Here is a 45,133-nt window from a genome sequence, read left to right as displayed (position 1 = left end):
AGGGGGGACCCTGTGGGAGAGTAGGACGCCGCCGAACAATCATTGTAGAAAGCCCCGTACCGGGTATCCGGTACGGGGCTTTTCTGCGTTTACGGGCCATGTTTTACAAGGGGCGGGGCTTGCGTAGGGTCGGGTCCATGGGCTACGACCTCGTCATCTTCGACAACGACGGCGTGCTGGTGGACAGTGAGCCGATCGCCAACAGCATTCTCGCCGGGTACCTGACCGAGCTGGGGCACCCCACCTCGTACGAGGACTCGATCCGCGACTACATGGGCGCCGCCGTCCACCGGGTGCACGATCTCGTGCTCGAGCGGACCGGGGAGCGGCTGCCCGCCGCGTTCGATGCGACCCTGCACGCGCGGACGTTCGCCGCGTTCGAGCGGGAGCTGACGCCCGTCGCCGGCGTGGTGGACGTACTCGGAGCGCTGACCGCCCACGGGGTGCCGTACTGCCTGGCCTCCTCCGGGAGTCACGAGCGGATCCGGGTCGGGCACCGGGCGGCCGGGCTCGACGGATGGTTCGAAGAGGAGTGGATCTTCAGCTCGCAGGACGTGGGCAAGGGGAAGCCCGCTCCCGATCTGTTCCTGCACGCGGCCCGGGTCATGGGCGTCGATCCTGCGCGGTGTGTGGTGATCGAGGACAGTCCGCTCGGGGTGCAGGCCGCGGTCGCCGCCGGGATGGACGTGTACGGGTTCACCGGGATGATGCCCGCCGAGCGGCTGGCCGGGGCCACCGGTTTCTTCGGGGAGATGAAGGAGCTGACGGGGCTTCTGGAACGGCCTGTGTGATCTCTCTACCCACGGGTAGCCCGCGGGCCTACGCTGTGCCGCCATGACAGAAGACGTGCGGCTGCGCCGGGGGCGGGGCTCCCTGGGGTTCAGCTTCTTCGTGCAGGGCGTGACGTTCGCCCTCCTCGTGACGCGGATCCCCGCCATCCAGGACCGGTACGGGATATCCGACGGGCTGCTGCCCGCCTTCCTCGCCGCCGTGCCGGTTCTCGCCGGGGTCTCCAGCGTCGCCACCGAGCACCTGGTGAAGCGGGTCGGGCCCGCCGCCGTACTGCGATGGGCGCAGCCGCTGGTCCTGCTCTCCCTGCTGGGGGTCGGGGCCGGCAGCACGATGTGGCATGTGGCGGTGGCCCTGGGGGCGTTCGGGCTGTCCGTCGGTGCGCTGGACGCCTCGATGAACATGCTCGGGGTCAGCCTGCAGCGGGCGTACGGGCGCAGCATCATGCTCGGCTTCCACGCCGCGTACAGCCTCGGCGGGATCGTCGGGGCGTCCGCGGCCTGGGCCGGGGCGCACTGGCATCTGTCGCTGTTCACCTCGTACCTGCCGGCCGTGGTGGTGCTGCTGCCGCTCGCTTTCTACGGCAGCCGGTTCTACGTGGACCGGAGCGGGGAGGGGGAGGTCCCCGAGAAGGGGCTGGGGGCCGGCGGGTTCAAGCTGCTGCTGCCGCTCTGCCTGGTGATGGCGTGCGCGTACATCGGGGACTCGACCGTCTCGAACTGGAGCGCCAAGTACCTCCAGGACGTGCTGGGGAGCTCGGAGCAGCTGGCGACGGTCCCGTACAACGTGTACATGGTGACCACGCTGATCGGGCGGGCCGTCGGGGACCTGGGCGTGCGGCGCTTCGGGGCGGTGGCCGTCGTACGGATGGGGACGCTGGTCGCGGCCGGCGGGTTCGCGGTGGTGGCGGCCGCGCCCGGGGCGTGGGCGGGGATGCTCGGGTTCACGCTGCTGGGGATCGGGTTGTGCGTGATCGTGCCGCAGACCTTCGCGGCCGCGGGGAGACTCTTCCCCGGGGCTTCCGATACGGCCATCGCGCGGCTGAACATCTTCAACTACGTCGGCTTCCTGATCGGATCTCCGCTCGTCGGCGGGATCGGGGACGCCTGGAGTTACCGGGGCGCGATGCTCGTGCCGATGGCGCTGGTGCTTGTGACACTCTTCCACGCCCGTTCGTTCGGCTCGGAGGGCGCCCGATACGGTGTCGGGCATGAGCGGCCGCGGGTTGTTGATGTGGGACGAGGCGGTAACGAGGTATGACTTCGGACCGAGCCATCCGATGGACCCGGTGCGCCTGGCGCTGACCATGGGCCTGGTGCGCGCCTTCGGGCTGGACCGGGAGATGGAGGTACGGGCGGCCCGCGCGGCGGGGGACTCCACGCTGCGGCTGGTCCACCGGGAGGACTACGTGGCCGCGGTGCGCGAGGTGTCCGCGGATCCGGGGGTGGCCGACGGGTCGTACGGGCTGGGGACGATGGACGATCCGGCCTTCCACGGGATGCACGAGGCGTCGGCGTTGATCGCGGGCCAGTCGGTGGCGGCCGCGGAGGCGATCTGGCACGGGGAGGCCGAGCACGCGGTGAACTTCGCGGGCGGGCTGCACCATGCGATGCCGGGCGGGGCCGCCGGGTTCTGCGTGTACAACGACGCGGCGCTGGCGATCGCGCGGCTGCTGGAGCTGGGGGCCGAGCGGGTCGCGTACGTGGATGTGGACGTGCACCACGGGGACGGGGTCCAGGCGGCGTTCTGGGACGACCCGCGGGTGCTGACGGTCTCCCTGCACGAGCATCCGCGGACCCTGTTCCCGCAGACCGGCTGGCCGGAGGAGACGGGCGGGCCGGCCGCGGAGGGCTCGGCGGTGAACGTGGCGCTGCCCGCCGGGACCGGGGACGAGGGGTGGCTCCGGGCCTTTCACGCGACGGTGCCCGAGCTGTTGGAGGACTTCCGGCCACAGGTGCTGGTGACCCAGCACGGGGCGGACACGCATTTCGAGGACCCCCTCGCCCATCTCGCGGTGTCGCTGGACGCGCAGCGGGCGGTGCAGGAGGCGTGTCACCGGCTCGCGCACGAGCATGCGGGGGGCCGGTGGCTGGCGCTGGGCGGCGGCGGGTACGCGGTCGTGGATGTCGTACCGCGGTCGTGGACGCATCTGGTGGGGATCGCGGCGCACCATCCGGTCGATCCGGAGTCGGTGGTGCCGGACGCGTGGCGGGACGAGGTGTACGCGAGGACGCGGCAGCCGGCGCCGGCCCGGATGACGGACGGGCGGGCGGTCGCGTGGCGGGACTGGGAGGCGGGCTACGACCCGGCCGACCGGATCGATCAGGCCGTTCTGGCGACCCGGCGGGCGGTGTTCCCGTTGCGCGGCCTGCTCACGTAAGGGCGGCTGCGAGGCCTGGGAGCGGTGATGCATCGTTTCGCCGGGTGTTACGCCAAGTGTGGGGCTGTTCGCCGGAATTGATGATCCGCCAGGTCCGGTGCGTCAGCATCGGAGGGTGTTGAGCACCGGCGCGCTGCGTGCGCATCTGCTGGCCGCCCGGTTGGCCGGGCCCGTCGCCACCCCACGGGAGGAGAGCCTGCGCAGATACCGGCTGTTCGCGGCGAGGGATCCGCGGGTGCTGCTGGGGCTGGATCCGGAGGGGGGCTGGGGCGAGGGTGACCTGCTGAGGCTGATGGCGGACAAGTGCGGGGTCTCGGCGGATCCTGCGCACGTCAGCGGGCCGGACGTGATCGATCCGGAGCTGACGCTGGCGGCGTTGGAGGCGTTCGCGGAGCGGCTGCGCGAGGCGGCCGGGGCGCGGTCGCCGGTGTTGTTCGGGACGGGGCATCCGCACCGTCTCCTGGGGTTCTACGCCAGTTTGGCGCGGGCCCTGTCGGCGGTGGGATGTGTTGTGCTCACTCCGGCGCAGGGGGCCGGTGTCGACATGGCGACCCGGTTCGGCGTACGCAGGCACAGCATCGATTACGTACGGGGAGTCGCGTTGGTGCGGGAACCCGGCGCGCGGCCGCCGGGGAGTGCAACCGGCGTGCACACCCATTCACCCCTGCCGGTTCGGATCGCGCTCGGGGCGCTGGCGGAGGCCGGCGGGCCGTTGCCGGAATTGGTGGTGGGGGATCACGGGTGGGTCTGCGGCGCAGGTCAGCTCGGTGTGGAGGCGATCGGGCTGGCGGATACGGACGACCCGGCGCTGTTCGTCGGGGAGGCGGAGGGGCGTGTGGCGGTGGCCGTTCCGCTTGATGACGCGGTGCGCGCGGACTACTACAGACCGCTCATTCGCTATCTACTCGATCGGGCGAGTCTGCCGGGTGCGCAGGAGTGGCCGTAGCTCCTCTTCCCCACTCGTATCACACGCCCCTACTCTGTGGAGTGAGCGTGCGACGACGAGGAGTAACCGGAGGGGAAGCCGGTGCCCGTCATGCGCGGAAGGTCAAGGTGTGTCATGGCTGCTGGCGAGAGGCCTCTCAGTGAGGTTCAGTTCCTGACCGTGGCGGAGGTCGCCTCGGTGATGCGAGTGTCGAAGATGACCGTGTACCGCCTGGTGCACAACGGTCATCTGCCCGCAATCCGGGTGGGCCGGTCCTTCCGGGTCCCCGAGAACGCGGTTCACGAGTACCTCCGAGAGTCCTATGTGGGGGTGGAGTCGGCCTGAGACTGAAGCTCCGGCGAACTCTCCGAACCCCTCGGATTACAGGCTAAGAGCTCGGGCGGGTAGGCTAGGCCGACGTAGGTCGTGTGGGCCCAGACGCCCCGCACCGTTCCCCGCTGACGCGGGGATGTTCCGAGAAGTGAGCGAGGGTAGTCGTGGGCTCTGTTATCAAGAAGCGGCGTAAGCGGATGGCTAAGAAGAAGCACCGCAAGCTGCTCAAGCGCACCCGCGTCCAGCGCCGTAACAAGAAGTAAACGGCAGCTGTACGTGTTCTCCGCAGCCCCTCCACCATCCTTTGGTGGAGGGGCTGCGGTGTAGCCGGGGGACGACGAGGAAGGCGCTGAGCTCGTGGGGAAGGTCGTGCTCGTTACCGGGGCAGCCCGGCAGCTGGGGGGCCGCTTCGTGCGGCGGGTCCAGCGTGATCCTGAGGTCGAGCGGGTCATCGCGGTCGACGCGGCCGAGCCGCCGCACCGGCTGGGCTCGGCGGAGTTCGTCCGTACGGACATCCGGCAGTCGTCCATCGCCCGGGTGCTCGCCGAGCACGCCGTGGACACGGTGGTCCATCTCGCCGTGACCGGGAGCGGTGCAGGGCCGGGCGGCACGGGGAGCGCCGTCAAGGAGACCAACGTCATCGGGACGATGCAGCTGCTGGGGGCCTGCCAGAAGTCGCCGACGGTACGGCGGCTGGTGGTGAAGTCGAGTACGAGCGTGTACGGGGGCGCCTCGCGGGATCCGGCCGTTTTCACGGAGACCACGCACCCCAAGTCGCTGCCGGCGGCAGGCTTCGCCAAGGACGCCGTCGAGGTCGAGTCGTACGTACGGGGCTTCGCGCGCAGGCGGCCCGACGTGGCGGTGTGCGTGCTGCGGTTCGCGAACATCCTGGGGCCCTACGCGGACTCCTCGCTCGCCGAGTACTTCTCGATGTCCGTGATGCCGACGGTGCTGGGGTACGACCCGCGGCTGCAGTTCGTCCACGAGGACGACGTGCTGGAGGTGCTGCGGCTGGCGGCGGCGGAGCCCCAGCGCGGGACGCTGAACAGCGGGACCTTCAACATCGCGGGTGACGGGGTGCTGCTGCTGTCGCAGTGCGCCCGGCGGCTGGGGCGGCCGACGGTGCCGCTGTTGCTGCCCGCGGTGACGTGGGTGGGGTCGGCGCTGCGCGCGGTGGGGGTCACCGATTTCTCGCCGGAGCAGATCAGACTCCTCACGCACGGGCGGGTCGTGGAGACGTCCCAGATGCGGGAGGTGCTGGGATTCAAGCCCATGTACACGACCGCCGAGACCTTCGCCGATTTCGCGCGCAGCCGGGGGAGAGGGCTGCTGCCGCCGGAGCGTGCAGGGCGGGCCGTGGACCGGGTTGCCGGAATGTTGCACGTGAACGTCGGGGTTGCCGGATCCGAAGAGGGAGCGCAGCGATAGTGGCGGACGCCAAGGTCATTCCGTTCGACGAGGACCGGCCGCGCCGGCGGGGCGCCGGGACCCGGAGAGTGCGGGCGGTGCCGGCTCCGGCGCCGGAGCCGGTGGTGGAGGCCGCGGAGCCGGCTGCGCCGGAGCCGGCTCCCGTGCAGTCCGGCGGGGCCGCGTGGGACCGGCGGATCGCCGGCGGGCTGGCGTTCCTGCGGCGCCGGGTCACCGGGGACTACGACGTCGACGAGTTCGGCTACGACAAGGAACTGACGGACCAGGTCCTGATGTCCCTGATGCGGCCGCTGTTCGACAAGTACTTCCGGGTCGAGGTCAAGGGCATCGAGAACATCCCGGCCGAGGGCGGGGCGCTGATCGTGGCGAACCACTCCGGGACGCTGCCGCTGGACGGGCTGATGATGCAGGTGGCGGTCCACGACCACCACCCGGCGCAGCGGCACCTGCGGCTGCTGGCGGCGGACCTGGTGTTCATGCTGCCGGTGGTGAACGAGCTGGCGCGCAAGGCCGGGCACACGCTGGCGTGCTCGGAGGACGCGCAGCGGCTGCTCGAGGCGGGGGAACTGGTCGGGGTGATGCCGGAGGGCTTCAAGGGGATAGGGAAGCCGTTCGGAGACCGGTACAAGCTCCAGCGGTTCGGGCGGGGCGGGTTCGTCTCGACGGCGCTGCGGGCGGGGACGCCGATCGTGCCGTGCTCGATCGTGGGGGCGGAGGAGATCTACCCGATGGTCGGGAACGCGAAGACGCTGGCACGGCTGCTGGGGATTCCGTACTTCCCGCTCACGCCGACGTTCCCGTGGCTGGGGCCGCTGGGAGCGGTGCCGCTGCCGACGAAGTGGACGATCCAGTTCGGCGAGCCGATCGCGACGGACGGGTATCCGCCGGAGGCGGCGGAGGACCCGATGCTGATGTTCAACCTGACGGACGAGGTCCGCGAGCAGATCCAGCACACCTTGTACAAGCTGCTGGTGCAGCGGCGGTCCGTGTTCTTCTGAGTGGGTTCGCTGCGGGCGCGACGCCGCCCCGGCAGAGGGAGAGGCCTTTCATGGCGCAGGCCCTCAGTCCCGAACGGGGCTGAGGGCCTGCGGCCGTTCCGTCCTACCCGGCGTCCTCCGCCTTGAGGCCCAGGCCCGGGAGGAGGCCCGGGAGCAGGGGCGGCAGGGTGATGTCGGGCTGTACCTGCTCCGGGGAGGACGAGGCCCCCGGGGTGTTCTGACCCGCGGGCGGGTGCAGGAGGTCGCCCGTGCCGCCCAGGAGGCCGCCGGGGGCCGGTGAGGGCTTGCCGCCGGTGGTTGCGGGCGGGGTCGGGCTGGCCGAGGGCGCGCCCGCCGCCGGTGCGGACTGGTGCTGCCCGGCCGGGGCGCTCGGCTTGGCCGGGGCGACGGAGCCGCCGCGGTTCTGCTCCGGGGGCTTGGGGAGCAGGCTCTGGAGGGGCGCCACGTCATCGTCTATGGCCTGGAAGACCGATTCGACCTCCCCGCCCACGTCGGTGAGCTGCGCCGGGAGCTTGTCCCGGAGCCGGCCCCACGCATCGCGGTGCGAGCGGGAGAACGACGACAGCGCCTGGATCGGGCCGAGCGAGCCGTCCCGTTGGTAGGCGGCCTGGAGGAGCCGGTGGCCCTCCGCCGCGTCGTGCTTCATGCCCGCCAGGGCCCGGCGGATCTCGCCGAGCGACTCGTGGTCCAGTACGCCCGTCCGGCCGCGCTCCATCAGCCTGCGGGCTTCCGACAGGCGGTTGGAGGCCTGGTCGAGATAGAGCTCGCCGCGGTCCGCGTCCTCGTCGGCCATGCCGAGCTTCAGGTCCTCCATGCCCCGTTTGATCGGGTAGAGGGAGTCACCGGGCAGGGCGTCCGTGCTGGCAGCGGCCACGCCGCTGAAGGCCCCCGCGGCCACACCTACGGTGAGGCCGCCCGCTGCGATGCCCTTGGACCAGCGGGAGCGGGGCCGCAATTTCCGGAGCGAGGTCGCCCGGTGGGCGCCGCGGCCGGTCCGCTGCTCGGGCATTTGAGGGTCCGGGGCGGCACCGCCCCCGGCCCTCTCTTCCATCACCAGGGCCTCCATGGCGGCCACGAGCTGGGCTCGTTGCACCACTTTGACCTCGGGGTCCAGCACCGGGCGCGGCATTCTTTCGCCGAGCGCGCTCGCCAGGGCCAACAACCGGTCGTGGTCGGCAGGTTCGGCAGGTGCCTCGGACTGCTCGGCCGCCGGGTCCGGTTCCGAAAGGTCGGATGGGGTCCGATCCTCCAGGGCCTGGGCGAAGGCGTTCGCCCGCCGGTGCGGAGTCACGTTCGCGATCACTGGCGGCACCTCCTCTCGTCATGACGATCGACTCCCCAAGGTGTCCGGAAGGTTGCCTTCCTTGAGCACGTCCACACTTTCGAGTGAGCGGCTTCGGGCAGGGCGTGTCCACAGGGAGCCTGCATTCCGCACAACGAGCGGCGCGGCACTTGGGTTACGGACGAAGGATGATCGGACCACAGCGTCATCGAGGGGTCACCGGTTGTGTGGATTGTCAGGAGGGTCGGAAGGCGCGGGGGGTCTGCGGGGCGTGGGGGGAGTCGCAGGGTGAGGCGCCCGGTGGTGGCGGTGCGGGGCGGGTCGGAGGTCAGCGGGCGTCGTCCGGGAGCAGGCGGGCCAGGGTGCGGACCGCCCGGTACTGGAGCGTCTTGATGGCGCCCTCGTTCTTCCCCATCACCCGGGCGGTCTCGGCGACCGACAGGCCTTGGAGGAACCGCAGGGTCACGCACTCCTGCTGCTGGGGATTGAGCTTGCGTACGGCTTCCAGCAGGGCGGCGTTGGAGAGGGACTCCAGGACCGAGTCCTCGGGGGATCGTTCCACCTCGTTCGCGTCCAGCATCTCGCCCGTGGTCACTTCCAGACGGAAGCGGCTGGACTTGAAGTGGTCCGCGACCAGGTTGCGGGCGATCGTGACGAGCCAGGCGCCGAAGTCGCGGCCCTGCCAGGTGAAGGTGGAGATGCGGCGCAGGGCGCGCAGGAAGGTCTCACTGGTGAGGTCCTCCGCGGTCGCCTTGCCGCCGACGCGGTAGTAGATGTAGCGGTAGACCGTGTCGCTGTACTGGTCGTACAGCCGGCCGAAGGCCTCGGCCTCGCCGGCCTGGGCGCGTTCGACCAGGTCCATCATGCGGGCCTGGTCGCTGTCCGCGGTGGGGCGGCGTGCGGCGGGCGCGCTCGTACCGGTGGCGGTGCCGCCGGAGCCTCCCCCCGTGCGACCGCGTCTGCCCACCGTCGCTCCGCCGTCGGTCAGGGCATAGCAAGGACCGGCCGGGCCGAGGCCGGCAGGGACCGCGGCGGCGAAGGCGGGGACGGCGTACGCGGTGGGGACGAAGCCGCGCAGGTGGTCGAGGACCGTTGCGCGCAGCGTAGCCAGGCCCGAGGCGTCAACCCCGACAGGTGGGTACACGGGACTCCCAGAGGCAGAGCTTCCATCACGTGCAGTGCGGGACCGTTCACCCGTCGTGGCGACAGATGAGCGGTGGCATGCGTTTGAGGAGAATAACGCTTCGTACAGGCGGCGCTACACCCAGTTGCTCAAATCACCGATTCCGACACTTCTGTTGCGTGTCGAAGGCATATTCAGTCGCAGTTGGTGATCGATTCTTGATCGGTTGAATACGCGGAATGGACGCTTCCACGCTGGCTCGCGACCGAGTCGGGCATGCGGGAGTGCCGCGCGGGGCGCGGGGGTAGAAGTGGGTGAATGCCCGCGGCGCAGCGGGCCGAGAGCCCGCGAAGCGCGGCCCCGGCGGGCCGCAGGGCGGCTCCGGCGCAGGCGGAAGCCGGGCCGGCGGCGGAGGGGGCGGCTACTTGCGGCGGCGGTGCAGGGCGATGGCGGCGGCTGCGCCACCCGCGATCGCGCCGACGCCGGCGGCGGCCGGGACGCCGACCTTCACGGCCTTGCGGCCGGTCCGATAGTCGCGCAGCCGCCAGTCGTGTGCCCGGGCATGCTTGCGCAGTTTTGTGTCGGGATTGATCGCGTACGGATGCCCGACCAGCGACAGCATCGGAATGTCGTTGTGCGAATCGGAGTACGCCGCGCAGCGTTCGAGGTCGAGGCCCTCGGCGGCGGCCAGGGCGCGGACCGCCTCGGCCTTCGCGGGGCCGTGCAGCGGCTCGCCGACGAGCCGGCCGGTGTAGATGCCGTCGACGGATTCGGCGACCGTGCCGAGCGCCCCGGTCAGGCCGAGCCGGCGGGCGATGATCGTGGCGGTCTCCACGGGCGCGGCCGTGACGAGCCAGACCTTCTGGCCGGCGTCGAGGTGGGCCTGGGCCAGGGCGCGGGTGCCCGGCCAGATCCGCTCGGCCATGTACTCGTCGTAGATCTCCTCGCCGATCGCCATGAGTTCGCAGACCTTGTGGCCCTTGACGATGGAGAGGGCGCTGTCGCGGGCGTCCTGCATGTGCTCGGGGTCCTCGACCCCGGCGAGCCGGAACCAGGCCTGCTGCCAGGCGAAGCGGGCGAGTTCGCGGCGGTGGAAGAACTCCCGCTTGTAGAGGCCGCGGCCGAAGTGGAAGATCGCGGCGCCCTGCATGACGGTGTTGTCGAGGTCGAAGAAGGCGGCGGCGAGCTCGTCGCCGGCGACGGGGAACTCGGGCTCGGCCGGTTCCGCTTCCTCGGCTGCCTGCGCCGCGGTCTCCTCGGGCTCGGCCGGTGGTCCGGCCTCCGCCTCGAGGGCCAGCGCGGTCTTGCGGGCGGCTTCGGCCGAGGCCTCGCCTGCCAGCACGCTCCGCGCGGTGGCGGAGCGCCTACGGGGGGTGAGCCATCCCAGAGCGGCCATGACGCGAGCATAGCCATTGTGTTCGGGAGTTCCCGAACCGATGGGATGCCGGGGGCGTGAACTCTTCGGTGCCGTGGTGTTACGCGGTGGCGCGGGAGAATGGTGGCATGAGCCCTTTGCTGCGTCGTAAGGAAAAGAAGCGTCCCGGCGAGCGGTTGGTGACGCTCATCGGGAAGCCGGGGTGCCATCTGTGCGATGACGCACAAGAGGTGATCGAGAAGGTGTGCGCGGAAGTCGGGGCGCAGTGGGAGAAGAAGGACATCTCGCAGGACGCGGAGCTCTACCGGCTGCACTGGGAGCAGATCCCGGTGGTGCTGGTGGACGGCGAACAGCACACCTTCTGGAGGGTGAACCCGGACCGGCTGCGTCGCGCGTTGGAGGGCTGACCCTCCGGCCGGTTACCATCATGGGCGATTTGTGGGATCTCGGGGGTGTATTGATGAGGAGTGTGTACCGTTTTGCCCCCCTCGGGATTTGAACGGGTTCGGCGTGTTGTGGGTTCCCGCCCTAGGGGCCCGGGCCGCGTGACCCCGGTCACTTTGCTCGGACAAAGCGGACACAATCTTTGTGCACGCGTTCACAAAGACATAGCCTGCATTCGACGGGGCGGTCTTGGGACAAGTGACCGCCTGCAGCCCCGCTCATCCCGCAGGAGCATCGTGGCAACTGGCCGAACTCACCGACCGGCGACCCGCAGCCGAGGTATTCCCGAGGCCACTGTCGCCAGGCTTCCGCTGTACTTGCGCGCACTCACCGCGCTCTCCGAGCGATCGGTGCCCACGGTGTCCTCCGAGGAGCTCGCGGCAGCCGCCGGAGTCAACTCCGCCAAGCTCCGCAAGGACTTCTCCTACCTGGGTTCGTACGGGACGCGCGGCGTCGGCTACGACGTCGAGTACCTCGTCTACCAGATCTCCCGCGAGCTGGGCCTGACCCAGGACTGGCCGGTCGTCATCGTCGGCATCGGTAACCTCGGCGCCGCCCTGGCCAACTACGGCGGCTTCTCCGCGCGCGGATTCCGCGTCGCGGCGCTCATCGACGCCGACCCGGCGATGGCCGGCAAGCCGGTCGCGGGCATGCCCGTGCAGCACACCGATGATCTGGAGAAGATCATCTCGGAGAACGGCGTCTCGATCGGAGTGATCGCGACCCCCGCGGGCGCGGCGCAGCAGGTCAGTGAGCGGCTGATCGCCGCCGGCGTCACCTCCATCCTGAACTTCGCGCCGACCGTGCTGTCCGTGCCGGACGGCGTGGACGTACGCAAGGTCGACCTGTCGATCGAGCTGCAGATCCTGGCGTTCCACGAGCAGCGCAAGGCCGGGGAGGAGGCGGCGGCCAACGCCACGCCCTCCTCGTCCTCCTCCGCTGTGCTCTCCGCGTCCGGTGACATCGCCGAGACCGCCGCCGGTTCCGGCGCGGCCCCCGCCGCGGCCGTCGAGCCGCCCGCCGGACGGCCCGCCGCCGTCGCACGCAAGAGCGGCCCCGAGGGCGACGTTCCGGCGGTGATGCCGGCATGAGTCTGCTCGTCGTAGGGCTGAGCCACCGCAGCGCGCCGGTGAGCGTGCTCGAACGTGCCTCCCTGTCGGCCGACGCCAAGGTCAAGCTGGTGCACGACACCCTCGCCGCGGAACCGGCGACGGAGGCGACGGTGCTCGCCACGTGCAACCGGATCGAGCTGTACGCGGACGTGGACAAGTTCCACGCCGGTGTGGCCGAGCTGTCGACCCTGCTCGCCCAGCACAGCGGGGTGGCTCTGGAGGAGCTCACTCCGTACCTGTACGTCCACTACGAGGACCGGGCCGTCCACCACCTGTTCTCGGTGGCGTGCGGGCTGGACTCGATGGTGATCGGCGAGGGCCAGATCCTCGGGCAGATCAAGGACGCGCTGGCGCTGGGGCAGGAGCTCCACAGCGCAGGCCGCCTGATCAACGACCTGTTCCAGCAGGCGCTGCGCGTCGGCAAGCGGGCGCACTCCGAGACCGGGATCGACCGCGCCGGGCAGTCGCTGGTGACCTTCGGGCTCGAGCAGCTGACCGCCGGGCGCGAGCCGGTGGACGTGTGGGCCAAGGACAAGCGGGCGCTGGTGATCGGCGCGGGGTCGATGTCCTCGCTGGCCGCGGCCACGCTGGCGCGGGTGGGCGTCGCGGAGATCGTCGTCGCGAACCGCACCGCGGAGCGAGCGGACCGTTTGGCCGAGATTCTGGTTGCCTCAGGCACTGGGGTGGTGGCCAGGTCCGTTCCGATGGCGTCGGTCGCCGATGAGCTGACACGAGTCGACGTCGTGGTGTCCTGTACCGGGGCCACCGGGCTGGTGCTGACCGGGGAGCAGGTCGCGGCTGCGGTGGCGGGCCCTGCGGGGCTCGTCCCCTCCCCTCCCCTTCCCGATTCCCGGGGGCTCCGCCTCCGGACCGTCCCCCAGCCATCGCCGGGGGCATCCCCGCGGCTGGATGCGGCTGACGCCGATGTCCTGGCGCGGCTCGTGGCCGCCGCCGAGGCCGGGGTGCGGCTCGCCGATGGCGGGGTGGCGCGGACCATCGTGCCCGGGGCCGACCGCGACGGGTGTCCCGTCGACGTGCCGACCGGCGACGGGCGGGCCGCGCTCACCGGAGTCGACGCCAACTCCCTCGAACTGCACGGCACATGGGCCGACCAGGGCGAGGCCGCCGCGCAGCGGCAGCCCCGCAAGGGCGCCCGCAGCCAGGTCGACGCCGCGCCCGTACGGCTGGCCCTGCTGGACCTGGCCATGCCGCGCGACATCGACGCCGCCGTGCACCGGATCCCGGGCGTGCGGCTCGTCGACATCGAATCGCTCGCCGAAGCATCGGCCGACGCGCCGATGGCGGCCGACGTGGACGCCGTACGCGGCATCGTCGCCGAAGAGGTGGCGGCATTCGGGGCGGCGCAGCGGGCCGCGCACATCACGCCGACCGTCGTCGCCCTGCGGGCGATGGCCGCCGAGGTCGTGGCCATGGAAGTGGCACGGCTCGACGGGCGGCTTCCGGACTTGGACGAACGGCAGCGGGCCGAGGTCACCCAGACCGTGCGCCGTGTCGTCGACAAGCTCCTCCACGCGCCGACCGTGCGCGTCAAGCAGCTCGCCAGCGAGCCCGGGGGCGCCGGGTACGCGGAGGCGCTGCGTGAACTCTTCGATCTCGACCCGCAGACGGTGGCCTCCGTCAGCCGGGCGGATGCGGCAGACAAGAACGACGACTCAGGACGGGCATCATGAATCCACGTCTCGACCAGCCCCTGCGGCTGGGCACGCGGCGCAGCAAGCTGGCCATGTCCCAGTCCGGCCATGTCGCCGACGCGGTAAGGGCGATCACCGGCCGGCCCGTCGAGCTCGTGGAGATCACGACCTACGGTGACGTGTCCCGTGAGAACCTCGCGCAGATCGGCGGCACCGGAGTCTTCGTCACCGCGCTGCGCGACGCGCTGGTGCGCGGCGAGGTCGACTTCGCCGTCCACTCGCTGAAGGACCTGCCGACCGCGCAGCCCGAGGAGCTCGTGATCGCGGCCATGCCGCTGCGCGAGGACCCGCGCGACGCGCTCGTCGCCCGCGACGGCCTGACCTTCGAGCAGCTGCCCGACGGCGCCCGTATCGGTACCGGGTCGCCGCGCCGCATGGCGCAGCTCAACCACTACGCGCGCACCCTCGGGAAGCGCATCGAGACCGTCGCCATCCGGGGGAACGTCGACACCCGGATCGGCTTCGTGCGCGACGGCGAGCTGGATGCCGTCGTCCTCGCCGCCGCCGGGCTGAACCGGATCGGCCGCAGCGCCGAGGCGACCGACTTCCTGTCGGTCGACAACGTGCTGCCCGCTCCCGGCCAGGGTGCCCTGGCCGTGGAGTGCCTCGCGTCCGACGCGGAGCTCATCGCTTCGCTCGCCGAGCTCGACGACCCGCACACCCGGGCCGCCGTGACCGCCGAGCGTTCCCTGCTCGCCGCCCTGGAGGCCGGCTGCAGTGCACCCGTGGGCGCGCTCGCCGATCTCCTGGCCGACGGCCAGGTTGTCAATGAAATGCGCCTGCGCGGCGTCGTCGGTACCCTCGACGGCTCGACGCTCGTGCAGCTGTCCACCACCGGTCCCGTGCCCCAGTCGTACGACGAGGCCATGGCGCTCGGCCGCGAACTCGCGGACGAGATGCTGGCCAAGGGCGCGGCCGGTCTGATGGGGGAGCGATCGCTTTGAACCCCTCACGTCCGACCACCTCCGCTTTTCCGGTCGTCGCCGCGCACGGGCACGTCACCTTCCTCGGTGCCGGCCCCGGTGACCCGGGTCTGCTGACGCTCCGCGCCGTCGAGGCGCTCGCGGCCGCGGACGTACTGATCGCGGAGCCCGAGGTGCTCGAGGTCGTACGCACGCATGCGCGCGCGGGAGTGGACACGCCACAGCTGACGATTGCTGACGAAGTGTCAGCAGCCGCCGGTGTCCCGGTGATCCGGGATGCGGCCAATCTTGTCATGGAGGCCGCGCGCTCCGGCAGGCGGGTCGTCCGTGCCGTCACCGGCGACCCCGGGCTCGACGGCAACGCGGCCGAGGAGATGCTCGCCTGCGCCACCGGCGGCATCCCCTTCGAGGTGGTGCCCGGTGTCGCGACGGCCGTCGGCGTGCCCGCGTACGCAGGTGTGCCGCTGCGCGGCGGCCAGGGTGCCGATGTGCGGTTCGTGGACGCGCGCAACGCCTCCGCGCGCTGCTGGAGCGAGGTCGGCGCCAGCGACGGCACCCTCGTCGTCTCCGCGACGCTGGAGACCGTCTCGAGCGCGGCAGCCGAGCTGGTGTCCGCCGGGCGCAAGCCCGACACCCCGCTCACGGTGACGGTCGCAGGCACGACGACCCGCCAGCGGACCTGGAACGCCACCCTCGGGACCATCGCCCAGGTGTTCAAGCAGGGCAAGGTGCTCCCGTCGCCCGAGGGCGCCAGGCCGGTCATAGCCGTGGTCGGTGAGCACGGCGCCGCCGCGCGGCGCGAGGAGCTGGCCTGGTTCGAGTCGAAGCCGCTGTTCGGCTGGCGGGTCCTCGTACCGCGTACCAAGGAGCAGGCCGCTTCGCTCTCCGACCAGCTGCGTTCGTACGGCGCGGTGCCGCACGAGGTGCCGACCATCGCCGTGGAGCCGCCGCGCACCCCGCAGCAGATGGAGCGCGCGGTCAAGGGCCTGGTGACGGGCCGCTACGAGTGGATCGCCTTCACCAGCGTGAACGCGGTGAAGGCCGTCCGGGAGAAGTTCGAGGAGTACGGGCTCGACGCCCGTGCCTTCGCGGGCATCAAGGTCGCCGCCGTGGGCGAGCAGACCGCCGCCGCGCTGGTCGAGTTCGGCGTCAAGCCGGACCTGGTGCCGAGCGGCGAGCAGTCCGCGGCCGGGCTGCTGGAGGACTGGCCGCCGTACGACCCGGTCTTCGACCCGATCGACCGAGTCTTCCTGCCACGTGCCGACATCGCCACCGAGACCCTGGTGGCCGGGCTGATAGAGCTGGGCTGGGAGGTCGACGACGTCACGGCCTACCGGACCGTGCGCGCGTCGCCGCCGCCGGCGGACACGCGCGAGGCGATCAAGGGCGGCGGCTTCGACGCCGTTCTCTTCACGTCGTCCTCGACGGTGCGCAACCTCGTCGGCATCGCCGGCAAGCCGCACAACGTGACGGTCATCGCCTGCATCGGGCCGGCCACGGCCAAGACGGCGGAGGAGCACGGCCTGCGCGTCGACGTCCTGTCGCCGGAGCCGAGCGTGAGCAAGCTGGCGGAGGCCCTGGCCGAGTACGGCGCGGCGCGCCGCGAGGCGGCCAAGGAGGCCGGCGAGTCGGTGTCCCGCCCGAGCGAGCGCCGCCCGGGCGCACGGCGGAGGCGGACCACCTGAGGGTGGGCTCGAGCAGGGGTCAGGGCCCGGACGCGCTGCGTCCGGGCCCTGACCCGTGCAGGGGCGGCGGCGGGCACGGCCTACGCTGTTTCACGACTGTTCTCGAAGCTCGAAGAGGCGACTGAGTATGAGCGCGTACGGATCCTTCCCCGGCTCGCGGCCCCGCCGGCTGCGCACCACCCCGGCGATGCGGCGGATGGTCGCGGAGAACCGGCTGCACCCCTCGGACCTGATCCTCCCGGCGTTCGTGCGGGAAGGCATCAGCGAGCCCCTCGCGATCTCGGCGATGCCGGGCGTGGTCCAGCACACGCGGGACACGCTGCGCAAGGCCGCGGTGGAGGCCGTGGAGGCGGGCGTCGCGGGGATCATGCTCTTCGGGGTCCCGGCGGACGAGAACAAGGACGCGCTGGGCACGGCGGGCACGGAGCCGGACGGCATCCTGCAGCTCGCGATCCGCGACGTGAAGGCGGAGGTCGGCGACGACCTCGTCATCATGTCGGACCTGTGCCTGGACGAGTACACCGACCACGGCCACTGCGGCGTACTGGACGAGCACGGACGCGTCGACAACGACGCGACGCTGGAGCGGTACGCGGAGATGGCCCAGGTCCAGGCCGACGCGGGCGTCCACGTGGTCGGACCGAGCGGCATGATGGACGGCCAGGTCGGCGTCATCCGCGACGCGCTCGACGAGACGGGCCACGAGGACGTCTCGATCCTCGCCTACACCGCCAAGTACTCCTCGGCCTTCTACGGCCCCTTCCGCGAGGCCGTCGCCTCCTCCCTCCAGGGTGACCGCAAGACCTACCAGCAGGACCCGGCGAACGCCCGGGAGTCCCTGCGGGAGCTGGCGCTCGACCTGGAGGAGGGCGCCGACATGGTCATGGTCAAGCCGGCCGGCCCGTACCTGGACATCCTGTACCGGGTCGCGCAGGCCGTGGACGTCCCGGTGGCCGCGTACCAGATCAGCGGCGAGTTCGCGATGATCGAGGCGGCGGCGGAGAAGGGCTGGATCGAGCGCGACCGGGCCATCCTGGAGACCCTGCTGGGCATCAAGCGGGCCGGGGCGGACACGATCCTGACGTACTGGGCGACGGAGGTCGCGGGCTGGCTGCGCGAGGCACGCTGACCCTTGCCGGTGGGCCCCCGCCGGTCAGCGCAGCGGCCACACGTGCCGCTCGGACCCGGCGGGGGCCCCGGCTCGCCAGACCCGCCACCACACCAGCCACCGCCCCGACTTCAGCCGCCGTGCTCTGTCCATGCGGGGGAGCGTAGGGGGACGGGGGCGATGTCCCCGTGGAGCGGGGGTGGAGTACGTCAGCTCGGCTTCCGGCTCAAGGCCGGCCGGCGATCCCGGCGAACAGGACGTCCCGCGGCCGTGCGGTGCCGGGGGCTCAGGCGGGGAAGCCCAGCGCCAGGGCGCCGACCACGGGGGCCATGTACAGGAGCGGGAAGGGGACGTGTCCGTACGACCGGGCCCGGACGACGGCGATCACGGCCCCGGTGAAGTACAGGACCAGGCCGATGGCGGCCAGCAGGCCGATGACCGGGACGAACAGCCCGACGAGAAGACCCGCCGCGCCTGCGGCCTTCGCCGCACCCAGCCAGTTCCACCAGGACCGGGGGACCCCGTACGCGGCCAGCGGTTCGACGACGAACTTGGCGCGGAGGAAGATCGAACCGCCCGAGAAGCCCGACATGACGGCGGCGACGATGGTGACGACGGTGGCGGTGGTGGACATCAGATGCTCCTCATCGGGCGGTTCCGTTGCGTTCTTCACTCCCATGACTCGCCGCGCCACGCGAATGTGACAGCCCACCGAAAAAATCTTCACGGCCGCAGGACGCCGAAGGACGAGGAGCACGTAGCGATCTGACGCGACACGGCCCCCGCCCCCACCCCCCGCTCGCGTTCCCGTCCCCCCGGGCGCACCCTGGAGGCAAGGTGACCCCCTGGAGGTGATGCACCATGCCCACACTCGTCGGGTGGCACGTGGAGCTCGAATTCACCGAGGAAGGCCACCGCACCAGTGCGGCGGCCATGGTCAGACTCGGCGACGGCTCCGAGATGAGGGCGCACGGCTACGCCATGCGTCACCCCTCCGACCCGGAGCAGCTGCGGGTCGGGGAAGAGATCGCAGGCGCTCGCGCGCTCATGGATCTCGCTTCCCAGATGTTGCAGAAGGCCCACTCGGAGATCGACGAGGCGACGGGCCGGCACTCCTATCCGCTGAACCAGTGAGTGAGCAGCGACCACGCGGTGGGAGTGAGGGCGAGCAAAGGGCCGTGAGGGACTTTCGAGTCCCTCACGTGCCGAACAAGCCTTGCGGCACGGCTGGTTGGGGGAGATGTTCTTACGTACCTGGCTTCAGAGGTTCGGTTCATCGGCTGGAGGGGGCCCGATGTCGCGTCCGTTGCGGTGGGTTGTAGTCGTCGCCGGTTCGGCGGTCATGTTCTTCGTCTGCTTCAAGCTGGCCCAGGCTGATCCCTTCGGCTGGCTGCCCGAGAAGGATTCCGACGCCGTCGCCGTGGCCGCCGGGTTCGCCGGGGCCATGACCGCCGCCGTAGGGCTGGCCGGCGGCTGGTGGGCCGGTACGGCGCCCACCGCGCCCGTCGCGGCTCCCGTGGTGCCGGAACGCCCCGTACGGCAGAAGGCCGAAGCGTCGGGCACCTCGGAGATCAGCCAGGCGGGCGGGGCCGCCCCTGCCGGGCCCGTCGATCAGGAGGCCACGGCCCGGGACAACAGCCGGATCCGGCAGTCCGGCGGCGACGGGCAGGGTGCGCCGTAGGCGCCGCGCAGGGAATCCGGACAGCGGACGGCCCCGCCCCCGCCGGCAACGGGTGCCGGCGGGGGCGGGGCCGCGGACAGGGTCAGAGACGCTCGGGGGTGCGGATGCCCAGGAGGGACATGCCCTTCGTCAGCGTCCGGGCCGTCAGGTCGCACAGGAACAGGCGGTTCTCGCCGACGACGAGCTCCGGCTCCGGCTTCACGACCGGGCACTCGGTGTAGAACGTGGTGAACAGCGAGGCCAGCTGGTACAGGTAGGCGGCCACCTTGTGCGGGGCGTGCTCCGCTGCCGCCTCCTGGACCAGCGCGCCGAACCCGTCCAGGTGCAGGCCCAGCGCCCGCTCGGCCGGCGCCAGCGCCAGCTCCGGGTGGGCCACCGGGGAACGGTCGCCCGCGTTGCGCAGGATGGACCGGATCCGGGCGTACGCGTACTGGAGGTACACGGACGTGTCACCGGTCAGCGAGACCATCTGGTCCAGGTCGAACTTGTAGTCGCGCGCGGCCGAGGTGGAGAGGTCCGCGTACTTGACCGCGCCGATGCCGACCTGGAGGCCGTTCTCGACGATCTCCCGCTCGGTGAGCAGGCCACGGTCCTTGTCCTTCTCCCGGACCACGGCGGTCGCCCGCTCCACGGCCTCGTCCAGCAGGTCCACCAGCCGCACCGTCTCGCCCTCGCGGGTCTTGAACGGCTTGCCGTCCTTGCCGAGGACCGTGCCGAAGGCCAGCTGGACGGCCTTGACCTCGTCGCTCAGCCAGCCGGCCCGGCGGGCCGTCTCGAAGACCATCTTGAAGTGCAGCGACTGGCGGGCGTCGACCACGTAGATGAGGGTGTCCGCCTTCAGGTTGCCCACGCGGTCCCGGATCGCCGACAGGTCGGTCGCGGCGTAGCCGAAGCCGCCGTCCGACTTCTGGACGATCAGCGGGGTCGGGTTGCCGTCCGGGCCCTTGTACTCGTCGAAGAACACGCACAGCGCGCCGTTGGAGCGGACGGCGACGCCCGACTCCTCCAGCAGCTTGCACGTCTCGACCAGCATGTCGTTGTAGCCGGACTCGCCGACGACGTCCGCGTCCTGGATGTCCATGTCCAGCTTGTTGAAGACGGAGTAGAAGTAGATCTTCGACTCGTCGACGAACCGCTGCCACATCGCGAGGGTCTCCGCCTCGCCCGCCTGGAGGTCGACGACCCGCGCCCGGGCCCGCGTCTTGAACTCCTCGTTCGAGTCGAAGAGCGCCCGCGAGGCCTTGTACAGGCGGTTCAGGTTGGACATGGCCTCCTCGCCGGAGACCTCCGCCGACTCGCCCGCGGCCTTGTGGTCCAGCTCGTGCGGGTGCTCGATCAGGTACTGGATGAGCATGCCGAACTGGGTGCCCCAGTCGCCGATGTGGTGGCGCCGGACCACCTTCTCGCCCGTGAACTCCAGGATCTCGACCATCGCCGCGCCGATGACCGCCGACCGCAGGTGGCCGACGTGCATCTCCTTCGCGACGTTCGGCTGCGCGTAGTCGACCACCGTCGTGCCCGCGTCGGCCGCGTACGGGACGCCGAGCCGGTCGTCGCCGGCGCGCGCCGCCAGGGTCTCGATGATCGCCCGGTCGGAGACCGTGATGTTGAGGAAGCCGGGGCCCGAGACCTCGATCTCCTTGATCAGGTCATCGGCGGTGCCGGCGGGGATGGAACCGACCACGGTCGCCGCCAGCTCGCGCGGGTTGGCCTTCGCCTTCTTCGCGAGCGCCAGGATGCCGTTGGCCTGGAAATCGGCCCGGTCGCTTCGTCGCAGCAGCGGGTCGGCGCCACCGGCCTCCGGCAGGGCCGAGGCGAGGGCGTCCGCGACGCGCTGATTGACGGAAGAAGCGAGGGAAGGGACCGAGGCCATGAGCTGCCGTTCCTGTGAGGTCGTGCCTGAAGGTGCACTTGGTTGTTCCGACAAGTGCCGAGTATCCCACGTGGGAGCTGTCCGGTGCCCGGGATAAAGGGGGTCCGCAGGCAACCCCGGAGCGGCCTGTTCCGTCTGGGAGAATGGCTGAAGCCAGCATTCGAGATAGAAGGACGTGTCGTGGCTCAGAGCAGCACCGAGACCGACTGGGTCTCCCGTTTCGCGGACGAGGTCATCGCCGAGGCGGAGCGCCGAGCACCCGGCAAACCTGTCGTCGTCGCGTCCGGACTCTCCCCCTCCGGCCCGATCCACCTGGGCAACCTCCGCGAGGTCATGACCCCGCACCTGGTCGCCGACGAGATCCGCCGCCGCGGTTTCGAGGTCCGGCACGTCCTGTCCTGGGACGACTACGACCGCTACCGCAAGGTGCCGGCCGGCATCCCCGGCGTCGACCCCGAGACCTACGGCCAGTACATCGGCATGCCGCTGACCTCCGTCCCGGCCCCGGCCGGATCGGCGTACGCGACCTGGGCCGAGCACTTCAAGGCCGCCATGGTCGAGGCGCTGGCCGAGCTGGGCGTCGAGTACGACCCGATCAGCCAGACCGAGCAGTACACCTCCGGCGCGTACCGCGAGCAGGTCCTGTTCGCGATGAAGCACCGCGGCGACATCGACGCCGTCCTCGACCAGTACCGCACCAAGCAGAAGCCGGGCGGCAAGAAGCCCCAGCAGAAGCAGGTCGACGAGGCCGAGCTGGAGGCCGCCGAGGGCTCCGGCGCGGCCGCCGAGGACGACGGCAGCAGCGCCGAGGGCGGGTACTTCCCGTACAAGCCGTACTGCGGCCAGTGCGGCAAGGACTTCACCAAGGTCACCTCGTACAACGACGAGACGACCGAGCTGACCTACGTCTGCACCGAGGACGAGTTCACCGAGACCGTCAAGCTGAGCGAGTTCAACCGCGGCAAGCTGGTCTGGAAGGTGGACTGGCCGATGCGCTGGGCCTTCGAAGGCGTGATCTTCGAGCCCTCGGGCGTCGACCACTCCTCGCCCGGCTCGTCCTTCCAGGTCGGCGGCCAGATCGTGCACATCTTCGGCGGCGAGCAGCCGATCGGACCGATGTACGCGTTCGTCGGCATCAGCGGCATGGCCAAGATGTCGTCGTCGAAGGGCGGGGTCCCGACCCCGGCCGACGCGCTGAAGATCATGGAGCCGCAGCTGCTGCGCTGGCTGTACGCCCGCCGCAAGCCGAACCAGTCCTTCAAGATCGCCTTCGACCAGGAGATCCAGCGGCTCTACGACGAGTGGGACAAGCTCGAGGCCAAGGTCGCCGACGGCTCCGTGCTGCCGGCCGACGCCGCCGCGCACACCCGTGCCGTACGCGTCGCCTCGCACGAGCTGCCGCGCACCCCGCGCCCGCTGCCGTACCGGACCCTCGCGTCCGTCGTGGACATCACCGCCGGGCACGACGAGCAGACCCTGCGCATCCTGGCCGACCTGGACCCGTCGCAGCCGCTGACCTCCCTCGACGAGGTACGGCCGCGCCTGGACCGCGCCGAGAACTGGATCACCACCCAGGTCCCGGCCGACCAGCGGACCCTCGTACGCGAGGAGCCCGACACCGAGCTGCTGTCCTCGCTGGACGACGAGGGCCGTGAGTCGCTGCGGATGCTCGTGGACGGGCTGGACTCGCACTGGTCGCTCGACGGGCTCACCACGCTCGTCTACGGCGTCCCCAAGGTGATGGCGGGCCTGGAGCCCGACGCCAAGCCCACCCCCGAGCTCAAGGTCGCACAGCGCTCGTTCTTCGCGCTGCTGTACCGCCTGCTCGTGACCCGGGAGACCGGGCCTCGCCTGCCCACGCTGCTCCTCGCCGTGGGCGCGGACCGGGTGCGCAAGCTGCTCGCCGCCTGACGCGGACGCCGAAGGGCCCGCATCCCCTCGGGGGTGCGGGCCCTTCGCGTGCGGGTACTGCTTCCGGCTCAGGCGATGTGCTCGTTCTCCAGCTCGCGCTGGTAACGCAGCTTCAGGCCCGGCATGAGCTTGCGGATCATCGAGGAGCTGCGCGGGTGGTCGATCCCGTGGCGGTCCGAGAGGTGTATGTCCACCTGCTCGGGGGTCGGGAAGTCGGAGTGCTCGTCGAGGTACGAGCGGAACACCTCGTAGGCCGCCTCGTTGAACTTGACCTGGTCGAAGCCGGAGTCGTCGTCATCGGCGGCCGGCGGTACGGGAAGCTGCTCCTGCTGCGGAACGTCCTCGTCCGGGCCGGTCGGGGGCATGACCGGGGTCGGCTCCAGGCCCTCGACGTACTGGGGGTTGTACCCGCCCTCGTACGCGGCCTGCGGGGCCAGTGGTGCGGCGAACCAGGCGCTGTCGTGGGCCGCGGGCATGGCCGTCGGGTCGACCGCGAAGGGGGGCGGGGTGTGGCCCTGCGGGGCTGCTGCCCCACCCGCCCCTTCCCGGGACCGGGGCTCCGCCCCAGACCCCGGGTGGGGCTGTGCCCCGGGGGTGTGCGCGGAGCCCGGCGCCTGCGGCGCGGCCTGGCCCGCGGGGCCGGCGGCTCCGCCGGGGACGCCCGCCTGGCCGGGGACGCCCGCGGCCGCACCGGCAAGGCCCGGCCGGCCATCGGCTCCGCCCGACAGGCCCGGGACGCCCGCGGCCACGTCGGCGAGGTCCGCCCGGCCCGGGGCTGCGCCCTGCAGGCCCGCCTGGCCGGGGATGCCCGCGGCCGCGGCGACGAGGCCCGCCCGGCCCGCCGGGCCCGCGGTGGCCGCCTGGCCCGGTATGCCTGCCGCGCCGGGGCCCGCCAGGCCCGCCGCGCCCGCCTCCAAGGCCGGAGCCGATGACGCCGCGCCCGTCGCGATGGCCGCGGCCGCCGGAGGGAGCAGCATCGGGTCGATGCCCGCCGCCGCCAGGCCCTCCGGGGCCGTCTGGGAAAGGGGGACGCCGATCCGGGCCAGCCGGAGCGGCATCAGCGCCTCCACCGGGGCCTTGCGGCGCCACGCCCGCCCGTACCGGGCCTGCAGCCGCGCCTGGTAGATCAGCCGGTCCTGCTCCATGCCGACGGCCTGCTCGTAGGAGCGCAGCTCCCACAGCTTCATCCGGCGCCACAGCTTGAAGGTGGGGACGGGGGAGAGGAGCCACCGCGTGATGCGGACGCCCTCCATGTGCCGGTCCGCGGTGATGTCCGCGATCCGGCCCACCGCGTGCCGGGCCGCCTCCACCGTGACCACGAACAGGATCGGGATCACGGCGTGCATGCCCACGCCCAGCGGGTCCGGCCAGGCCGCCGCGCCGTTGAACGCGATCGTCGCCGCGGTCAGCAGCCACGCCGTCTGGCGCAGCAGCGGGAACGGGATCCGGATCCACGTCAGCAGCAGGTCCAGCGCCAGCAGCACGCAGATGCCCGCGTCGATGCCGATCGGGAACACCAGCGAGAAGCTCCCGAACCCCTTCTGCAGGGCGAGCGCGCGGACCGCGGCGTACGAGCCCGCGAAACCGATCCCCGCGATGACCACGGCTCCTGCGACCACGACGCCGATGAGTATCCGGTGCGTACGAGTCAGCTGCATCGCGGCCACCCGCGGTCCCCTCCCCTTGTCGAGCTACGGCAGGCACAGCGTACGGGTGACTGCACAGGTGACTGAATGTCAGCCTCCTGTTAAGCCGCCCGGGTCAGCCGACGCCTACTGCGCGGAGGGCGAAGCCTGCTGCTCAGGCTGCTTCTGCTGCTGGTTGGCGGTGCCGACCGAGGCCGCCGCCTCCTTCGCCGCCGCGATCGCGTTCTCGAGCAGCTTGGCCTGATCCGGAGCGCCGGCACCCTCGTACGCCGCACCGTTGTAGTCGAGCGTGATCACGACGTTCTGCGTGCGCGCCACGATCGTCGTGTTGAAGAAGTCGACGTCCTTCTTCACGCCGTACACGACCGACGACGCCTGGTCGCCGATGCCGCCCGCCTGCTCGACCTTCACGTCGTGCGCGCCCTCGGTCGTCTTGGCGGTCTCGACCTGCTTGTTGAACTGCTCCTCGGCGCGCTTGTTCGCGCCGCCGAGGGAGGCGTGCGACTCGTAGCGGACCAGGGAGATCGACAGCCAGCGGTACTGCGAGCCCTTCAGGCCGTCCTCGTCCAGACCGTTCCAGGAGCAGCTGGCGCGGGTGGTCAGGTCGTTCGACTTCGTCGCGGTGCCGTTCTTGTCCTTCGCCTCCGGGACGAGGGTGTCGACGGTCTTGGTCTGGATCGACTTGCACGGGTCGGACAGCGTCGCGAACGCCGCCTTCTCCAGCGCGGCCGACGCCTTGCCGCTCGGCTTGGCGGACGAGGACGCGCCGGGCTTCTTGTCGCCGCCCGAACCCGAGTCCTTGCCCGAGTCGGACGAACAGCCGGCGACGGTGAGTATCACCGGGACGGCTGCGCAGGCGAGAACGCGAGTGAGGCGCGAGGCTGATCGGTGCATGGTTCCTTCAGTACGTAGTGGGGCGCGTTCTGTGGACGCGGTGCGGGCGTAGTGCAGGCGTGGTGCGGGCGCGGGACCCGAGCAACGGTAGCCCGACCCGGCGCGCACCTGCTGTGCGCGCCGTCACGCCGAGCCCCCCGCGCCCGCTCTCGGGCGCTCTCTCAGTCGTTGAAACGCTCGACGAGAGCCTGCGCCAACTGCCGTGCCTTGTCCTGGGTTTCGGGGCTCGCCGGGACCGTACCGGGCAGCGCGGGCTGCACGCTGTACTCGACGGTGACGATGACGTTCGAGGTGCGGAACACAATCCGCACGGTCCGCGACTGCGCCGCGCTGGCCCCGGCCGCGCTCAGCTTGTCCTCCAGGAACGCCTCGGTCCCGAGCCCTTCGATGACGCGGGACCCGAGCTCGGGCGGCGGCACGGAGGGGCTGCCGGCACCGGGGGACGGCGACTGCCCGGCCGGCGGGGGAGCGCTTGCGGCCGGCGGAGTGCTGGGGGCGGTGCTGGGGGCGGGGCTGGTACCCGTACTCGTACTGGGGCTCGGCGTGGGGCCGGGGAAGGGCAGGTGCGCGTCCGTCAGCCGGCGCACGTACACCTGTCGCGCCTTGTCGTCGTCGCTCATGAGGGTCCGGTCGTACGAGACCACGCGCTCGAAGCCGACCGACAGCAGCCGCGTCTCCGCGGGCGTCTGCGCCGTCCAGCGGCAGCCGACGTGCCGGTCGCCGTCGTACGAGGTGTCCGCGGCGCCGGCGTACAGCTGCGCGCGCTGCTCGTCGGTGAGGCTGTCCGCGGCCGGGAGCATGGCCTTCAGGCGCTTGCCGTCGGCGGCCCTGCACGGCGCGGGCAGGCTGCGGTACTTGCCGGCCGGTGCGGGTGCGGGGCTGCTGTCGCCCGCCTTGGAGTCGGTGTCGTCCCCGACGCCGTTGCCGCTGGTGCACCCGGTCAGGCCGGCCAGGCCGGCCATGAGTGCGGTCAGCATCGCGATGCCCGGCAGGACTCGTCGCCGTACCGCCTTGCGCTGCACGTCCACTGGCTCCCTTCGACCGGCCGGCGGCCCGGCGGTCAGGAAAATACGTTGCCGCGCTTTGGACGCGGATGAACACAATGTCTATCGCACACGCTGGTGCTGGCGCCGGTCTCCTGTCTGGTTTGGGGCTAAGAGCGAGGCTTTTTGCGTATAGCGAATTTTCTATGCTTTCTCGGGGGATTGAAGTCGTATGTCGTATGTAGAGGTACCGGGAGCGAAGGTCCCGATCCGGATGTGGACCGACCCGGCGTCGGTCGAGGCCGGCGCGATGCAGCAGCTGCACAACGTCGCCACCCTTCCGTGGATCAAGGGCCTGGCGGTCATGCCGGACGTCCACTACGGCAAGGGCGCCACGGTCGGCTCGGTGATCGCGATGAAGGACGCGGTGTGCCCGGCGGCGGTGGGGGTGGACATCGGCTGCGGCATGTCGGCGGTGAAGACGTCCCTGACGGCGAACGACCTGCCGGGGGACCTGTCCAAGCTCCGCTCGAAGATCGAGCAGGCGATCCCGGTGGGCATGGGCCTCCACAAGGAGGCGGTGGACCCGTCGCGGCTGTACGGCTTCTCGGAGGCGGGGTACGAGGACCTCTGGGCGCGCTTCGACTACCTCACCGATGCGGTCAAGTTCCGTCAGGAGCGTGCCACGAAGCAGATCGGAACGCTCGGAAGTGGCAACCACTTCATCGAATTCTGTCTCGATGAGACGGGTTCGGTCTGGCTGATGCTGCACTCCGGGTCCCGGAACATCGGCAACGAGCTCGCCGCGTACCACATCGGCGTGGCCCGCAGCCTGGACCACAACCAGAACCTGGTCGACCGGGACCTGGCGGTGTTCCTGTCCGCGACCCCGGAGATGGAGGCGTACCGCAACGACCTCTTCTGGGCGCAGGAGTACGCCAAGTACAACCGCGCGGCGATGATGAGCCTCTTCAAGGAGGTCGTGCGCAAGGAGTTCCGCAAGGCGAAGGTCTCCTTCGACCGGGAGATCAGCTGCCACCACAACTACGTGGCGGAGGAGCGGTACGACGGCATGGACCTGCTGGTCACGCGCAAGGGCGCGATCCGCGCCGGCAGCGGCGACTACGGGATCATCCCGGGCTCCATGGGGACGGGCTCTTACATCGTGAAGGGCCTCGGCAACGAGAAGTCCTTCAACTCGGCCTCGCACGGCGCGGGCCGGAAGATGAGCCGGACGGCGGCGAAGAAGAAGTTCTCGGCGCGCGACCTGGTCGAGCAGACCAAGGGCGTGGAGTGCCGCAAGGACTCGGGCGTCGTGGACGAGATCCCGGGCGCGTACAAGTCGATCGAGCAGGTCATCGACCAGCAGACGGACCTCGTCGAGGTCGTGGCCAAGCTCAAGCAGGTCATCTGCGTCAAGGGCTGAGCCCTGGGCGCAGTTGTCGGGGGAGTGGAGGGGCCCGGACCGAACGTGATCGGTCCGGGCCCCTCCGCGTCGACCGGTCAACGGATCTGGAGCGTGCCCCGGGTGCGGCGGAGGCCGCCGGGCTGAAGCCGGCGGCCCTCATGCCGCATCTGAAGGCGGCGGGAATCGTCTAGAGCTCGCGGTGGACCTTGGTGTTCGAGGCCTGGGCGCGGGGGCGGACCACCAGGAGGTCGATGTTGACGTGGCTGGGGCGGGTCACGGCCCAGGTGATGGTGTCGGCCACGTCGTCGGCGGTGAGGGGGGCCGCGACGCCCGCGTAGACCTTCTCGGCCTTCTCCTCGTCGCCGCGGAAGCGGGTCTTGGCGAATTCCTCGGTCTTCACCATGCCCGGGGCGATCTCGATGACGCGGACGGGCTGGCCGACGATCTCCAGGCGGAGGGTCTCGGCCAGGACGCGGGCGCCGTTCTTGGCGGCGACGTAGCCGGCGCCGCCCTCGTACGTGGAGTGGCCGGCGGTGGAGGACAGGACCACGACCGTGCCGTCGCCGGAGGCGACGAGGGCGGGCAGGAGGGCCTGGGTGAGGTTGAGCGTGCCGATGACGTTGACCTCGTACATCGTGCGCCAGTCGGCGGGGTCGCCGGTGGCCACGGGCTCGGCTCCGATGGCGCCGCCTGCGTTGTTGACGAGTACGTCGACGGAGGGGTAGCGGTCGAGGGAGGCCGCGAACGCGTCGACGGCGGGCCGGTCGGTGACGTCGAGGGCGTGGGCCACGGCGGAGTGGCCGGCTGCGGTGAGCTCCGCGGCGAGGGCCTCGATGCGGTCCTTGCGGCGGGCCGTGAGGACGACGTGGTAGCCGGCGTCGGCGAGCTGCCGGGCGGTGGCCGCGCCGATGCCGCTGCTCGCGCCGGTGACTACGGCGGTTCGGGTGGCCGTGCTCATGTGCGGGGCTCCTCGGGCGGTCGGTCGTTCGTACGGGCGAATACCCGCCAGCATAGGCGGGGGTCAGCGGCCGCGCGGGACGTACATGATCACCGCCATGCCGGCGAGGCAGACCAGGGCGCCGGCGATGTCCCAGCGGTCGGGGCGGTAGCCGTCGGCGGCCATTCCCCACACGAGGGAGCCGGCGACGAAGACTCCGCCGTACGCGGCGAGGACGCGGGCGAAGTCACCCTGGGGCTGGAGGGTGGCGACGAAGCCGTAGAGGCCGAGGGCGATGACGCCGGCGCCGATCCAGGCCCAGCCCTTGTGCTCGCGGACGCCTTGCCAGACGAGCCACGCGCCGCCGATCTCGAGGAGGGCGGCGAGGGCGAACAGGGCGGCGGAGCGTGCGATCAGCATGGCTCGAAGCGTACGCAGGGGGGCGCGGGCGCCCCGCCGGATGGGGGAGGGCGCGCCCTCGTTCGTGTGATGGTCCGACCGGACGGAGGCGGTGCTGGCTAGCCTCCGCGCGTGGAGGTGGTGGCGGTGCGCCGTTGTGCCGTACGGAGTGTGGTGGTGGCGGGCTTGCTGGTGCTCGGGGTGTCCGGGGTGCCTGGGGTGCCCGGGGTGCCGGGGATGTCCGGGAGCGCCGAGGCGTGGAGCGGACCTGAGGCGGACTTGGCGTACCACGGGCGGGTGTCCCTGTCCCAGGGGCGGCTGAGGGTGTGGGTGGTGCCGCAGAACGAGGGGCCGGCCGCGCTGCCGAACGCGACGCTGCGGGTCCGGCTGTCGGCGGAGCTCGCGGACCGGCAGGAGCTGGCGGAGGGCTGCGCGCGGGCCGGGCTGCGCGAGGTGGTGTGCGAGACGGGCGCGCTGCCGCTGCACGGGCGGGGCCGGCACATCGGGCTGCTGCTGGAGCTGAAGGCGCGGGTGCCGGAGGTGGTGGTCCGGATCGACACGTGGTGGAACGGCGGGGCGTCCGACCGGGACCTGTCCAACAACCAGCACGCGGTGCTGGCGCTGGACACGGGCGACGCCTACGCCTTCTGAGCCGGGGGCGGGGCCGGCCTGCTACGGGGTGGCCACGCCGCCGAACTCCTCCACGGCCTCGCTGACGATCCGCTCCAGGCGGGCGTGGTGGGCGCCGCGCCAGTAGACGCGCTCGCACGCCGTGCACTGCGCGAAGACGTCGTACGAGCGGTGCGTGCCGCTCTCGAGGCGGTCGCCGACGCTGTCCTTGTCGGCGCTGCGGAGGGGCCCGTTGCAGGCGGTGCAGCGGGTCCAGGGAGTGAGGGCGGGGGCGAACCGGCCCAGTACGTCGCGCAGTTGCTCGTCGGGGTTGTCGCTGTAGACGTACGCGCCGGCGAAGAGCTCGCGGCGGCGCAGCAGTCCGCGGTCGCGGGAGAGCAGCACGCGCTGCTCGGCGGCGGAGCGGGTGGCGAGGGCGGGGTCGCCGATGTCCTCGTTCTCGTACGCGGCGTCCACGCCGAGCAGGCGCAGGCGGCGGGCGAGGGTGCCGAGGTGGACGTCGAGGAGGAAGCGCAGCGGCGGGGCGCCGGGGATCTGCTGGGGTCGCTCGACGCCGAAGACCTCGACGGACTGCCCGGCGCTGGGCACGTACGAGACGGGTACCTCGTGGCCGTCGACGAGGAGCCGGCCGACCTCGGTGAGCGGGACGCCGGCCGATTCCACGACGTGGCCGAGGCTGGAGGCGCCGTCGGTGGCGGTCGGTACGCGTTCGGCCCGCCGGCTGGGCGGGGCGAACAGGCGTAGTTCGGGGGCGAGGGTGAGCTGAATGCCGGGTCCGTTCACGCTGTCAGCATGCCATTGGGGCCGCGGCGGCGCGGCCGAATTACGCGGCCGGATCACGCGGCCGGATCACGCGGCCGGATCACGCGGTGGCGGCGGAGCCGTCGTAGGCGGTGCGGTGGGCGTCGACCTCGTCGAAGTGGTTCTCGGCCCACTGCTTCACGGAGGTGAGGAGGCAGGCGAGGCTGTTGCCGAGTCCGGTGAGGCGGTAGTCGACGCGGACGGGGACGGTGGGGGTGACGGTGCGGGTGACGAGGCCGTCGCGTTCGAGGGAGCGCAGGGTCTGGGTGAGCATCTTCTGGCTGACGCCCGGGATCTTGCGGCCGAGGTCGCTGTAGCGCATGGAGCTGTCCTCGGCCTGGGCGAGGGCGGCGACGATGAGGCCGACCCATTTGTCGCTGATGCGGGCGAGGAGCTGGCTGGTGGGGCACTCCTTGAGGAACGCGTCGTAGGCGTAACGGGCCTCTTCGCGGAGCGCGGCGGCGGTACGGGTGGCCATCAAGTGCCCCACTTCCGGGTCGGGTACGCACCTTCGAGTACGTACTTACGAAAGGAGAGTACCTCTCCCTAGGTTAGTGCTCAGTTGAACGCAGGAAACGAGCGAACGAACCGAAGCGGGGAGACACCATGAGCGAGAACGCGCAGACCGTACGGACCATGCAGGCGGCCGTCGTGAACACCTTCGGCGGGCCGGAGCAGGTGGAGATCGTGCGGGTGCCGATCCCGCAGCCGGGGGCCGGCCAGGTCCGGATCCGGGTCGCGGCGGCCGGGGTGAACCCGGTGGACGGTGCGGTCCGCGTCGGTGTCTTCGGCGGCGCCGGGACGCGGCTCGGGCTCGGCTGGGACGTGGCGGGCGAGATCGACGCGGTCGGCGCCGAAGTCACCGGCTGGTCGGCGGGGCAGCGGGTGGTCGGTCTGCACTACGGGCCGGTCAAGCCGCTGGGCACGCACGCGGAGTACGCGGTGCTCGACGCCTCGGCGGTGGCGGCCGCGCCGGTCACCGTGGACGCCGTGGCCGCGGCCGCGCTCCCGCTGAGCGGGCTGACCGCCGCACGGGCGGTGGGGCTGCTGGGGCTGGCCCCGGGGTCCTCGGTGCTGGTGACCGGGGCCGCAGGGATGGTCGGCGGGCTCGCGGTGCAGCTCGCGGTACGGGCCGGGCTGGTGGTGACGGCCCTGGCGGGGGAGTCGGACGAGGAGTTCGTACGGTCGCTGGGCGCGACGGCGTTCGTCCCGCGGGGCTCGGCTCCGGCCGAGCCGGTGGACGGGGTCGTGGACGCGGCCGTCCTGGGGGAACCGGCGCTGGGCTTCATCCGTGACGGCGGGGTCTACGTGGGCCTGCGGCCGCACGCCGGCCCGGCCGCGGAGCGGGGGATCCGGGTGGTGGAGCAGGAGGTCGCCGCGGACGGCGCGCACCTGGCGGAGCTGGTGGGTCTGGTGGACGCGGGCGCCCTGACCCTGCGGGTCTCGGAGACGGTCCCGCTGGCGGACGCGGTGAAGGTCCACGCCCGCCTGGCGGAGCCGGGCAACCGCGGCCGCCTGGTCCTGACGGCCTCCTGACGGCGGCCCGCCCGGGGGCCCGGGCCTCAGTGGAACAGGCGTAGCCGGGGTCCGGGGGCGCGACGTGCATCAGGACCTGGGTGGCGGAGACGGTGCTGCCGGCGAGCGCGGCCACGACGGCCCGGCCCCAGCCGGCGGCCCGTTCCCCGGCGGTCACCGCTCCCGGTGCCGGATCAGGCTGGGCCGGCGGGGGCGGTGGCGGGGGCGCGGCCTTGTGCCCACCGTGACCCGGCGCGGTGACCTCAGCGAACAGTGCGCGCAAGCGGACTACGGCTGGCCCGCCCGTCTCCGCGGTGGAACACTCGTGGGAGAGCGGCGACGAGCCGCCGGGAGTGTCCCATGGGTACCTCGACCGTGCCGGTCCGGCTGGACGACCACGCGTACCACGAGCTGGCGCGTTCCTTCCGGGGGAGCCTGGTGCGGGACGGGGATGCCCCGTACGAGGAGCGCCGGCGGATCTGGAACGGTTCGATCGACCGGCATCCCGCCCTGATCGCGCCCTGCACCGGTTCGGCCGATGTGGTCGCGGCGCTGAAGTGGGTGGTGGAGACGGGCGCGCCGGTTGCGGTGCGCAGCGGCGGGCACAGTTTCCCCGGGCATTCGGTCTGCGACGGCGGCGTGGTGATCGACCTGTCGGCGCTGAAGGAGGTCCGGGTGGACCCCGAGGCCCGTACGGTCCGGGTCCAGGCGGGGGTGCTGCTCGGCGAGCTGGACGCGGCGACGCAGCCGTTCGGGCTGGCGGTGCCGTCGGGGATCGTGACGCACACGGGGGTCGCGGGGCTCACCCTCGGCGGCGGGATCGGCTGGCTGAGCCGCAAGTACGGGCTGAGCGTGGACCAGCTGCTGTCGGTGGACCTGGTCACCGCGGGCGGGGACCGGATCACGGCGAGCGCGTCGCACGAGCCGGAGCTGTTCTGGGGGATGCGCGGGGCGGGAGGCAATTTCGGGATCGTCACGGAGTTCACGTTCCGGCTGAACCCGGTCGGCCCGACCGTGCTCGCCGGGCCGGTGATGTGGCCGGTGGAGGACTCGGTGCAGGTGCTCGGCCGCTACCGGGAGTGGATCGCGGGGGTGCCCGACGAGCTGACGACGATCGTGGTCCACCGCAAGGTCCCGCCGCTGCCGGCGATCCCGCCGGAGCTGTACGGCCGGCGGGTGGTGATGGTGATCGGCTGCTGGGTGGGGGACGTGGAGGCCGGGGAGGACGTGATGAGGCCGATGCGGGAGTTCGGGCGGCCGCTGCTCGATCTGTGCCGGCCCAAGCCGTACCTGGCGCACCAGGCGATGTTCGACCCGTCGTTCCCGCACGGCTGGTGGTACTACTTCCGGGGCTGCGGCCTCGACCGGCTGGCCGACGGGGCCGTGGAGACGATGGCCGAGTACGCGGCGCGGATCGCCTCTCCGCAGAGCGGGTTCCCGCTGTTCCAGCTGGGCGGTGCGGTCGCCCGGGTCGGCGAGGACGACACGGCGGCCGGCGGCCGGGCCCTGGGCCACATGCTCAACATCAACGGGATCCGGGAGACGGCGGAGGGTTTCGCCGAGGAGTGCCGGTGGGTCCGGGAGTTCTGGTCCGCGCTGGAGCCGTACCACGCGGGCGTGTACGTGAACTTCCTGATGGACGAGGGCGAGCAGCGGATCCGCCAGGCCTACGGTGCGCGGGAGCGGAAGCTGGACCGGCTGCGGGCGCTGAAGAGCGAGTGGGACCCGGGGAACGTGTTCCGGCTCAACCAGAACATCCCGCCGGCGGCCCGGGCCGACAGCCCTTAGCCGCAACCGGGCCGCCTCCGGCGCGGCTACGGGCGCTCGTGCGACGGCATGGCCAGGCTGGGCGGGGAGACCAGAGGCCACCACCGAGCCGGAGGCACAGATGAACCAGGCCGTACCGTTCACGACCGCCGAGACCAGCGCACTGCACGACGCGCTGTGCGAGATCGTCGCCGATGGCGCCACCCCGGGCGGGGTCGTCGTCTGCGGTACGGCGGCCGGGGACCGCACCGTCCGGTCGGCCGGCGTCGTCTCCCCGTTCACGGGCCCCGGCACTCCCGACGCGGACACCGTCTACGACATCGCGTCCCTGACGAAGGTCACCGCCACCTGGCCGCTCGTCGGCCGCGCCGTCGACGAGGGCCTGCTCGAGCTCGACACCCCCGTACGGGAGTTCCTGCCGGTCATGGACGGGCCGATGCCGAGCGCGGAGGCCACCGTGCGGCAGCTGCTCTCGCACACCTGCGGCCTGCGGGTCGCCACCCGGCTCGATCTCTACGACCTGACCGAGCGGCCCCTGTACGAGCTGATCTGCCGTGAGCTCATGGAGAACCTGCCGGGCACCCACCGCTACATCAACCGCGGCTACATCCTCCTCGGCCTCGTGCTCGCCCACGTCCACGGGCAGCCGCTGGACGAGCTGGCCGCCGACCTGTGGGCCGAGCTGGGCATGGAGGACACCGCGTACGGGCCCGTCGAGCAGTCGCCCCGGGTCGCGCCGACCGAGCGGCACGACGGTCACGACCGGCTCTGGGGCGCCGTCCACGACGAGAACGCGGCCGTCATGGGCGGCGTCGCCGGACACGCCGGGGTCTTCGCACCGGCCGCCGACCTCGCCACGTACGCCGAGCACCTGCTCGCCGGGGACGGGAGCCCGCTGGGCCGGTGGTTCCGGGCCGGCCTCGAACCGCAGGCCGAGATCGAGCCCGGTCTGCAGCGCGGCCTGGGCTGGATCGTCGCCGCCGGGGGCGCGGTGGCCTACCACCACGGATTCACCGGAACGAGTCTCCACCTCGCTCCCGCCACCGGCCGGTACGTGGTGATCGCCACCAACGCCGTCCACAACGGCGCCGCCTCGCGCACCCGGATCACCCCGCTGCGCGAGCGCGCCCTCAAGACCCTCGCGGCCGGCTGACCGGGCGAAGGGAAGCCGTCAGGGCCAGACCAGGCAGTACGGCTGGTGGCCCGCCTCGTGCAGGCGGTGGCTGAAGTCCTGCCACTCGTGGAGCAGCTGGTAGACGTTGAAGGCGTCGCGCGGTCCGCCGCGGTCCGGGACCGTGGACCAGATGAACGCCGCGGCGCCGACCGACTCCTCGCCGATGCCGCGCAGTGGGTCGACCACCGTCATCGGGAGCTTGACCACCGCGTAGTCGGGGTGGAGGACGACCAGCTCCAGCGGGGGCACCTTGTGCAGGGGTATGCCCTCGATGCCGGTCAGGACCATCGCGGCCACCGTCTCCGGCTTGATCTTGGTGAACAGGCCGCCCATGCCGAGCTCGTCGCCGCCGAGCTCCTCCGGCCGCATCGTGACCGGGACCCGGGCCGCCGTCGCGCCGTCGGGCGCGCCGAAGTACTTGTACGTCACGCCCATGCCGCGGCCCCTGGGCAGGCCGTCGGCGTCCTCGAGGGGCCCGGGCGCCGGATCGGCCGCGTCCGCTGCCCGCCGCCGGTGCTTGCCTCGGCGGCGGGCTTCACGCGCCTCGCGGGCGCGCTGCGGGTCGAGGCCGTCCGTACCCTCGCCCGGTCCACCACCGCGTTGCATATCTCCACCCGACTGGTCTTGCCTGCCCCGGCCCCGTGGCCCCCGCCACGCAGCCTGATCATCATGGCAGTGACCTCCCCAGGGGCGGCGCGGTGAAACGCCCGTCCGCAAGTCAGTCGCGGCCTGATGAGACCATGGCTGGTGTGAGCTACCCGTACCCGTATGAAGCCAAAGTCTCGCAGACTCTCTTTGACCGCGCGTCCCTCGTGACGCCTGGCGGCGTGAACTCTCCCGTGCGCGCCTTCCGCGCCGTGGGTGGAACGCCCAGGTTCATGGTGTCCGGTACCGGTCCGTACCTGACCGATGCCGACGGCCGCGAGTACGTCGATCTGGTCTGCTCGTGGGGGCCGATGATTCTCGGCCACGCCCACCCGGCCGTGGTGGAGGCCATCCAGGCCGCCGTCGCCCGCGGCACCTCCTTCGGCACGCCCGGTGAGGGCGAGGTCGCGCTCGCCGAGGAGATCGTGGGGCGCATCGAGCCCGTCGAGCAGGTCCGCCTGGTGTCCTCGGGCACCGAGGCGACCATGTCGGCGATCCGGCTGGCGCGCGGCTTCACGGGCCGGGCCAAGGTCGTGAAGTTCGCCGGCTGCTACCACGGTCACGTGGACGCGCTGCTGGCCGCCGCCGGTTCCGGGCTCGCGACGTTCGCGCTGCCGGACACCCCCGGGGTGACGGGGGCGCAGGCCGGCGACACGATCGTGCTGCCGTACAACGACCTGGAAGCGGTACGGGCGGCGTTCGCCGCGCACCCCGGCGAGATCGCCTGTGTGATCACCGAGGCCGCGCCCGGCAACATGGGCGTCGTGACCCCGGCCGAAGGGTTCAACCAGGGGCTCGCCGACCTGTGCCGGGAGAACGGCGCGCTGTACATCTCCGACGAGGTGATGACCGGTTTCCGTACCTCCCGCGCCGGCTGGTACGGCGTCGACGGGGTCAAGCCCGACCTGATGACCTTCGGCAAGGTCATGGGCGGCGGCTTCCCGGCCGCGGCGTTCGGCGGCCGCGCCGACGTGATGGGGTACCTGGCCCCGGCGGGCCCGGTCTACCAGGCGGGCACGCTCTCGGGTAACCCGATCGCCACCGCCGCGGGCCTCGCGCAGCTGCGGCTGCTCGACGCGGCCGCGTACGAGAAGCTCGACGCGGTGTCGGCGCAGATCCAGGGCCTGGTCACGGACGCGCTCGCCAAGGAGGGCGTGGCGCACCGGCTGCAGACCGCGTCCAACATGTTCTCCGTCTTCTTCACCGAGGACGAGGTGAAGAACTACGACGACGCCAAGAAGCAGGAGTCCTTCCGCTTCAACGGTTTCTTCCACTCGATGCTGTCGCAGGGCGTGTACCTGCCGCCGTCGGCCTTCGAGTCGTGGTTCGTCTCCACCGCCCACGACGAGCAGGCGGTCGAGCGCATCGCGGCTGCGCTGCCCGCCGCCGCCCGCGCCGCCGCGCAGGCCACCCCGGAGGGGACCGCATGAGCAGCAGCGAGATCACCGTCGTCCACCTGATGCGGCACGGCGAGGTGCACAACCCGGACGGGGTGCTCTACGGGCGCCGTTCCGGCTACCACCTCTCCGAGCTGGGCCGGGAGATGGCCGAGCGCGTCGCCGAGCACCTGCAGAACCGTGACATCACGTACGTGGTCTCCTCCCCGCTGGAGCGGGCGCAGGAGACGGCGGCGCCGGTGGCCAAGGGCCACGGCCTGGACGTGGCGACGGACGCGCGGCTGCTGGAGGCGGAGAACGTCTTCGAGGGCAAGACCTTCGGTGTCGGGGACGGTGCGCTGCGCAAGCCCGCCAACTGGAAGCACCTGACGAACCCGTTCAAGCCGTCCTGGGGCGAGCCGTACGTGGAGCAGGTCGTCCGGATGACGAGCGCCATCGAGGCGGCGCGCGATGCGGCCCGCGGCCACGAGGCGGTGGCGGTCAGCCACCAGCTGCCGATCTGGATCGTGCGCAGCTTCGCGGAGAAGCGCCGGCTGTGGCACGACCCGCGGCGCCGGCAGTGCACGCTGGCCTCGCTCACGTCGTTCACGTACCAGGGCGACCGGCTGGTGTCGGTGGGCTACAGCGAGCCGGCCCGGGACTTGGTCCCGGCGCATCTCCTCGCGGGGGCGAAGCCGGTGAAGGGCAAGTCGAAGGCCTTCGGCGCCTAAAAGTTCATACAAGTCCTGTCGAATCGCCGCGCCGAGCCTCGACTTCATTGAAAAGTCCGTTTATGTGACTATTCATGAGCGAAGCGAAGCGCGACTTCACCCGAAGGGGTCTGCTCGGGCTCGGCGCAGCCGCGGTGGCGGCCGGGGTCGTCGGCTGCGGCGCCGACGGCCGCCCGGCCCGTCCCGGTCCCGGGGGCTCCGGCCCGTCCGGGTCCGCGCCCGCGGTCCGGCCGATCGGTGACGGCTCCACCGCCGACTCCGGCCCGCAGCCCCGGCAGCCGGACGGGCCCGTGCCGCTCCAGCCGGGTGAGACCCCGCCGCAGTTCGTGGTGTTCAGCTGGGACGGCGCGGGGGAGATCGGCAACGGCCTCTTCCCCCGCTTCCTCAAGCTCGCCAAGGACCACGGCGCGGCCATGACGTTCTTCCTCTCCGGCATCTACCTCCTGCCCGAGTCGAAGAAGGACCTCTACAAGCCGCCGAACAACCCGGCCGGGGCCTCCGACATCGGCTACCTCAAGGACGAGAACGTCCGCAACACCCTGAAGTGCGTCCGCGAGGCGTGGCTCGACGGCCACGAGGTCGGGACCCACTTCAACGGCCACTTCTGCGGCGGCTCCGGCTCCGTGGCCCACTGGACCCCGGACGACTGGCAGAGCGAGATCGACCAGGCCGTGGCCTTCGTCACCAACTGGCGCACCAACACCGGCTTCACCGACCTCGAGCCCCTGCCCTTCGACTACCGCAGGGAACTGGTCGGCGGCCGCACCCCCTGCCTGCTCGGCCGGGACGGCATGCTGCCGGTCGCGCAGAAGCTGGGCTGGCGCTACGACGCCTCCTCGCCCGGCGGCCTCCAGATGTGGCCGGGGAAGAAGTCGGGCATCTGGGACCTGCCGCTGCAGTCCATGCCGTTCCCGGGGCACTCCTTCGAGGTGCTGTCGATGGACTACAACATCCTCGCCAACCAGTCGAAGAACACCACCCGGGGCATGCCCTCCAACTACCCGGCCTGGCGCACCCAGGCCACCGGCACCTACCTCGGCGGCTTCCGGCGCGCGTACGAGACGAACCGCGCCCCGCTGTTCATCGGCAACCACTTCGAGGACTGGAACGGCGGCATCTACATGGACGCCGTCGAGGACGCCCTCAAGGGCATGTCGGACAAAAAGGACGTACGGCTGGTCTCCTTCCGGCAGTTCGCCGACTGGCTCGACGTCCAGGACCCCAAGCTGCTCGCCCGGCTCCAGGAGCTGGCCCCGGGTCAGTCGCCGGCCGGCGGCTGGGGCGCCTACCTCTCCGCTGCCTGATCAGCCGGCCGGCCGACCGGCTGACCAGCGGCTTGGCGCACCTCCGGGGGGCGGGAAAGATCCGCAAATCGCTCATGCGAAACTTTTCACATGAGAATTGGCCGTGCTCTCCTGCTCACCGCAGTGACCCTCGCGAGCGCCCTGACCCTGTCGGCGTGCGACGACGGCGGCAAGCCGAACGGCTCCGCCGGCGGCAACTACGTGACCGGCGCCGCCGGTATCTCCACCGTCGCCCAGGGCTCGCGCACCGAGGCGCCCAAGCTCGACGGCGAGACCGTCGACGGCAAGACCCTCGACGTCACCAGCCTCAAGGGCAAGGTCGTCGTCCTCAACGTGTGGGGATCCTGGTGCCCGCCGTGCCGCAACGAGGCCAAGTACTTCGCGAAGGTGTCCAAGGAGCTCGCCGACGGCGGCAAGGACGTCGCCTTCGTCGGCATCAACACCCGCGACAACAGCAAGCAGAACGCAGTCGCGTTCGAGGAGAACTTCGGGATCACCTACCCGAGCCTCTACGATCCGGACGGGAAGCTGATGCTCCGCTTCCCCTCGGGCACCCTGAACCCGCAGGCCATCCCCTCCACGATCGTCCTCGACAAGCAGGGCCGGATCGCCGCCCGCACCCTCGTCGCGATCAACGACCAGCAGCTGCGCTCCATGATCGACCCCGTGCTCGCGGAGCAGTGACCTCGTGGTCTCCGAGCTCCTCACCCTGGCCGCCGAGCCGACCGGCGTGAACACGACGGTCCTCGACGGGGCCCTGATGCTGGCGCTGCCCATCTCGGTCCTCGCCGGACTCGTCTCGTTCTTCTCGCCCTGCGTGCTGCCGCTGGTCCCCGGCTACCTCTCGTACGTCACCGGCATCAGCGGGGCCGACCTCGCCGAGGCCCGGCGCGGCCGGATGCTGGCCGGCGCGAGCCTGTTCATCGCCGGCTTCACGGCCGTGTTCGTCTCCACCGGCGCGCTCTTCGGGTACTTCGGCGGGACGCTCCAGGAGAACCGGGAGATCATCTCCAGGGTCCTCGGCGGTCTGGTGATCGTCCTCGGCCTGTTCTTCATGGGCCTGATCCCGGGCCTGACGATGCGGGAGTTCCGCTTCCACAAGAAGCCGACCGCGGGCCTGCTCGGCGCACCCGTGCTCGGCGTGCTCTTCGGCGTCGGGTGGACCCCCTGCATGGGCCCGACCCTCGCCGCGGTCAACACGCTCTCCATCGACCAGGCCAGCGCCGGCCGGGGCGCGCTGCTGACCGTCGCCTACTGTCTGGGCCTGGGCCTGCCCTTCATCCTCGCCGCGATCGCCTTCCGCAAGGCGCTCGGCGCTTTCGGCTGGGTGAAGCAGCACTATGCATGGGTGATGCGGATCGGCGGCGGCATGCTGGTGCTGACCGGTCTGCTGCTCGTCACAGGTTTGTGGGCCAGCATCGTCAACGACATGCAGAGCTGGACCCAAGGCTTCACGGTGGGGATCTGAGGACTACACACACATGAGTACGACAGACAAGGCGTCCACCGAGGCGCCGAACCCGTCCGAGGAAGCCGCGGATTCCGCCGAGGCCCGCGAGAACGCAGCCGAGGAAGCCGCCGGCGCGCAGCTGTCCACCGCCCCCGCGGAGGACACCGGCGGCCCCGTCGGCATCGGCGTGATCGGCTGGATCCGCTGGTTCTGGCGGCAGCTCACCTCCATGCGGGTGGCGCTGATCCTCCTCTTCCTGCTCTCCCTGGGCTCCATCCCGGGATCGCTCGTCCCGCAGAACCAGGTCGACGCGATGAAGGTGGCCCAGTGGAAGAAGGACCACTCCTTCTGGGTCCCGCTCGCCGAGAAGCTCCAGCTCTTCGACGTGTACAGCTCGGTGTGGTTCTCCGCGATCTACCTGCTGCTGTTCATCTCGCTGATCGGCTGCATCGTCCCGCGCAGCTGGCAGTTCGTCGGCCAGCTCACCGGCCGCCCGCCCGGCGCCCCCAAGCGGCTGGACCGGCTGCCCGCGTATGCGACGTGGCGTACGGAGAAGGCCCCGGACGAGGTGCTCGCACACGCGAAGTCGGTCCTCGGCGGGCGGCGTTTTCGCACCGAGGCCGCAGCGGCCTCCGTCGCCGCCGAGAAGGGCTACCTCCGCGAGGCCGGCAACCTGGCCTTCCACATCGCCCTGATCGTGATGCTGGTCGCGTTCGCCTGGGGCCAGCTGTTCAAGTCCGAGGGCGGCAAGCTCGTGCTGCGCGGCAAGGGCTTCGCGAACACGCTGACCCAGTACGACGACTTCAAGTACGGCAGCTTCTTCAGCCCCGACGACCTGGCGCCCTTCTCCTTCACGCTCGACAAGTTCGACGCCACGTACGAGGAGAGCGGCCCGCAGAAGGGCACCGCGCGCGACTTCAAGGCGTACGTCACCTTCAGCGACGGCGCGGACGGCGCACCGCAGAAGCGCGAGATCCAGGTCAACAAGCCCCTGGAAGTCGACGGTGCCAAGGTCTACCTGCTCGGCCACGGCTACGCGCCGATCGTCTCGGTGACCGACCCGACCGGCAAGGTGGTCTTCAAGGACGCCGTGCCGATGCTGCCCTTCGACGCGAACCTCAGCTCCTCCGGCGCGGTGAAGGTCCCGGACGGCTACAGCGACAAGGACGGGAAGAAGGAGCAGCTCGGCTTCAACGCGATGTTCGTGCCGACCTTCGCCGGTGAGGGCAAGGGCACGATGCTCTCCCAGTTCCCGGACCTGAAGTTCCCCGTCCTCGCGCTGAGCGCCTACCACGGCAGCCTGGGCGTGGATGCGGGCCTGCCGCAGAACGTGTACCAGCTGAACACCTCCAAGATGCAGGAGTTCAAGGACGCCGACGGGCAGCTGTTCAAGAAGCGGCTGCTGCCCGGCGAGGCGATGGAGCTGCCGAACGGCGCGGGCACCGTGAAGTTCGAGGGCGTCGAGCGCTGGGCCACCTTCTCGATCACCCGGCAGCCGGGCAGCGGCCTCGCCCTCGGGGGCGCGATCGCCGCGATCGGCGGCCTGGCCGCGTCGCTGTTCATCCAGCGCCGCCGGGTCTGGGTGCGCGCGGTGGCCGGCAAGGACGGCGTGACCGTCGTCGAGATGGCGGGCCTCGGCCGCAGCGAGTCGGCCAAGCTCCCGGAGGAGCTGGGGCAGCTCGCCGCCGCCCTCCACCAGCAGGCGCCCACGGCGCCCGACCAACCTGTCAAGGAAACTGTTGAAGGGGAGCGCGGATGACGCCGCTCGCAGCCGAAGTCAACGAGAATCTGGCTCAGATCAGTAACTACCTGATCTATTCGTCGATGGCGGTCTACACACTCGCCTTCCTCGCCCACATCACCGAGTGGATCTTCGGCAGCCGCAGCAAGGTGGGCCGTACGGCCGCGGCGCTGACCGGCACCAAGGCCGCCGGGGCCGGGACCGCCGACGCTCCCGCCGTCCAGGTGCGCGGCAAGGGGGGCACGGCCGTCCTCGACAAGCCGAAGGTCGTCACGCGTTCCGCTGCCGGCACCCGCGACGTCCCGGACGGCCCCGGCGCGGCCGGCGGCACCGAGGACGGCGACCTGTACGGCCGGATCGCGGTCTCGCTGACCGCGCTCGGCTTCCTCATCGAGGCGGCCGGCGTGGTCGCCCGCGCGATGTCCGTGCAGCGGGCCCCCTGGGGCAACATGTACGAGTTCTCGGTGACCTTCTCCACCGTCGCCGTCGGCGCCTACCTGCTGCTCCTGGCGCTGAAGAAGAACGTCCGCTGGCTCGGCCTGATCCTGGTCACCACCGTCCTGCTGGACCTCGGCATCGCCACCACCTGGCTCTACACCGACAGCGACCAGCTGGTCCCGGCCCTGCACTCGTACTGGCTGTGGATCCACGTCTCGACCGCGATCTTCTGCGGCGCGGTCTTCTACATCGGTGCGGCCGGCGCGGTGCTCTACCTCTTCCGCGACTCCTACGAGAGCCACCTCGAGCAGGGCCGCACGCCGGGCCGCTTCCGCTCCTCGGTGCTGGAGCGGCTGCCCTCGGCCGCCTCGCTCGACAAGTTCTCGTACCGGATCAACGCGGCCGTGTTCCCGCTGTGGACCTTCACCATCGTCGCGGGCGCGATCTGGGCGGGCGACGCCTGGGGCCGCTACTGGGGCTGGGACCCCAAGGAGGTCTGGTCCTTCGTGACCTGGGTGGCGTACGCCTGCTACCTGCACGCCCGCGCCACCGCCGGCTGGAAGGGCCGCAAGGCCGCGTACCTCGCGCTCTTCGCCTTCGCCTGCTGGATCTGGAACTACTACGGCGTGAACATCCTGCTCAGCGGCAAGCACTCGTACGCAGGCGTCTGACCCGCGGGAGTGGGACGCTGGTGGCATGGCACCTGTGAGTCATGCCACCAGTGAGAGCCGCGGCGGGAACCGCTGGCTGCTGCGCTTCGAGGTCCACGTCCCCAGCGCGTACGAGACCGTGTGGCCCGCCCTGACCACGCCGGACGGGCTGCGCGGCTGGCTGGCCGCGGCGGACGTCCTGGAACGCAGGCTCGGCGGGGTCGTCACGCTGCACTGGCTGAACGGCGGGACGACGGTCTCGGGCCACGTCACGGCCTGGGACGTCGAGCGGGTCGTGGAGTACACGGTGAGCGAGCACGGCCGGATCCGCTTCCATCTGGAGGCGGTGGGGACGGATTCGACCGTGATCCGCTTCCTGAACGAGCGGGCCGGCTCGGACGAGGACCGCCTCGACTGCCTGGCCGGCTGGCACCACCACTTCGAGCTGCTGGAATCCGCGCTGCAAGGCCATCCGGCGGACTGGTCCCGGTGGACCGACGCCCGCTGGGCGGAGCTGCGGACGTCCTACGCGTCCTTCTCCAGGACGTAGGCGCTGCGCGCGCCCGGATCGCCGAGGAAGAAGTACAGCTCGAGGGTCTGCCGGTGGTCGCGGCGCAGCTCGAAGGTCCACTTGTACCGTGCGGGTGCGGCCTGCCGGTCCGGTGCGCCGCCCCTGGCCGCGGCGAAGGCCGGGGCGGGCAGGTGGAGGCGGACGTGCTGGCCGTAGTTCCAGCCGGCGGGTTCCCGGCCGATCAGCTTCCAGGTGCCGGAGCCGGAGAGCCGCCAGCCGTGGTCGTAGTCCCGCTCCTGCCCGTAGAGGAGGGTGACGGTGGCGCTCCCGTCGGCCCGGAAGACGACCTCGGTGCCCCCGATGCAGCGCCAGGTGCCGACGATCTCGTCGGTGCGCGCGTCGTAGACGGCGGGGACGGCGTGGTGGGTGTGCGGATTGCCACCGGCCATGGTGAGCAGGGCGGCGACGGCGACCCCGTACGCGAGCAGATTGCGCAGGATCGTGTCGACGACCCGCGGCCCTCCGCAGTTCTCCGGCATCCGCCCATTGTTGCAGCCACCTTGAACGTGTTCAATTGTGCGCTGCGCCACACGCGGACGCCGTGGCGCTCAGTCCTTGTCCGTGTCCCGGTCCTTGTCCCGGTCCTTGTTCTTGTCGCGCTCCTCGCCGAGCGACCGCAGGAACTCCGGGTTGTCGTCGGGCGCGACCCACTGCGTCCGGCGCGCCCGGCCGCCGCCGACCACGGACCGCTGCCTGCCGGCGAACAGCCACACCACCGGACCGACGATCGAGAAGAGCAGGATGATGATCACCCAGACCACCTTGGGGAGGTGCTTGACCTCCTCCTCGGGGGTGTTCAGGCAGTCGATGAAGGCGTAGATGGTCAGCGCGATGATCAACAGGAACGGCAGGTAGCGCAGCACGGTGTGGGACCGACTCCCCAGCAGTGACGGGGGACCCGCCTCGGGCCCCGGTGACGCTCCCAGGTTAGTCGGTGACGGATACTGGCCCCTATGGCTTACGACGATCTCCGCTCGCTGCTCCGGGCTCT

Annotated in this window: 47 protein-coding genes (1 of these 47 running past the window's edge); 31 read left to right on the top strand and 16 right to left on the bottom strand. The window is 71.4% G+C overall.

Annotated features, from left to right (window positions below; genetic code table 11):
- The first annotated feature begins 137 nt into the window (after positions 1–137).
- The 8 genes from ACZ5WG_RS26365 to ACZ5WG_RS26330 all read left to right on the top strand — a co-directional run bounded on the left by ACZ5WG_RS26365 (position 138) and on the right by ACZ5WG_RS26330 (position 6,853).
- Complete coding sequence (locus ACZ5WG_RS26365) at positions 138–791, top strand: HAD family hydrolase (protein WP_468726355.1); 654 nt, start codon at positions 138–140, stop codon at positions 789–791.
- A gap of 43 nt (positions 792–834) precedes the next feature.
- A complete protein-coding gene (locus tag ACZ5WG_RS26360) occupies positions 835–2,049 on the top strand; it encodes an MFS transporter (protein ID WP_468726354.1) in 1,215 nt (404 codons plus the stop codon).
- A complete protein-coding gene (locus ACZ5WG_RS26355; protein WP_468726352.1) occupies positions 2,000–3,169 on the top strand; it encodes an acetoin utilization protein AcuC in 1,170 nt (389 codons plus the stop codon). Before ACZ5WG_RS26360 ends, ACZ5WG_RS26355 begins: the two co-directional genes overlap by 50 nt.
- A 115-nt stretch (positions 3,170–3,284) precedes the next feature.
- Positions 3,285–4,115, top strand: a complete 831-nt coding sequence (locus ACZ5WG_RS26350; protein ID WP_468726351.1) for a phosphatase — start codon at positions 3,285–3,287, stop codon at positions 4,113–4,115.
- A gap of 114 nt (positions 4,116–4,229) precedes the next feature.
- A complete protein-coding gene (locus ACZ5WG_RS26345) occupies positions 4,230–4,439 on the top strand; it encodes a helix-turn-helix domain-containing protein (RefSeq protein WP_008738568.1) in 210 nt (69 codons plus the stop codon).
- Positions 4,440–4,591: 152 nt separating this feature from the next.
- Positions 4,592–4,690: a 30S ribosomal protein bS22 gene (locus tag ACZ5WG_RS26340; protein WP_003948845.1), complete on the top strand. Its 99-nt coding sequence runs from the start codon at positions 4,592–4,594 to the stop codon at positions 4,688–4,690.
- Between the two features lie 94 nt (positions 4,691–4,784).
- Complete coding sequence (locus ACZ5WG_RS26335; RefSeq protein WP_468726350.1) at positions 4,785–5,855, top strand: NAD-dependent epimerase/dehydratase family protein; 1,071 nt, start codon at positions 4,785–4,787, stop codon at positions 5,853–5,855.
- A complete protein-coding gene (locus tag ACZ5WG_RS26330) occupies positions 5,855–6,853 on the top strand; it encodes a lysophospholipid acyltransferase family protein (RefSeq protein WP_468726348.1) in 999 nt (332 codons plus the stop codon). Before ACZ5WG_RS26335 ends, ACZ5WG_RS26330 begins: the two co-directional genes overlap by 1 nt.
- A gap of 103 nt (positions 6,854–6,956) precedes the next feature.
- On the opposite strand, the gene ACZ5WG_RS26325 is transcribed toward ACZ5WG_RS26330, so the two are convergent.
- The 3 genes from ACZ5WG_RS26325 to ACZ5WG_RS26315 form a co-directional block, all read right to left on the bottom strand.
- Positions 6,957–8,156 (bottom strand): DUF5667 domain-containing protein, encoded by a 1,200-nt coding sequence (locus tag ACZ5WG_RS26325; RefSeq protein ID WP_468726347.1) that lies wholly within the window; start codon positions 8,154–8,156, stop codon positions 6,957–6,959.
- Between the two features lie 307 nt (positions 8,157–8,463).
- A complete protein-coding gene (locus ACZ5WG_RS26320) occupies positions 8,464–9,279 on the bottom strand; it encodes an ECF subfamily RNA polymerase sigma factor, BldN family (protein ID WP_468726346.1) in 816 nt (271 codons plus the stop codon).
- A gap of 400 nt (positions 9,280–9,679) precedes the next feature.
- Positions 9,680–10,654: an HAD family hydrolase gene (locus tag ACZ5WG_RS26315; RefSeq protein WP_468726345.1), complete on the bottom strand. Its 975-nt coding sequence runs from the start codon at positions 10,652–10,654 to the stop codon at positions 9,680–9,682.
- A gap of 107 nt (positions 10,655–10,761) precedes the next feature.
- Between ACZ5WG_RS26315 and ACZ5WG_RS26310 the strand changes: the two genes are divergently transcribed.
- The 6 genes from ACZ5WG_RS26310 (at position 10,762) to hemB (ending at position 17,638) form a co-directional block, all read left to right on the top strand.
- Complete coding sequence (locus ACZ5WG_RS26310; RefSeq protein ID WP_053790970.1) at positions 10,762–11,040, top strand: glutaredoxin family protein; 279 nt, start codon at positions 10,762–10,764, stop codon at positions 11,038–11,040.
- 273 nt (positions 11,041–11,313) lie between these two features.
- Positions 11,314–12,168 (top strand): redox-sensing transcriptional repressor Rex, encoded by an 855-nt coding sequence (locus ACZ5WG_RS26305; protein WP_468726343.1) that lies wholly within the window; start codon positions 11,314–11,316, stop codon positions 12,166–12,168.
- The gene (locus ACZ5WG_RS26300) at positions 12,165–13,880 is read left to right on the top strand and encodes a glutamyl-tRNA reductase (RefSeq protein ID WP_468726342.1); all 1,716 of its coding nucleotides are present in this window, start codon (positions 12,165–12,167) and stop codon (positions 13,878–13,880) included. The genes ACZ5WG_RS26305 and ACZ5WG_RS26300 overlap by 4 nt, the downstream gene beginning before the upstream one ends.
- The gene (gene hemC / locus ACZ5WG_RS26295) at positions 13,877–14,845 is read left to right on the top strand and encodes a hydroxymethylbilane synthase (protein WP_383514521.1); all 969 of its coding nucleotides are present in this window, start codon (positions 13,877–13,879) and stop codon (positions 14,843–14,845) included. Before ACZ5WG_RS26300 ends, hemC begins: the two co-directional genes overlap by 4 nt.
- Entirely contained in the window at positions 14,842–16,509 is a 1,668-nt protein-coding gene (locus ACZ5WG_RS26290; RefSeq protein ID WP_468726341.1) for a bifunctional uroporphyrinogen-III C-methyltransferase/uroporphyrinogen-III synthase, read from the top strand. Before hemC ends, ACZ5WG_RS26290 begins: the two co-directional genes overlap by 4 nt.
- Positions 16,510–16,636: 127 nt before the next feature.
- Entirely contained in the window at positions 16,637–17,638 is a 1,002-nt protein-coding gene (gene hemB, locus ACZ5WG_RS26285; RefSeq protein ID WP_266665073.1) for a porphobilinogen synthase, read from the top strand.
- A gap of 265 nt (positions 17,639–17,903) precedes the next feature.
- Here the strand turns inward: hemB and ACZ5WG_RS26280 are convergent, their stop codons facing one another.
- Positions 17,904–18,251, bottom strand: coding sequence for a DoxX family protein (locus ACZ5WG_RS26280; protein WP_468726339.1), 348 nt, complete (start codon positions 18,249–18,251; stop codon positions 17,904–17,906).
- A gap of 227 nt (positions 18,252–18,478) precedes the next feature.
- On the opposite strand from ACZ5WG_RS26280, the gene ACZ5WG_RS26275 reads away from it, so the two are divergent.
- Complete coding sequence (locus tag ACZ5WG_RS26275) at positions 18,479–18,751, top strand: DUF1876 domain-containing protein (RefSeq protein WP_266626754.1); 273 nt, start codon at positions 18,479–18,481, stop codon at positions 18,749–18,751.
- Here ACZ5WG_RS26275 and ACZ5WG_RS26270 read toward each other — a convergent pair.
- Positions 18,733–18,894 carry a DUF397 domain-containing protein gene (locus ACZ5WG_RS26270; RefSeq protein ID WP_468726337.1) on the bottom strand — a complete coding sequence of 54 codons (162 nt, stop codon included), beginning with the start codon at positions 18,892–18,894 and terminating at the stop codon, positions 18,733–18,735. The genes ACZ5WG_RS26275 and ACZ5WG_RS26270 overlap by 19 nt on opposite strands.
- Before the next feature lie 17 nt (positions 18,895–18,911).
- On the opposite strand from ACZ5WG_RS26270, the gene ACZ5WG_RS26265 reads away from it, so the two are divergent.
- Entirely contained in the window at positions 18,912–19,298 is a 387-nt protein-coding gene (locus ACZ5WG_RS26265; RefSeq protein ID WP_468726336.1) for a hypothetical protein, read from the top strand.
- Between the two features lie 82 nt (positions 19,299–19,380).
- Here the strand turns inward: ACZ5WG_RS26265 and argS are convergent, their stop codons facing one another.
- Complete coding sequence (gene argS / locus ACZ5WG_RS26260) at positions 19,381–21,171, bottom strand: arginine--tRNA ligase (RefSeq protein ID WP_468726335.1); 1,791 nt, start codon at positions 21,169–21,171, stop codon at positions 19,381–19,383.
- Between the two features lie 180 nt (positions 21,172–21,351).
- On the opposite strand from argS, the gene lysS reads away from it, so the two are divergent.
- Positions 21,352–23,082 carry a lysine--tRNA ligase gene (lysS, locus tag ACZ5WG_RS26255; RefSeq protein ID WP_468726334.1) on the top strand — a complete coding sequence of 577 codons (1,731 nt, stop codon included), beginning with the start codon at positions 21,352–21,354 and terminating at the stop codon, positions 23,080–23,082.
- A 68-nt stretch (positions 23,083–23,150) separates the two neighbouring features.
- Here the strand turns inward: lysS and ACZ5WG_RS26250 are convergent, their stop codons facing one another.
- The 3 genes from ACZ5WG_RS26250 to ACZ5WG_RS26240 all read right to left on the bottom strand — a co-directional run bounded on the left by ACZ5WG_RS26250 (position 23,151) and on the right by ACZ5WG_RS26240 (position 26,644).
- Complete coding sequence (locus tag ACZ5WG_RS26250; RefSeq protein ID WP_468726332.1) at positions 23,151–24,749, bottom strand: DUF2637 domain-containing protein; 1,599 nt, start codon at positions 24,747–24,749, stop codon at positions 23,151–23,153.
- Positions 24,750–24,854: 105 nt separating this feature from the next.
- Positions 24,855–25,622, bottom strand: a complete 768-nt coding sequence (locus tag ACZ5WG_RS26245; protein ID WP_468726331.1) for a DUF3558 family protein — start codon at positions 25,620–25,622, stop codon at positions 24,855–24,857.
- Positions 25,623–25,783: 161 nt separating this feature from the next.
- The gene (locus tag ACZ5WG_RS26240; RefSeq protein WP_468726330.1) at positions 25,784–26,644 is read right to left on the bottom strand and encodes a DUF3558 domain-containing protein; all 861 of its coding nucleotides are present in this window, start codon (positions 26,642–26,644) and stop codon (positions 25,784–25,786) included.
- A 193-nt stretch (positions 26,645–26,837) separates the two neighbouring features.
- Here ACZ5WG_RS26240 and ACZ5WG_RS26235 point away from each other — a divergent pair, with 193 nt between their 5' ends.
- Positions 26,838–28,031, top strand: coding sequence for an RtcB family protein (locus ACZ5WG_RS26235; protein ID WP_468726328.1), 1,194 nt, complete (start codon positions 26,838–26,840; stop codon positions 28,029–28,031).
- Positions 28,032–28,200: 169 nt separating this feature from the next.
- Here the strand turns inward: ACZ5WG_RS26235 and ACZ5WG_RS26230 are convergent, their stop codons facing one another.
- Positions 28,201–28,971, bottom strand: coding sequence for an SDR family oxidoreductase (locus tag ACZ5WG_RS26230; protein WP_468726326.1), 771 nt, complete (start codon positions 28,969–28,971; stop codon positions 28,201–28,203).
- A 63-nt stretch (positions 28,972–29,034) separates the two neighbouring features.
- Positions 29,035–29,370, bottom strand: coding sequence for a YnfA family protein (locus ACZ5WG_RS26225; protein ID WP_468726325.1), 336 nt, complete (start codon positions 29,368–29,370; stop codon positions 29,035–29,037).
- Positions 29,371–29,481: 111 nt separating this feature from the next.
- Here ACZ5WG_RS26225 and ACZ5WG_RS26220 point away from each other — a divergent pair, with 111 nt between their 5' ends.
- Positions 29,482–30,000 (top strand): hypothetical protein, encoded by a 519-nt coding sequence (locus tag ACZ5WG_RS26220; protein ID WP_468726323.1) that lies wholly within the window; start codon positions 29,482–29,484, stop codon positions 29,998–30,000.
- 21 nt (positions 30,001–30,021) lie between these two features.
- On the opposite strand, the gene ACZ5WG_RS26215 is transcribed toward ACZ5WG_RS26220, so the two are convergent.
- Positions 30,022–30,762 (bottom strand): Mut7-C RNAse domain-containing protein, encoded by a 741-nt coding sequence (locus tag ACZ5WG_RS26215; protein WP_468726322.1) that lies wholly within the window; start codon positions 30,760–30,762, stop codon positions 30,022–30,024.
- 79 nt (positions 30,763–30,841) lie between these two features.
- Positions 30,842–31,258 (bottom strand): winged helix-turn-helix transcriptional regulator, encoded by a 417-nt coding sequence (locus ACZ5WG_RS26210; protein ID WP_468726321.1) that lies wholly within the window; start codon positions 31,256–31,258, stop codon positions 30,842–30,844.
- A 158-nt stretch (positions 31,259–31,416) separates the two neighbouring features.
- Between ACZ5WG_RS26210 and ACZ5WG_RS26205 the strand changes: the two genes are divergently transcribed.
- The 3 genes from ACZ5WG_RS26205 (at position 31,417) to ACZ5WG_RS26195 (ending at position 35,215) form a co-directional block, all read left to right on the top strand.
- Positions 31,417–32,316 (top strand): NADP-dependent oxidoreductase, encoded by a 900-nt coding sequence (locus ACZ5WG_RS26205; protein ID WP_468726364.1) that lies wholly within the window; start codon positions 31,417–31,419, stop codon positions 32,314–32,316.
- 339 nt (positions 32,317–32,655) lie between these two features.
- Positions 32,656–34,083: an FAD-binding oxidoreductase gene (locus tag ACZ5WG_RS26200; RefSeq protein WP_468726319.1), complete on the top strand. Its 1,428-nt coding sequence runs from the start codon at positions 32,656–32,658 to the stop codon at positions 34,081–34,083.
- A gap of 100 nt (positions 34,084–34,183) precedes the next feature.
- Positions 34,184–35,215 carry a serine hydrolase domain-containing protein gene (locus ACZ5WG_RS26195; RefSeq protein ID WP_468726318.1) on the top strand — a complete coding sequence of 344 codons (1,032 nt, stop codon included), beginning with the start codon at positions 34,184–34,186 and terminating at the stop codon, positions 35,213–35,215.
- An 18-nt stretch (positions 35,216–35,233) separates the two neighbouring features.
- Here the strand turns inward: ACZ5WG_RS26195 and ACZ5WG_RS26190 are convergent, their stop codons facing one another.
- Complete coding sequence (locus ACZ5WG_RS26190) at positions 35,234–35,671, bottom strand: hypothetical protein (RefSeq protein ID WP_030161262.1); 438 nt, start codon at positions 35,669–35,671, stop codon at positions 35,234–35,236.
- Between the two features lie 305 nt (positions 35,672–35,976).
- Here ACZ5WG_RS26190 and hemL point away from each other — a divergent pair, with 305 nt between their 5' ends.
- From hemL to ACZ5WG_RS26150, 8 genes are all read left to right on the top strand, one after another.
- The gene (hemL, locus tag ACZ5WG_RS26185; RefSeq protein WP_468726316.1) at positions 35,977–37,311 is read left to right on the top strand and encodes a glutamate-1-semialdehyde 2,1-aminomutase; all 1,335 of its coding nucleotides are present in this window, start codon (positions 35,977–35,979) and stop codon (positions 37,309–37,311) included.
- The gene (locus ACZ5WG_RS26180) at positions 37,308–37,988 is read left to right on the top strand and encodes a histidine phosphatase family protein (protein ID WP_383514457.1); all 681 of its coding nucleotides are present in this window, start codon (positions 37,308–37,310) and stop codon (positions 37,986–37,988) included. The genes hemL and ACZ5WG_RS26180 overlap by 4 nt, the downstream gene beginning before the upstream one ends.
- 74 nt (positions 37,989–38,062) lie before the next feature.
- Positions 38,063–39,292 (top strand): polysaccharide deacetylase family protein, encoded by a 1,230-nt coding sequence (locus ACZ5WG_RS26175; RefSeq protein WP_468726314.1) that lies wholly within the window; start codon positions 38,063–38,065, stop codon positions 39,290–39,292.
- Between the two features lie 90 nt (positions 39,293–39,382).
- Positions 39,383–39,976 (top strand): TlpA family protein disulfide reductase, encoded by a 594-nt coding sequence (locus ACZ5WG_RS26170; protein ID WP_468726313.1) that lies wholly within the window; start codon positions 39,383–39,385, stop codon positions 39,974–39,976.
- Between the two features lie 4 nt (positions 39,977–39,980).
- On the top strand, positions 39,981–40,760 hold the full coding sequence (locus tag ACZ5WG_RS26165) for a cytochrome c biogenesis CcdA family protein (RefSeq protein ID WP_468726312.1): 780 nt from the start codon (positions 39,981–39,983) through the stop codon (positions 40,758–40,760).
- Positions 40,761–40,773: 13 nt separating this feature from the next.
- Positions 40,774–42,501, top strand: a complete 1,728-nt coding sequence (resB, locus tag ACZ5WG_RS26160) for a cytochrome c biogenesis protein ResB (protein ID WP_468726311.1) — start codon at positions 40,774–40,776, stop codon at positions 42,499–42,501.
- Positions 42,498–43,592 carry a c-type cytochrome biogenesis protein CcsB gene (gene ccsB / locus ACZ5WG_RS26155; protein WP_468726309.1) on the top strand — a complete coding sequence of 365 codons (1,095 nt, stop codon included), beginning with the start codon at positions 42,498–42,500 and terminating at the stop codon, positions 43,590–43,592. Before resB ends, ccsB begins: the two co-directional genes overlap by 4 nt.
- 25 nt (positions 43,593–43,617) lie before the next feature.
- Positions 43,618–44,121: an SRPBCC domain-containing protein gene (locus tag ACZ5WG_RS26150; protein ID WP_468726307.1), complete on the top strand. Its 504-nt coding sequence runs from the start codon at positions 43,618–43,620 to the stop codon at positions 44,119–44,121.
- Here ACZ5WG_RS26150 and ACZ5WG_RS26145 read toward each other — a convergent pair.
- Positions 44,097–44,621 (bottom strand): hypothetical protein, encoded by a 525-nt coding sequence (locus ACZ5WG_RS26145; RefSeq protein ID WP_468726305.1) that lies wholly within the window; start codon positions 44,619–44,621, stop codon positions 44,097–44,099. The two genes, ACZ5WG_RS26150 and ACZ5WG_RS26145, sit on opposite strands and share 25 nt — an antisense overlap.
- A 69-nt stretch (positions 44,622–44,690) precedes the next feature.
- Entirely contained in the window at positions 44,691–45,005 is a 315-nt protein-coding gene (locus ACZ5WG_RS26140) for a PLD nuclease N-terminal domain-containing protein (RefSeq protein ID WP_468726303.1), read from the bottom strand.
- Positions 45,006–45,095: 90 nt separating this feature from the next.
- On the opposite strand from ACZ5WG_RS26140, the gene ACZ5WG_RS26135 reads away from it, so the two are divergent.
- Positions 45,096–45,133, top strand: the 5' end (the start) of a protein-coding gene (locus ACZ5WG_RS26135; protein ID WP_352216598.1) for a menaquinone biosynthesis decarboxylase. Its footprint extends 1,420 nt past the window's final position; the window shows 38 of its 1,458 coding nt (coding positions 1–38); it begins with the start codon at positions 45,096–45,098; its stop codon lies beyond the right edge, outside the window.

The sequence above is a fragment of the Streptomyces sp. NPDC032745 genome (assembly GCF_055579465.1).
Note: the sequence above shows the minus strand (reverse complement) of the source record. Positions and strands in the feature narration are given on the sequence as shown.

Excerpts from the sequence above, each read along its gene's own strand:
- ACZ5WG_RS26365 (WP_468726355.1), top strand. The coding sequence starts at position 138 with ATGGGCTACGACCTCGTCATCTTCGACAACGACGGCGTGCTGGTGGAC.
- ACZ5WG_RS26360 (WP_468726354.1), top strand. The coding sequence starts at position 835 with ATGACAGAAGACGTGCGGCTGCGCCGGGGGCGGGGCTCCCTGGGGTTC.
- ACZ5WG_RS26355 (WP_468726352.1), top strand. The coding sequence starts at position 2,000 with ATGAGCGGCCGCGGGTTGTTGATGTGGGACGAGGCGGTAACGAGGTAT.
- ACZ5WG_RS26345 (WP_008738568.1), top strand. The coding sequence starts at position 4,230 with ATGGCTGCTGGCGAGAGGCCTCTCAGTGAGGTTCAGTTCCTGACCGTG.
- ACZ5WG_RS26315 (WP_468726345.1), bottom strand. The coding sequence starts at position 10,654 with ATGGCCGCTCTGGGATGGCTCACCCCCCGTAGGCGCTCCGCCACCGCG.
- ACZ5WG_RS26310 (WP_053790970.1), top strand. The coding sequence starts at position 10,762 with ATGAGCCCTTTGCTGCGTCGTAAGGAAAAGAAGCGTCCCGGCGAGCGG.
- ACZ5WG_RS26300 (WP_468726342.1), top strand. The coding sequence starts at position 12,165 with ATGAGTCTGCTCGTCGTAGGGCTGAGCCACCGCAGCGCGCCGGTGAGC.
- hemC (WP_383514521.1), top strand. The coding sequence starts at position 13,877 with ATGAATCCACGTCTCGACCAGCCCCTGCGGCTGGGCACGCGGCGCAGC.
- hemB (WP_266665073.1), top strand. The coding sequence starts at position 16,637 with ATGAGCGCGTACGGATCCTTCCCCGGCTCGCGGCCCCGCCGGCTGCGC.
- ACZ5WG_RS26280 (WP_468726339.1), bottom strand. The coding sequence starts at position 18,251 with ATGTCCACCACCGCCACCGTCGTCACCATCGTCGCCGCCGTCATGTCG.
- ACZ5WG_RS26275 (WP_266626754.1), top strand. The coding sequence starts at position 18,479 with ATGCCCACACTCGTCGGGTGGCACGTGGAGCTCGAATTCACCGAGGAA.
- ACZ5WG_RS26270 (WP_468726337.1), bottom strand. The coding sequence starts at position 18,894 with ATGAACCGAACCTCTGAAGCCAGGTACGTAAGAACATCTCCCCCAACC.
- ACZ5WG_RS26265 (WP_468726336.1), top strand. The coding sequence starts at position 18,912 with ATGTCGCGTCCGTTGCGGTGGGTTGTAGTCGTCGCCGGTTCGGCGGTC.
- argS (WP_468726335.1), bottom strand. The coding sequence starts at position 21,171 with ATGGCCTCGGTCCCTTCCCTCGCTTCTTCCGTCAATCAGCGCGTCGCG.
- ACZ5WG_RS26245 (WP_468726331.1), bottom strand. The coding sequence starts at position 25,622 with ATGCACCGATCAGCCTCGCGCCTCACTCGCGTTCTCGCCTGCGCAGCC.
- ACZ5WG_RS26235 (WP_468726328.1), top strand. The coding sequence starts at position 26,838 with ATGTCGTATGTAGAGGTACCGGGAGCGAAGGTCCCGATCCGGATGTGG.
- ACZ5WG_RS26230 (WP_468726326.1), bottom strand. The coding sequence starts at position 28,971 with ATGAGCACGGCCACCCGAACCGCCGTAGTCACCGGCGCGAGCAGCGGC.
- ACZ5WG_RS26225 (WP_468726325.1), bottom strand. The coding sequence starts at position 29,370 with ATGCTGATCGCACGCTCCGCCGCCCTGTTCGCCCTCGCCGCCCTCCTC.
- ACZ5WG_RS26210 (WP_468726321.1), bottom strand. The coding sequence starts at position 31,258 with ATGGCCACCCGTACCGCCGCCGCGCTCCGCGAAGAGGCCCGTTACGCC.
- ACZ5WG_RS26205 (WP_468726364.1), top strand. The coding sequence starts at position 31,417 with ATGCAGGCGGCCGTCGTGAACACCTTCGGCGGGCCGGAGCAGGTGGAG.
- ACZ5WG_RS26200 (WP_468726319.1), top strand. The coding sequence starts at position 32,656 with ATGGGTACCTCGACCGTGCCGGTCCGGCTGGACGACCACGCGTACCAC.
- ACZ5WG_RS26195 (WP_468726318.1), top strand. The coding sequence starts at position 34,184 with ATGAACCAGGCCGTACCGTTCACGACCGCCGAGACCAGCGCACTGCAC.
- ACZ5WG_RS26190 (WP_030161262.1), bottom strand. The coding sequence starts at position 35,671 with ATGGGCGTGACGTACAAGTACTTCGGCGCGCCCGACGGCGCGACGGCG.
- hemL (WP_468726316.1), top strand. The coding sequence starts at position 35,977 with ATGGCTGGTGTGAGCTACCCGTACCCGTATGAAGCCAAAGTCTCGCAG.
- ACZ5WG_RS26180 (WP_383514457.1), top strand. The coding sequence starts at position 37,308 with ATGAGCAGCAGCGAGATCACCGTCGTCCACCTGATGCGGCACGGCGAG.
- ACZ5WG_RS26175 (WP_468726314.1), top strand. The coding sequence starts at position 38,063 with ATGAGCGAAGCGAAGCGCGACTTCACCCGAAGGGGTCTGCTCGGGCTC.
- ACZ5WG_RS26170 (WP_468726313.1), top strand. The coding sequence starts at position 39,383 with ATGAGAATTGGCCGTGCTCTCCTGCTCACCGCAGTGACCCTCGCGAGC.
- resB (WP_468726311.1), top strand. The coding sequence starts at position 40,774 with ATGAGTACGACAGACAAGGCGTCCACCGAGGCGCCGAACCCGTCCGAG.
- ccsB (WP_468726309.1), top strand. The coding sequence starts at position 42,498 with ATGACGCCGCTCGCAGCCGAAGTCAACGAGAATCTGGCTCAGATCAGT.
- ACZ5WG_RS26150 (WP_468726307.1), top strand. The coding sequence starts at position 43,618 with ATGGCACCTGTGAGTCATGCCACCAGTGAGAGCCGCGGCGGGAACCGC.
- ACZ5WG_RS26145 (WP_468726305.1), bottom strand. The coding sequence starts at position 44,621 with ATGCCGGAGAACTGCGGAGGGCCGCGGGTCGTCGACACGATCCTGCGC.